The following is a 57,671-nucleotide window of genomic DNA, read 5'->3' on the forward strand; positions in this document are numbered from 1 at the left end:
CGAACGTCACTCCTCGTAGCTGAGCCCGAAGCCGAAGGGGTAGAGCGCCCCGTCGTCGGTCTCGTCGTACCCAGGCGTGTCGCTGTTCTGCTGCAGGATCGCCTCGCGCGTGCCCGCCAGGGCGAACGGCATCTTGCCCTGCGGGTTGAACTCGCCCGAGACGACATCCATGAGCGCCGTGGTGCTGTTGCCGAAGTTGGCGAGGATCGCACCGGCGTCGCGCAGCCCGCTGGCCTCATCGAGCACGAACGGCTGACGGAAGTAGATGTCGAGCACCGTGTTCTCGGCGCCGACCTCGGCCATCACCTGCTGCACCGTGTCGAGCGAGGGAGTGACCTCCCACGACTCGGCGTCGGCCATGCCGGTGAAGTCGAGCGTGCTCGACTCCCACGGGAACGAGCCGCCGAAGCGCAGCCCGTTGTCGGTGCACGCACCGCCGCCGTTCACGACGCACGCGTCGGCCGCCCCGTACGGGCTCTGCCCGTCGAGGCCCTCGATGCCGTCGATGACACTCGGGTTGATGTGCTCGGGGTCGAGCCCGGTTGCCGAGTCATTGCTGACGTAGGTACCGGTGTTCACGTTCCTCGCGGTCATCGAGACGAGTGCGACGTCGGCGTCAGCGGCAGTGCGCTGCTCGGCGGGGTCGTTGCCGTTGATGACGTCGTAACCCGCGGCCGCGACCTCGTCGGCGTCGACGTTGCCGATCACGTACACGGTCTCGCCGCCGTCGAGCGGAAGCACCGAGTCACCGTCGACCTGCTGGTTCTGCAGGAGCACGGTCGACTTGCGCTGCAGGTCGATCGCGGTCGCGCGGTTCTCATCGCTGCCGACCGTGGCCGTGGCGACCGCGGGGTCGACGTACGGGTCCTCGAACAGGCCCATCTCGAACAGTGGGGCGAGCAGGCGCTCGGCGGCGAGGGTCACGCGCTCCTCAGAGACGAGGCCGGCGTCGACCAGGTCGGTGATCGTCGCCACGTCGTGGAAGCCCGAGAGCGTGTCGGTGCCGCCGTTGATGGCCGCCGCCACACGCTCGGGGATCGTCGCGTCTTCGAGGCCCCACGCACGGTCGTTGATGATGCCCGTGTCGGAGTTGACGTAGCCAGCGAAGCCCATCTGGTCGCGCAGCAGGCCGTTGACGATCTGGTCTGAGAACGCCATGCCGACCTCGTCGTAGTCGACGCCCTCATAGGTGACGTCGACGGGCACGCCGTAGTACGGCATGATCGACGAGACGCCGGCCTCGATGGCCGCCTCGAACGGCTTGAGGTGGTAGCCGAACGCATCGCCCGGGTAGACCTGCGCCTTGCCGAAGGCGTAGTGCGGGTCGAGGCCGAGTTCCTGCGGGCCGCCGCCCGGGAAGTGCTTCATCGTGAGCGCGACATCGGTCTCTGCGCTCAGCGAGTTGCCGTCCTTGCCGACCTCGCCCTGCAGCGACTTCACGAGCTGGCCCATGATGTTCGCGCCCAGATCGGCGTCCTCGGTGAACGTCTCGTGCGTGCGATACCAGCGCGGTTCGGTCGACAGGTCGGCCATGTAGCCGTACATGCCGCGCAGGCCGATCGACGACCACTCCTCGCCCATGACCGCGGCGAAATCCTCGACGACCGACATGTCGCCGTCGGTGGCCTCACCGGTGTTCTTCGCCTGCTCGCCGAGGGCTGCGGCGGCAATGCCCGCCTCCTTCGGGAACGCCGAGAACGAGCCGGACGCCTCGTTGATGCCCGCGCGAGCCTGGGGGTCGATGTGGTTGCGCGCATTGGACTTGTACAGCACCGGGATGCCGAGACGAGTCGCTTCGCTCAGCTCCTGGATCGAGTTCATGAACGTCGCCGCTTCGGCCGGGGTGACGCGCACGTTGGTTCCGAAGCCACCGCCGCTGGGCTGGCAGTCTGCGCGGTCGCCGCTGTCGACGACGTTGCGGAAGATGAACCGGTGCATGTACTGGTTGTCGATGTAGTCGACGGCGGTGTCGGGCACGGTGCCGAACTCACCGGTGGCCACGTCGCACGAGGCGTTCACCGTGTCGATGAGCATCAGGCCCGCCTTCTCTTCGAGCGTCATCTGCTCGACGAGGTTCGCCACGCGCTGCTCGACCGGCTTGCGCCAGTCTTCGTAGACGTCGACCGTTCCGTTGGCGTTGAGATCCTTGAACTCGCGGCCGGTGTCTTCGATGATCTGCTTGGCACGCGCCTCGAGTGACGGGGGTTTTCCGTGATTGCCCTGATCGGTTCCCGACGCGGCGGCGGCGCGCTCGTCGGCTGGGGCTTGCGGTGCGGCGGCAACGGCGCCGACGCCTACTGCGAACGTCAGCGGCAAGGCGACGGCGAGGCCCACCAGGCCTCGCCTCCGAATTGCACGCGAATCTGCTCTGGTCAACAGTTCTCCTTCGAACGGATGTCGGAGAGCGCGCCGCAACGGCGCACTCCTCGCACTTGCGCCGACGACTCGTCTGCTCGCCGGCTGCCTGGGCCCATCCCAGATGAGCCCAAGTCTCAGCGCGCCCCCGTCCGAGTGACAAGCGGTTGCCATGGGTTGTCATCGTTCCGGCATACGACGAGAGACGGATGTCCCTGACATCCGTCTCTCGTGCAGCGGGTGCGGTGCGGCTCAGCAGGCCCTTCGACAGTTCAGCTGACGGCCTTGCGAACGAGGTCGGTGACCTTCTGCTCGACCGCCGGCGTCCAGTTGCGCACGGCGAAGCCGATCGACCACAGGTCGCCGTCGTCGAGGTTGGCGCGGTCTTCGAAGCCGATCGTCGCGTAGCGCGTCTTGAACTTCGCTGCCGCCTGGATGAACACGACCATCTTGCCCTCGGCGTTCGCGAAGCCGGGCATACCGTAATACGTCTTGGGAACGAGGTCGGGCGCGACCTCGTTGACGACCTTGTAGAGTCCCTCGGCGAGCACCTTGTCGTCGGGCTCCATCGCGGCGATGGCCTCGAGCACCGCCTTGTCACCGGCGGCGCGGCTCTTGCCCGCCTTCTCCTGCTCGCGGAGCTCTTTGGCGCGCTGCTTGACGGCGTCGCGCTCTTCGGCAGTCAGCCCTCCGGACGTGTCGCTGTTGGCCATCGTGGGTTCTCCTTCTCAGTCTCGCGGCGACGCCAGCGGGCGACGCGTTGCACTCAGGCTATGCGGGTGCGATGGGCGCGTGCTTCTTCGATCCTGCTCGACTCGTGTGCGACATTCCACTCACCCGCTCATCGTGATCGAACTCAGCGCGTACTGCCGAACCCGCACGAACCGGGTCGCGGCGCATGTCGACAGCAGTGGCTCCGAGCAGGTCTCTCCGAGCTCCACGACGATGTCGCCTGCGCCCGCGCCGGCGAGGCGAACCCGCCAGCCGACGTCCGCTGCCTCCTCGGCGATCGGCGCATACGCCTCGATGCGCTCGTCGCCGAACGCCTCGCGCGCGAAGTGCTGGGCGGCCTGCACCGGGTGCGTCAGCGAGCTGCGCCCGCGGTATCGCTGCGGCACGATGCGGCCCGCGTCGAAGGCGTCGGCGATGCGCACGGGGTCGTCGTCGTCGGCATAGCCGTAGTAGAGCCCATGCGGGAACACCACCATGGTTCCGGCGAACCGGTCGCCGCCCAGGTGCGAGCACTCCCACGTCTCGTCGGGGCGGGCTTCGGCGAGCGCCGTGACCACGCGGCGACCGCGCACCGCGCAGCACTGGTCGTGACGGGCGTGGGTGCACACGCAGTAGACGGGCCGCGACGAGGGAATGCCGGTGGACCCGTCGAGGGGCACGTCGAGCAGAGCCGCGGCATGCGTCACCTCGCCCCAGACGACGCTCTCGCGACCTGGACGCGAATCGACGATCGCCCACCGCTGCGACGCGGGCGCGACACGCCGGCCCGTTCGACGGATCGCGAGCGGTCGCATGCCCGCCCCCTCGATGCGCCGAACGAGGGCGCGGCCCAGCGCCCGGTCGAACGGCTCGTCGAGCAGGGCGTTCTGCCCCCAGCTCGCCGCCACTTCGATGAGAAACCAGCGCAGCCCGCGCGAGCCGGTGCCCACGAGCGGATCGCCCCGCTCTCGAGCGCGATCGCTGCACGGTGCCCAGTGCTCGGCGGCGAGGGTCACGCGGGCGCCACCACGAATCCCTCGCGCACGAGTCTGCGCACGACGACGATCGCGCTCTCGGCGTCGAGCCCGGGCAGCTCACCCGCCGTCACGGTGTCGCCCGCAGCGAGTCGGCGCACGGCGTGCTCGGCCTCGACCGGAAGCGACAACGTCTTCGTGTGCGCCACGATGCGCACCCGGTCGTCGACCGTCGTGATCCGCACCGGCAGCGCCTCGCGCCACCGCACCGCGGTCGACACGTCCAGTGTCGCGAGCGCCTCGAGTGTCGCGAGCGGCGAGACCGGTTCTGCACGGGTTTGTGCGGCGAACCGGCTGCTGAGAACGGCGCCCGGCCGCGAGGCATCCGTCTGTTCGAGTGTCTCGACCAGTGCCTGCACCGTCTGCTCGACGATCGGCGCGAGCGCCTCGGTATCGCGCAGGTCGATGCCGAGCGGCAGCGACGCGCGCAGGGCGGCATTGTCGCCGACCTGACGCAGCAGGGCGTCGACGATGTCGGCGCGCGTGTAGGCGGCCATGCCGATGGTCAGGTGCACGGATGTCGCGCCGAGGGCTGTTGCCGAATGGATCCAGCCGCGCGGCAGATACAGCGCGTCGCCCGGCCGCAGCACCGCGTCGATCACGGGCTCGCCCGTCGCCGCTCGGGCGACGGCGGCCCGGTGCTGCTGCCACGGTTGGGTGCTCAGCGGATCGACGTGCACCGGCGCGTGGATGCGCCAGTGCTTCTCGCCCGAGATCTGCAGCACGAAGACGTCGTGGGTGTCGTAGTGCGCGTCGAACCCCTGCGACGACGGTGGGGTGACGTAGGCGTTGACCTGCGCCGGGTGACCGAGGTCGTCGATGAGCTCGCGCGTGAAGTCGATGATCGGCGGCCACAGCCGGTGCAGCCCCTGCAGCACGATCGTCGCGCCGCCGGCGAACTCGGCGAGCACTTTGTCGCTCGAGACCTGATCGGTGATCTCGGCGCCGAAACCACCCGGGCCGGTGTACGCGGATGCCGAGAGCACCGAGCCCTCGTGCGCCATGCGGATGAACGGGGTGCGCACGCCGCGGCGGGTGACGAGCTCGTCGACGACGTCGGCCGAGAAGAGGTAGTCGAAGCCCTGGTCGAGCTCGTCGGACGTCGAGAGCAGGGGCTGGCGACCCCAGTACCTGTCGGCGAACTCGTCGACCGGCACTCGGATGCATCGCGAAAGCGCGGGCCGACTGGTCGACCCGCGCTCGGGGCTCGTCACTACGCCGAACCGTCGGCACCGCCGTCGTGCCCACCAGGATCAGCGCCGCCGTCGGCGGTACCCTCGCCCGCAGCCGCGGATCCGTCGGCGCCACCATCGTGGCCGCCGGGGTTGGCGCCGCCGTCGGCAGTGCCCTCGCCGCCCTCGGTGGCGGATCCGTCGGCGCCACCATCGTGGCCCATGGGGTTCGCCCCGCCGTCGGCGGTGCCTTCGCCCTCGGCGCCCGGCTCGAGGGTGATGTCGTCATCGTTGATCGTCATGAGAATTCCTCTCCTCGCCTGCTCGCTCAGCGTACCGAGCGCGTCCCGCCGGCGGAATGGTTGTTCACGCTTGCCGACGAGCGGCGGCCATGTGATGCTCAACGACCGTGGTCGCACCATCCTCGGCGCGCGCCTCATCGACACGGCGCCGATCCCGACGAGCCGCGAGCGATGACGTGGCTCGATCGATCACGACGCCGACCGTCGCGGCGATGGCGATGCCGAGCAGCGCCGCGAGCAGAGGGTTGCCAGACAGCCAGCGTCCCGCGAACAGCCCGATACCCACGGAGTACACAGCCCAGCTGAGGCCCGCGAGGGCGGAGAGCCCGAAGAAGCGCCGGGGAGCGAGCCCGGTCGCCCCGGCGGTGACATTGATGGCGACGCGCCCGATTGGGATGTAGCGGCCGGTGAGGATCAACACGGTGGCGCGTCGACGCAGCCCCTCGCGTGCCCAGCGGATCGTGCGCTGAGCGGACTCGCGCCGCATCCACCGCCACCGATCGAGGCCCACCCTGCGCCCGATCGCGAACGCGATGTTGTCTCCCACGATCGCCCCCGCAGCCGCCGCGACGACCGCCCCGACGAGCATTCCCCACTCTGCGGTCGCAGCCCCCGCGGCCGCCGCGGCGATGACGATCGTCTCGCTCGGCACTGGCGGGAAGAACCCGTCGATGACGCACACGGCGAAGACGGCCACGTAGACCCATGGCGACTGCACGAGCGAGAGGATGATGTCGGTGAGGAACTCCATGCGCTCGACGCTATGAGCGAGGCGCACGCAGGAGCATCCCTCCACGGTGCCGTCCGAGGCCCTACCGTGGTACGAGCCCGTGTGGGCGATTCCACGGTGACTGACTGGCTCGACAAGCGGGCAGCGGTGGCCGGCGAGGCTAGCGGTGCCCGTCGGGAAACCCGTCGGCCACGCGTTCGGTGAACTCGTCGATCATCTGGCGCATCTGCGCTGCGGCCTCTTCGGGCGTTCCGGATTGCCAGACCGTGGCGACCCGCTCCTCGAGGTCGCGGGACTGGGCGCGCACCTCTTCGAGGTTCCTGACGCGCGCCTCTCTGGCCGCGTTCCGGACGACCTTCACCGCCGTGTCGATGATGCGCCGCTCGAGCAATACGACGACACCGACGAGCAGCAGAGTGGTGCCGATGCCGGCGAGCACGCCACCGACGTAACCGAGGCGATCGGAGGGAGCGGCGAGGAACCACCCGACCGTGATCGCGGTGAGGCCGAGCACGATGCACGTGACGAACCACCCCCACCGGATACGGACCTTCGGGCTGACCGATGCTGCAGCCTCGCCGGTCGGAGTACGCCCGACGGCAGGCGGATCGATCTTCGGCTCGGCGGTCACCGTTCCAGCTTCGCGGGGTGCACGACACTCGTCAACACATCCGCAACGCACCCGCGAGCCTCATGGTCGCCCCTGCTCTGGCGGCGAACCGTGAGCTTCGCGACCCGCGCCCGCGGGTCAGACGAAACCGGCCGTCGGCCGGGTGAAATCGATCCAGGCGAGCGCCTGGTCGACGGCGTCGGCCGGATCGCCCTCGGCGCCCGCCTCGACCCAGCTCGTGAGCGCGGCGAACGTCGCGGCCTGCAGGGCTGCGGCGAGTGCACGGCAGGTCTCGGCAGAGGCACCGGGCAGCCGGCTGCCGAGGAACTCGGCGAGTCTCCCCGTCCAAGCGCGGTCGGCGGCCGCCGCGGAGGCGGCGAGCTCGGGCTCGCTCGCGATTAGACGGAACCAGGCCGCCGCGCTGCGGCGTACGTGGGCGTCGTGCGAGACGGAGGCGACGATCGCGCGACGAACGGCGTCGGAGACCGGCGTCTCGGGGCTCATCTCGGCGATCGATCGCACGAGCCGATCGTTCGCCGACTCGACCTCGGCCCAGGCGATGCGGTCGCGGGTGCCGAAGTGGCGCATGAGGGTGCGCGTGCTCACCCCGGTGGCGTCGGCCAGCTCCTTCCACCCCGTCGCGGTGTAGCCGCGCTCGGACCAGAGAGCGAAGGCCGCCTCGGCGACAGCGTCGACGTCGACGACGCTCGGCCGACCGCGGCCCCGAGTGCCGGCGACTCCGCCCGCGGCGCCTGAGATGGCCTCGATGCCACCGGACTCGGTGCCGCCGGCGGCGGTGCCACCAGTCGGCGAGGTTTCCACAGCCACCTCCGAACCTTATTGGCGTAGTGTGTCAAATATAGTCCTCGTACCGCGAATCGGAAGGAACATCATGACCCGCACCTACGTCGTGACCGGATCAGCCTCGGGTATCGGCGCCGCCACGAAGCGCGCACTCCACGCGCAGGGCGCCCGCGTGATCGGCGTCGATCTCCGCGACGCCGACGTCGAGGCCGACCTGTCGACCACCGAGGGGCGCGACGCGGCGGTCGCACGCGTGCTCGAACTCTCGGGCGGCGTCGTCGACGGCGTCATCGCCTGCGCCGGCATCGCGGCGCCCGCCCCGATCACGGTCGCGGTCAACTTCTTCGGGGTGACGGCCATGCTCGAGGGCTTGCTGCCGGCGCTGCGCGCCTCCTCGGCCCCGCGCGCCGCCGTCGTCTCGTCGATGGCTTCTCTCCAGCCCGTCTCCCCTGCGATCGTCGACGCCGCGCTCGCCGGCGACGAGCCCGGCGCCCTCGCCGCGGCCGCGGCGCTGGCCGAGCAGGGCCCCGAGCTCGGCTACCTGGCGTACCCGTCGTCGAAGCGCGCGCTCTCGCGCTGGGTACGCCGCGAGTCGATCAGCGAGGCCTGGGCGGGCTCGGGCGTCCCGCTCAACGCAGTGGCGCCGGGCACCGTCACCACCCCGATGACGCAGGGCCTGCTCGGCAACCCCGAGGGACTCGCGATGGTCGACGCCGCCGTGCCGATGCCGCTGAACTACCACCAGCCGGCCGAGTCGATCGCGAACCTGCTCGTCTGGCTCACGAGCGTCGAGAACACGCACATGGCCGGGCAGACGATCTACTGCGACGGCGGCGCCGACGCGACGCTTCGGGGTGACGACATCTGGTCGTGGAACGACCCCGCGCCCGCCGCGTAGTCCTCCCGCCAACGAACCCGGGCCCGGCACCTCCTCGTGAGGTGTCGGGCCGGCGTCGTCCGCCCGATTCGACCCGTTCACCCGGTTTCGGCGCGCCCGCCTCGACCGGTTACCCCCGGCGACGGCTCCACCCCGTCAGCCGACCGCATGGTCGCGCCCGCCCGCGCCGCGAAATCGGTCGCCGTCGCCGCGATCGTGCGCTGCATGACCTCGACCGCGGCCGTCGGCGCGACCCCGACCGGCCGGGCGAGACTGATGGTGCGGTCGAGTGCCGCGGCGTAGAGCCGCATCGAGCGCAGGCCCGGCCGGTCGATAAGCACCATCGCCGGCACGATCGCCACCCCGAGCCCACGCTCGACGAACCGCAGCACGGCGTCCATCTCGGCACCCTCGAGCACGACCTCGGGGGCGAGCCCCGCGGCGGCGAAGGCGTGATCGGTCGCCGCGCGCAGGTCGTAGCTCGAGCTGAAGACGATCTGCGGCAATGCGGCGACGTCGCCGAGGGTGATGCGGTCGTGCGTCGTGATCGGCGGTGCCCCGGCCGACGAGATCACGACGAGCTCTTCGACGAGCAGTGGCGTCACGGTGAATCGCTCGGCCGACGAGGCATCCGTCATCGTGATCAACGCGAGGTCGAGCTCGCCGCCGGCGAGCTCGTCGAGCAGTCGACGCGACCCCTGTTCCGAGAGGTGAAGGTCGATGGCCGGATGCTCCGCGTGGAACGCGCTGAGCACCTCGGCGACGAGGCTGATGCAGAGGGTCGGGGTGGCACCGAGCCGCACTCGTCCGCGCTCGAGGCCGGCGAGCTCGGCGAGCTCGCGCCGCACCGATTCGGCGTCGGCGAGCATGCGGCGCGCGAGCGGCAGCAGCGATTCGCCCGCGACCGTGAGCGTGCTGCCGCCGCGGGCGCGGTGGAACAGCTCGGCGCCGAGATCGTGCTCGAGCGCGGCGATCTGGCGGCTCAGCGAGGGCTGGGCGAGGTAGAGCTCTTCGGCGGCGCGGGTGAAGTTGCCGAAGCGGGCCACCTCGACGAAGCTGCGCAGTTGGTCGAGGTTCATGTCGATAGCGTACGCGTATCGTCATGACGCTATATATGCATTGGAGTAATCGGACGACCGTGCCTAGCGTTGAATCCATGAGCACCACGACCGCCTCGTCCCCCACCGCAGAGCGCCAGATCTCCACGACCGTCCTCGTGATCGGCACGGGCGGATCGGGCCTGCGCGCCGCCATCGAGCTCGCCGAGGCGGGCGTCGACGTGTTGGCGCTCGGCAAGCGGCCGAAGTCCGACGCCCACACGTCGCTGGCAGCCGGCGGCATCAACGCAGCCCTCGCGACCATGGACCCGGGCGACAGCTGGCAGCAGCACGCCGCCGACACCCTGAAAGAGAGTTACCTGCTCGCCGACCCGCGCACAGTCGAAACCGTCACGAAGGGCGCGGCACGAGGCATCCAGGATCTCGAGCGCTACGGCATGCCGTTCGCCCGCGAAGACGACGGCCGCATCTCGCAGCGCTTCTTCGGCGCCCACACCTACCGCCGCACCGCGTTCGCGGGCGACTACACCGGACTCGAGATCCAGCGCACGCTGATCAATCGGGCCGCGCAGCTGGCGGTGCCGATCCTCGACACGGTCTACGTCACGCGCATCCTCGTCAATGAGGATGGCGCGGTCTTCGGCGCCTACGGCTTCGACCTCGAAGACGGCACCCGATACCTCGTCCACGCCGACGCGGTCATCCTCGCCGCCGGCGGCCACAACCGCATCTGGCGACGCACCTCGTCGCGGCGCGACGAGAACACGGGCGACTCGTGGCGGCTCGCCGTCGAGGCGGGCGGCCGGCTACGCGACCCCGAGCTCGTGCAGTTCCATCCGTCGGGCATCATCGAACCCGACAACGCGGCCGGCACGCTGATCAGCGAGGCCGCCCGCGGCGAAGGCGGCATCCTCACCAACGGCCTCGGCGAGCGCTTCATGTCGAAGTACGACCCCGAGCGCATGGAACTGTCCACCCGCGACCGCGTCGCCCTCGCCGCGTACACCGAGATCAAAGAGGGCCGCGGAACCCCCAATGGCGGTGTCTGGCTGGATGTCTCGCACCTTCCCCGCGAGACGATCATGCAACGGCTCCCCCGCGTCTACCAGACCATGCTCGAGCTGCAGATGCTCGACATCACGAAGCAGCCGATCGAGATCGCGCCCACCGCGCACTACTCGATGGGCGGCGTGTGGGTGCGTCCCGACGACCACGGCACCGATGTCCCGGGGCTCTACGCCATCGGCGAGGCATCCTCTGGGCTGCACGGGGCAAATCGCCTGGGCGGCAATTCGCTCATCGAACTGCTCGTCTTCGGACGCATCGTCGGCCGGGCCGCCGCCGAGTACTCGCGCTCGCTGCCGGCGCAGCAGCGCTCGGCTGCCGCGGTGCAGGTCGCGCGCGACGAGATCTCCGCCCTGCTCGCCTCCGACGGCACCGAGAACGTGCGCGCCCTGCAGCGCGCCATCCGCGACACGATGACCGAGCACGCCGGCGTCGTGCGCGACGAGCAGGGCCTGCGCGCCGGCCTCGCCGAAGTCGACGCGATCGAGGCGCGCATGACCGACATCGGCGTGCATCCCGACATCGCCGGCTACCAGGACCTGGCGCACGCCTTCGACCTCAAGTCGGCGGTGCTCGCCGCCCGCGCCACCCTCGCGGCCGCGCTCGAGCGCCGCGAGACCCGCGGATGCCACAACCGCAGCGACTACCCCGACACGGATGCCTCGCTGCAGGTGAACCTCGTCTGGTCGCCCTCGACGGGTGTGACCCGCGAAGAGATCTCGCCGATCCCGGAGGAGATCGCGGCCCTCATGCGCGAGGTCTCGACAGTGGGCAAGCTCGTCGAGTAGCGATCGGCTTCATCGACCGGGGGTGGATGCCACGTGGCATCCGCCCCGTACACGGAATATAAGAGTATTCACCAAAAGCGTGGTAACTCTTATACCGGAGGTCTTTTGTCATGGAGATCAGCGAAGCGATCAGCAGACTCCGGGAGGCCGGCGTCAACCTCACACCGACAGGCCCAGACACGCTCCGCGCCGACAACGGGATGCAGATTCTGATCCGCAAGTACGAGAAGGCTCCCGGTCGCCGCACCGTCGAACACGACCTCAGCCGCGCCGAAGATCAACTGGTGCTCTACATTCTGGGCACGACCCCGCGAAAGCTCGACCGCTTCACCTCCGACCCCAGAGTCGCGGTCGTCTCTCCGGGCGCCGTCTGGTACGGGAAAGACTTGACCGAGACGCCGGCCACGACGACGAAGCCCATCGGTCGCGGCCCCCGGCCGTACACGAAGTTCGCGGTCGCCCGGGCGTTGCTCGCACCAGAGCGGCTCCCCCAGACGGTGCTCGCCGCGAGCTTCCACGTTTCCCAACCGGCCGTGTCCAACGCAGTCGCGAAGCTCGCCGACGAGGTTCCCCTCCGCACGACGGGCGACGATCACGGCGCGCTGTTCGACTACGCCCTTACCCGGTACCCCGGCCCCGGCGGCATCACCACCTACTGGTGGCGCGACGACCCACTTGAGCAGCAAGTCACCACAATCCTCGAAGTCGACGCAGACGCCCTGCTCAGCGGAGATCTCGCTGCCCGGCAGATCAGCGCTTGGCGGATGCCGGAACACGCAACCGTGTACACGGTGAACGCGCTGAATCCTGCCGAACTCGGTTTCGCCGCGGCCACTGCCGACGACTACACGCTCAGCATTACTGTCCCCGCAGACACGACCCTCTGGGCAACCTCGAAGCTGCATCACCGTCCGGGTACCGCCGACCCGGTGATCGTCGCCCGCGACATCCTGAACACCGGCACCACCGGCGACCATGACGAGGCCGCGGGCATGATCCGAGCCGCCACACTACGGCTGCTGCCGGAACAGCGATGAGAACCGCACACCTCGTCGCCGTCGGAGCAGAAGACGATGCAGCCATCGAGTCGTTGTCCGACATCGCTCGGATCCTCGCACCATTCGACGATGTCGTCGTCATCGGCGGGCACATGGTGTCGATCCTCACGGCCGCATACCCATCGCCCGGATTCGTCGAACGGCGTACCGGTGACTCCGACGCCGGCATTTCCGTCGAACTCGCGGCCACCGGTCAGGTGCATGACGCGTTGACCGCCGCCGGGTACGTCGCCGAATCGGGCAACCGCTACACGAAGGACGACCGAGGAGACACGCAACCCACGATCGACCTGCTCATCCCCTCCTTGAACGGCGCCTTCCACTCCGAGGAACACGGCGGGCGGGCCTTCGACGCCTCCCCAGGCCTGTCGGTGGCGTTGCACGCCGCCTCCCGAGTCCGTGTGATCGCGACCACCCTGTCGGAAAACGAGGTCGCATTCGAGGTGAACATTCCGACCGTCGAAGCGGCGGTGCTGCTGAAAGCCCATAGCTGGGCGAGCCGCCTGGCCCAGAAGGATGTCATCGACCTCAACAACCTGCTGTCGATCGTCGACCACAATGGCTACGACACCATCGCGCCGTGGCGCCTCAATGAACCCGGACTCATCGGGTCTCGTCGTGATGCTGCACGATACCTGCACCGCCTCGCGGGTCTCGCCGAAGCGAACCGACTCTCCCGGTCGCCGATCGACCCGCGGAGACTCACCGTGCTCATCCGGCGGCATATCAGCGCCGTCTAGACAGTGTGTTCCTCATAAGATTGGCGGATGCCTCTTTTCGACCATCTCGGAATCTCCGTCGATCACCTGCCTCGCTCGATCGAACAGTTCGATCCGGTGATGCAGGCGCTCGGGTGCACGCGGCAAGATGCCGACGAGTCGGTGTCCTGGTACAAGGGCGAGGAGGAGCTGATCCTCTTCCCCGCCCGCGACGCGGGCAGCGGACCGCACCGGCACGGCCGTGTCGGTTGGCAGCACCTCGCATTCGCCGTCGACACGCGTGCCGAGGTCGATCGCCTGCACGAGATCGCCCTCGGCGCAGGCTGGACGGCAGTGCGCGAGCCGAAGGTGTACCCACGGTTCAACGACCGCTACTACGCGTCCTTCGTCGAGGACGACAACGGCATCCGCCTCGAGTTCATGCACAACCCGCCGCGAGAATCGGTCGCGGACTGAATCTCACGGTCGCGCCCGGACGTAGGGTCCTTCTCGCGAGCCGCTGTCGAGGCATTGCGGGCCGCGAGCTCGGCGAACGCCTCGGTGAGCTCGGGCGGGCCGATGACGTCGATCTCGGTGTCGAAGCGATTGACCATCGGGCTCGGTCAGCATCCCCGTGACCTGCCCAGTCGGGTCGGGGCCGACCTCCTACATCACCGTGAAGGCCGTCGCGAGCAACCCGAACGGGTCGGCCGCCGCCTTCTACTGGGGCCTCTGACGCACGCTGCGTCGGAGTCATCCTCGCGCCTGCACAGCGCGAACGGTCTCGGCGGCAACTCGCTCACCCGCGGTTCCGCTACCGCTCGCTGTGCTGATCCGCAGGCAGCTCGACCGTCACCCGCAGGCCGCCGGCGACACGCGGGGTGAGGGTGAGCGTTCCGTCGTGCGCGTGGGTGATGCTCGCGACGATCGCCAGGCCCAGGCCGACGCCCGCGTCGTCGGTGTGCACGCGTTCTGTGCCGCGCTGGAACGGTTCGGTGAGCGTCGCGGCCAATTGCGGTGAGACCTTCTCACCGGTGTTCTCGACGGTGAGCACTGCCTTCGCTCCGTCGACGCCGGTGTTGATCCACACTGTGCCGTCGTGCGCGAGGTTGTGCACGATCGCGTTGTGCACGAGGTTCGTCGTCAGCTGCAGCAGCAGCGCGTGCGAGCCGATCGTCGGCGTGATGCCGCCGGTGTTCTCGATCGTCACGCCACGCTGCTCGGCGAGTGGCAGCAACGTTTCAGTCGCTTCCTCGGCGATGAGCGACAGGTCGACCGGCTCCCGTGTGAACGAGCGCTGGTCGGCACGGCTCAGCATGAGCAGCGCTTCGGTGAGGTTGATCGCCCGCGTGTTGACGGCGTGGAGCCGATCGATGAGCGTGCCGCTGACGCTCGTCGGATCGTTGCGGGCGACCTCGAGCAGGGTCTGCGTGATCGCCAGCGGCGTACGCAGTTCGTGCGAGGCGTTCGCCGCGAATCGCTGCTGCTCGGCGACGTGCGCTTCGAGACGCGCGAGCATGGCGTCGAAGCTGTCGGCGAGCTCGCGGAACTCGTCGTTGCGGCCTTCCAATTCGATGCGATACGCGAGCGATCCGTTCGCGGCCCGGCGCGTAGCATCCGTGATTCGCGTCAGCGGCGCGAGCATGCGGCCGGCCAGAATCCAGCCTCCCAGCAGGCCGAACAGCAGCAGGAAGAACAGTGCCCACGCCGCCGGCGGTACGAACGCGCGAATGAGGTCGGAGCGGCCGGGAATGAATCCTTCGCGCGTCTCGCTCGCGCTGGCGGGCACGTACCGCAGCAGGAACAGCCACACGACCGCGAGCAGCAGGACGCCCGCAACCATGAGGAAGCCCGCGTAGCTGAGGGTGAGCTTGAGGCGAACGCTCAGCCCGGGAGCCCTACTCATGCTCGTCGGCCCCGGCGGCGTTCGGTCGGGCGGCGTTCGGCCCGGCATCGATGCGGTAGCCCACGCCGGGCACGGTGGCGATCACCCACGGTTCGCCGAGCCGCTTTCGCAGGGCCGACACCGTGATGCGTACGGCGTTGGTGAACGGGTCGGCGTTCTCATCCCACGCCCGTTCCAGCAGTTGCTCGGCGCTGACGACGCCGCCTTCGGCAGCGACGAGCACCTCGAGCACCGCGAACTGCTTCCGCGTCAGTGCGACGTAGCGGTCGTCGCGATAGACCTCGCGGCGGAACGGGTCGAGACGCAGGCCCGCGATCTCGCGCACGGGCGGCCGGTTGTGCGCGCGGCGCCGGTCGAGGGCCCGGAGCCTGAGCACGAGCTCTTTCAGCGCGAACGGCTTCGTGAGGTAGTCGTCGGCGCCGAGCTCGAACCCCGAGGCCTTGTCGTCGAGCCGGTCGGCCGCGGTGAGCATGAGGATCGGCATGCCGCTGCCGGAGGCGATGATGCGTTTGGCGACCTCGTCACCCGACGGGCCCGGAATGTCGCGGTCGAGCACGGCGATGTCGTAGGCGTTGATGCTCAGCAGCTCGAGCGCGGTGTCGCCGTCGCCGGCGATGTCGGCCGCGATCGCCTCCAGGCGCAACCCGTCGCGAACGGCTTCAGCCAGGTACGGCTCGTCCTCGACGATCAGCACGCGCATGGAGTTCATGCTACGAACTCGCGCATATCGCCGGTGTATCGAAACCCGCATACGTGCTGGCAACAACGTGCCGATTTGACTGGCAGGATGACTCGAACCCGACCACTGGCACGAACGACGACGCTGCGGATTCGCCGGCTCCTGGTCGTTGGACTTGTCGTCGTCGTCGCGGCGATGACTGCGGCGATCTGGTACCAGCTGCCCAGCTCCTCGTCGGCATCACCGTCATCGTCCTCCGGTGGCACTCCTCCTGCTCCCGGTGGCGAGAACCGTGGTGCGCTCGACGAGAGCGGCCGCGTGCCCGACGGCCTGACGGTGTTCGATGACGAGGCCGCGGCGCTCGCCAACCTCGATCGAGCGCTGCTCGATGCCCTTCGCCGGGCCGCGACCGATGCCGCGGGCGACGGAGTCGAGTTCATCGTCAACAGCGGCTGGCGCTCGCCCGAGTACCAGGACGAGCTCCTGCGCGAGGCGATCTCGGAGTACGGCTCAGAAGAGGAAGCCGCTCGGTGGGTGGCGACCGCGGCGACGTCGCCGCACGTGTCGGGCGAGGCGGTCGACATCGGGGACTTCGATGCGACGTTGTGGCTGTCAGAGCACGGCGCCGGGTATGGGTTGTGCCAGATCTACGACAACGAACCCTGGCACTACGAGCTGCGTCCCGCCACTGTCGAGCTGGGATGCCCCGTTCCGTACACCGACCCGACCGACGACCCGCGGATGCAGCAGTGACCGGCCGTTCGGCGCTCCGCGTGCTGTTCGTGCTCTACCTCGTTCTCCTCGTCTGGCTCGTGCTGTGGAAGCTCGAGATCCCCTACGCCGGCGACGGCGGCCTGCGCCATCTCAAGCTCGTCCCATTCGTGCCGACCGCGGAGCACGGCGCCAGCGCGCCCTCCGAGGTTGTCGCGAACCTGCTGCTCTTCGTCCCGTTCGGCCTCTACCTCGGCATCCTCGTGCCGTCGCGCCCCTGGTGGAAGCTTGCGGCCGTGGTCGCCGCGTCGAGCCTCTTTCTCGAAATCACCCAGTACGTCTTGGCCGTCGGCAGCTCAGACGTCACCGACGTCATCGTCAACACCGCCGGGGGCGTCGCTGGGCTCGGCCTGCTTGCCTTGGCGCGCCGCGGGCTTCAGGACCGAACCCGCACTGTCGTGACGCGGATGTGCTCCATCGGAACAGTGATCGCCCTGATCGCGGTCGGGCTGTTCATCGCCTCCCCCGTGCGCTACGCGCCGGTTCGCGACATCCATATCCCGGTCGTCTCAGGCGCGAGCGAGACATCCGATTAGCGCAAGCGAACCGCTCGCTCGATGAGCGCGCGTACCTCTGGCACGAGTTCGTCAACCGGCCCTTCGACCGGCAGGTCCGGCGCAACGGCCGTGATCGGCAACACGCTGACCGGTGACAACGCGGCACCGAGGTCCCTGCGCCATCCGGTGATCTGCTCCGCCGACGCGACGTACACGATCCGGCCGAGCCCGACCCACGCGTGCGCCGCCGAGCACATCGGGCAGTGCTCCCCAGACGTGTACACCGTGGCATCCGCTCGCTCGTCGACGGTCAGGTTCGCGGCCGCCCAGCGCGCGATTTCGAACTCCGGATGCCTCGTGGGATCACTCGTGCTCACCTCCCGGTTGCGGTCGGCGAATCGTTCGACGCCGCCCCCGTCGACGAGCACCGACCCGAACGGACCATCGCCCGCGGCGAACGCTTCACGCGCGAGCTCGACCGCACGACGCAGATGGACGAGGTCAGCCTCGGAGATCGTCATGGGTTCAAGCTTGGCGCGACGGGACGGTCGAGTCGACCAGTGCCTGAGGCAGCCGACCGCCTTCGGCTTCTGGCCTAGGCGAGCGTGACTGAGAAGAGTGGTGCCACCACGAGCAATGAGTCAGCCCGGTCGAGCAGCCCGCCGAACCCCGGAAGCCACGCCCCGGCATCCTTCACGCCGGCGTGTCGTTTCACCATCGAGGCGATGACATCACCGATCGGGGCACCGACCGCCGCTGCCAGGAGCAACACCCAGCTGAACTGGCCGGTGGCCGCCAAGACGGCCGCGGCGGCGACCGCGCCGCCCAGCAGTCCGGCCACCGTCTTGTTCGGCGACACCGCGAAGGGGCGGACGCGCCCCACCGGGAGCCGTCCGAGGCTCTTTCCGGCTGCCCAGCTGGCCACGTCCGTGAGCGCGACGGTCAGGATCAACAAGGTCAAGTCCTGATGGATGATCACCAGCTGGGCGGGCGCCCAGACCAGCCACAGCATGCCGAACACCGCAGCGGTGGCGCGCGGGAGGGCGGACTCCGGATCCCGGCTGAGCACAGGAAGTACAGCGGCGGCCAGCAACGCGAACGGGAGCCACGCGTTGATCGCGGCCGGATTCGCCGCTGCCAGCACTGGCCCGCCAACCCCAGCCGTGATGAGGACCCAGAGGTCGGCGGTGCGGAGGCCGGCCAGTTTCACGTACTCGACGATGCAGACGACGCTGACCGCAACTGCGACGACGACCGCGCCTGCGACGCCGATCGCCTCCGCTGCGCCGACGATCAATCCGATGACCGCCCAGGTCAGCCACCTGCTTCGAATGGTCGAGTTCCCGAAGAGCAGCACGGGCAGGGCGGTGACCACCAGCACGATGAGTCCGACGGTCGCAGGGGCGCTCAGCCCGAGCCACGTCATACCTGAACCGGCCGGAAGGCGCGATGTGCTGCTCGGGCGCGGGTCGCAGCAGTCAACGTCGAACCGGCGATGACCACAGCCGAGCCGACGGTGATCACCGCGTGCACGGGGAACCAGACGAACGCGACCGACATGAGGAACACGGTGAGGGTGCGTTCCGTCTTCCCGAAGGGCCCGCCATTGATCCGCGGCGCACCGGCAGCGGCTGCAGCCAGTGAGATGAAGGTCGGCCATGACGCCGCGGTCATCGCGACCAGGGCCGCCACCAGCGCGGGTGCGGAGTTGGTCTGCCCGGCGAGGATGCTGAGGGCAGCCAGTGGGAGAAGGTCTGAGGCGCGGTCGCCGATCTCGTTGAGCACGAACCCGAATGGGCGGCTGACCCCCCGGGCTCGAGCTACAGCGCCGTCCAGATTCGCACCGGCGAGCCGTGCGACAAGTCCGAGGAGAACGAGTGGCCACCATCCGACGAGCAGGCCGGCGGCGGCCACAACTGCGAACGCCACACCGACAGCGGTGAAAGCATCAGGCGACCACCCGCGGCTGACCGCAGCAGTCACGAATCTCCCGAGTTGCCGCGTGAACCACGGTTTCGCCGCGTAGAGGCCGCGCATCACGACCACCACCAGATGACGACGCCGAGCCCGATCGGGAACAACGTCAGGCAGACGGCCTGGACGGTGCCGAGGCACGGCTTCAGGTACCGGGCCAGAAGGCCTCCGACGACCCACCCGATGCCGCCGACGACTCCGATACGACCGAGCCTCGGGAGCATCGCGGAGACCACGTCGGCGAAGTCCATTCCAAGTTGGCCGGCGCTGTGGGCGTACACCTTCACGGGGATACCGTTGAACATCTGGTTCGCGAACGCGGCGGCCGGGTCGGTCGTGAGCTGGTCGAGTGCGGATTCATGCATCCGCGCCGTGGTCAACGGGGTGGGTGTGTCCAGACCATGGGACACCAGCCACCAGGTGGTGAGGATTCCGGCAGCGGACGCGATCGCCGTTGCCACGATCAGTAGCGGGCCACGCCAAGACCGTCCAATTGTGCAGACGAGCAGCAGGAGTGGCATCTCCGCGACAAGCGGCCAGAAAATCCCTTCCGCATACGCCCACCCGGTGACCAGTGCCAATCCGGCTGTGGCGAACGCCATGCGGCGCACGCGAGTCCAGACCCGGCCAGGGCGCTGGAGGGCAGGCTCATCGATGAGCCTGTCGATGGCGCGGAATGCCGCTGCGGCAGCTTGCTCTGCATGCCCGGTCGCAACAGTGAACGGTTCACCCCAGCGCACCTCCACTGGCCGGCGACGGATGAGCCTGCGTCCCGCCGGAAGCAGATCGCCGGTGCCGACCAAGCCGACAGGCAGGATCTTCGCCCCTGACGCCGCTGCGAGTTCGAACGCGCCGCGCTTGAATCCGGCGAGTTTCGGTGTGCGGCGGCGGCTGCCCTCCGGAAACACGACCACGATTACTCCCGCTGCGACGGTCGGAGCGGCGGTGAGCAGATCCTTCATGCCGTTCCGGTCACGCCGGATAGGCCAGATGCCGACCAGCCATTTCGCAATGAGCTTGTTCCGCCGCCTGCGGAACCAATAGTCGGCTGCGGCGACGAACTTCACCGGTCGGGACCGACCGACCGTTGCGAGCAGCACGGCCGTGTCGGCATGGGATGAATGGTTGGCGATGACGATGAGCGGCCCGTCCGGAACCGGTGGTCTGCGGGCGAGCGGAACCGGTTCTGCAGCAGCATGCGCGGGGATGGTCGTGACGCCATCGGTGACGATCGAAAGGACCAGGCCCCAGAACTTCGATCGCCAGTACGATGTGAAGCCCAACCGACGAACTTGACGTTCGGTCAGCGGTGAGGGGAGACGGAGCGAAGCGGTGTCCAGCACGTGGTGACCCCCTCATGCTTGGTGGTGCATGTATCTGTCGTCGCGCGAGAACCCGACTGCGAAGGCGTTGTGAGGTCGATCGGCGTGATGCCAGCAGCGCCGACGGAGACGCCGAGGACGCCGGGGACGCCGATGACGAAAGATGCCGAAGCGAAGTCGAGTGACGCTCAGGCCGGCAGGCCACCGATCGGCGGCCGCGTCGATCCACTATGGCGGGCGGTGTGCCGCTCACGAGCCCGACCGATGCCGATGATGGCGATACCGAGTAGCACGAACGCGAACAGGATGCCGCCGATGTATGTGAACGCCGATCCGTACCCGGCAGTGTGCGGGTCGAGGAACCCGTAGGGGTACCACCACGGCGTGCTGCCGTCGGGGTTGACCACCCGTTCCCCGCGGAGCATCGTGTAGATCGTCCACACGAGCGGATAACTGACGATGATGGCCAGCGACGACCACGGGAGCCCACGGCGTCTGCCCGCGAACAGCAGATCGATCACGAAATAGATCGGTAGGACGACGTGCAGCGTCTCGGTGGCCCACGAGTCCATGAACGAGACCCAGCCGGGGTCGGTAGCGGCGATCGGGGCCGGATCGCCGCGCAGCAGCACGTTGAACACGATGCCGAGCAGGATCACCGGCCCGGTGACCGCGGCGATAGCCATGGCGATGCCGACCGGCTCAGGCGAAGGGCCGGGGTGCCGATGGATCCATCCCGCCGCGATCGTGAGCGCGACCACACTGAGGATCGCCGACACGATCGTGAACAGGCTGAAGTAGTTCGCCAGCACGTCGCCGCGAACTTGACCCGCGCGCGTCGCGCGATCGATGTTGACCAGAAGCCCGGCGATGACGCCCGAACTCGCGACGATCGCTGCTGCGACCCTGAACCATACCCAACGCATGAGACCCCCCAGTTTCACTGCGACAGTTTCGGGTTGAGGATGTTGTAGTCCATCTCACCACTCGCCTGCTCGAACTCTGGCGCTATTAGTGAGGAAATCTCGATGCGACGCGTTGATCACTGTGGAATAGCTCCAAACCACACAACGTCAGCGGCGGGGCGTCCACCCGGATGGGAGCGGGCCGTCGATCGCAGCGCGATCGCGGTCGGCCTCTGCAGACCATCCCTGCGCGGCATCCGTCGCATCGAAGCCACCCCGCGCGACACGGAACCCGACGTCCTCGTGGTGCATGCGCGGGGCACCGCCCCGCCGGGTCGACGCCCTGACGCTCCACGCATCATCGGCGAAACCGCCGCCGCGGAACACGCGATAATTGTCGTAGCGGGCGGGATCGAGCGGGTCCCAGCACCACTCCCACACGTTGCCGAGGGTGTCGAACAGTCCGTTGAGGTTCGGCAGCTTCGCGCCGATCTCCTGCGGGGTCGTGACTCCGTCGGCGCTCGTCCACGCGATCTGGTCGAGCGGGCCGTAGTGCGGGCCGGTCGACCCGGCCCGGCACGCGAACTCCCACTCCGCCTCGGTCGGCAGACGGTACCCGTCGGTGTCGACGTGCCACGTGACATCCTCGCCGTCGAAGGTGTACACGGGGTCGAGCCCCTCCCATTCGGATGCCGCATTGCAGAACCGGATCGCGCGCAGCCAACTCACGTCTGTCGCCGGTCGGCGCGGATGCGACGCGGTCTCACCGATCATCTCGGCGAGCTGCTCCTGCGTCACCGGGTACACCCCGATCTCGAAGAGCTCGAGGTCGACGCTCCACCGCACCTTGCGGCGCGCGTCGTGCAGCGTAACGGCGCCGGCCGCGATCTGCGCCAACTCGATGTCGGTGGTCATCCGGGCAGTCTCGCCTTCATTCACATTCGCAGCAACTCAGCGGCACGGCGCAGGCTCGGATCGTTCGACTTCGACCACCGCAATTCCGTGCCCTCGGCCCGCAGCTCGCGATCGATGAACTCGGCCGGCGTGGTCATACGATTCGTCCTCATCGCCCGCCGGAGCGGCGCGATGACTCCTCCACCAGATCCCGGGCATGCTCGACCAGCGCCGCAGCCGCCTGCTGTCGCACACCGTTCGTGCCGTATTGGTAGTCACTTTTCTCGGAGAGTAGCGCTCGAAGGTGCCTTCTCGGAGCCGGATCAGGTTGCGTCGCTTCCCAGAGAACCACAAGCGCATCGTCGTGGTTCCCGCTCCTCGAGCACTCACCGAGGACGACGCCGCAGATCACATCCGAAGCCGCGATGCCAGCGTTCACGGCGTTGGAGCCGGCGACCTTCCATGAGGCGACATCTTCCTCGCCGAGATACAGATCTGCCGCATCGAGGAACTTCCGAGCATCCGCGAGGCGAGCTGCAATAGCTACGGCATCCATGGAGTGCCGCTTTCCGACCCGTCTCGACACGGTCACACCACCTCCGGCAGCTGCCCGACGAGTACTTCACTTGCGTGCATCCAGAGATCCACCAGCGGATCATCGCGTTGAGCCGACTCCCGAAGCTCGCTCTCTCTCATCTGGATGACCTGCGCCGAGTTGCCGCTCCAGAGCTCAACGCTCCTCGCCAGCTCGTCGACGAAGTCGCCGCCTACCTCTACAGAAGCGCCATCGGGAAGGATCACCAAGAGGTCGACGTCAGACGCACCTGTCGAGTCGCCGCGTTCGACAGAGCCGTACAGCACGATGGATGCTCCGGCAGGTGCCGACCGGTCAGCGAGGTCTCGGATGCGTCGGCGAAGCAACGGCAGGGAATCCGCAGCCGCCATGACCGCCGGCCAGAGAAGGTGGTCTCGATTTGCTCGGTACAGTGTTTCGGCTTGACGATGGACGGCGAGAACGAGCCCGGTGCGAACCAACCGAGCGAGCGCACCCTGCACGCCTTTAATACTGACCGAGCCCCCGAGAAGCCGCTCGATCTGTCGACCGTTGAGCGATGCGGACCCTCGCGAAAGGGCCGTGAGCACGGCACCATCGACTCGGCCGAAGACGCTCACCAACGGCATGCTGAGTTCCATCACAAGCCTCCAAGAATCCCGTGAAACCGACACCGCAAGGATACAGGTGATTCCCTACAGAATCATGCTTCCAGGAATCTTCCAGATTCGGCCAGCAACGAAACGGGCGGTTGCACGAAAGTCTCCGCCCGCTGGAGCGATCCTCAGTAGTTCTCTGCGATGTATGTCGAGCAGGTGCCGGGCGACGAACAGGCAGACGAGTTCGACGTCGTTCAGCCGCGGTTTCCGGCCGGGAACGCGGTCACGCGACAGCCGAGCGTGGCGAAGACTCGGTCGTCGAGATGGACATACAGTGTGACCAGGAAGGTGTTGAGTTGAGTATTCACACACGCGGTTCAACACCCTCCGCCAGCGATTAACAGCGTCCACGCCGCGAGGCCGTTAGGACTCATTCATCGAGTGTCATTGACGGGACGTCGAACCGGGTGGGAGCAGTTCTCGGCCGCCTCATGTCCAGACGCACCACGGCCCGCGTGCGCACGCACGGCACACGTTCCTGCATTACCAGACCTGGTATGACCTGAAGCCCCCCGGGCTCATGATCGACTCCCAGGCACTCAACCGAGCGATCGAAATCTTCGGCGGTCAACTCACCGAACGTGACGCGAAGATCGACTCGTTCCGGGTCGACGACGGCTGGGACTACCCGCGCTCCACCGCGATGACGAGTCGATGAAGAACCTGACGGGCGAGAACCCGCTGTTTCCGACGACCTCGATCATGAACCACGGTTTCGTGTTCAGCCAGGGCGCATCCAACCCGCATTTCGTTCAGGACACCGACCCGACAAAGCCCGTGGTGCAGGCCGACATCGCCAGCAGCGCGAAGGCGTACTTCGCCCTCGGCCTCGGACTGCAGGAACTGTACGTGAAGCACACGATCGTCGCGCCCGAGGTGAGCCGGTTTGCGCGTCGCCGCTGGATCCCGATCCCGATCCGATCGACCCGAGCGGCTGGACGGCAACCACGACGAGCGAGGAGACGACCGGCGAGAACGGTCGTGCGTCCAACGCGATCGACGGTGACCTCGGCGCCATGTGGCATTCGCAGTACCAGCCGTCGATCGACCAGTTCCCGCACAGCATCACCATCGACACGGGCGAGACAACGACGTGGACATCGTTCGACTACGTCCCGCGCCCGGTCGGCGGAACCGGGAACGGGGTGCCGAGGGGTACGTCCTCGAGGGTGAGCGACGACGGCGAGACCTGGACCGAGGTCGCGTCCGGTGAGTGGACCACGTGGGAGCGGCAGACCGTGACGACTGGGGAACCGGTCACTGCGCGTTACCTCCGGCTGACCGGGACATCGGCGCAGAACGGCGGGCCGTTCGGCGGCGCGGCCGAGCTCGTGCTGTGGGGGCCCCGACGGGCGAGGAGCCCTCGCCGACCGAGCCGCCCGCCGAGATCGTCGACCCCGCTGACCATGAGACCGGCGAACTCGCGCTCGGCATCGACGGCGCGACCGTCACGCCCGGCGAGCAGCTGACCCTCGCCGACATTCCCGTCAACCAGTGGTTCCACGTCGCTCTGCAGCCCGGCGCGACATCGCTCGGCTGGGTGCGGGGCGACGATCAACAGACTGCCGTCGTGACGATCCCCGCCGACACCTCCACCGGGGACGCCCGCGTCGTCGTACAGGACTCGGAAGGCAGACTTGCCGGCGCGGCGGCGATCCACATCAAGCCGCACTCGACGTGTCGGCGACTGCGACGAGCATCTGTCGCGGGCCGCTGGTGTTCTTCGAGGTGGCAGTCGGCAACCACGAGGCCTTTCCGGTGGGCGCAGAGATCACGGCGAAGGCGACAACGCGTTCCATCCAAGCCGTGCAGCCGGGTGCCGAGCAGTCGCGCGTCATCGCGACCCGACTCAGCGCTTTCGAGGGCAGCAACGCCACCGTCACGGCGACCGCCGAGGTCGACGGCCAACCCGTGTCGCGCACCATTTCGGTGTGCCGTTCGGCGCGATCAGCTGCGAGTGACCCGTGCCAGCGGGGCTCGGCCACCTCGGGCCGGGCCCCGCTGGCGGCAAACACTCCAACAGATGATGCCTTCTGCTCTATACATCTGATCTTTAATCCGCAAATATGAGTTCAAGGCGGAGATCTCGCGTAGTCTTGCGACATTTCCGGTCGAGACACCTGATCAATGATGCTCCAGGAGGTTCCTATGCTCGAACGCGAGATTCCGCGCCGTCGCGCGCTGCAGCTCGGCGGACTCGTCGCGCTCGCCCCGCTGTTCCCCCAGTTCCTCGCGGCTCGTCCCGCCACCGCGCTCGAGGGTGGGCGCGCCTCGGCCGTCGCCGCCGGCGCGATCCCCATGCCCGAGCTCTCGCCGAAGGCCCTCTGGTACGGCACGCCTGCTACCGACTGGGAGCGGCAGGCGCTGCCGATCGGCAATGGCCGGCTCGGCGCGAAGCTCTTCGGTAACCCCGATGAGGAGGTCGTGCAGTTCAACGAGCAGAGCCTCTGGGGTGGCGTGAACAATTACGACAACGCGCTCGCCGGCCGACCCGACGGGGCGTACGACACGAGCATGACCGGGTTCGGCTCGTACCGCGACTTCGGCACGGCCACGATCTCGTTCGCCGCGGCCGTCAACGTGACCGCCCCCGGCGGGCCGTATCGGACGTCGGGTTCCGAGAACTTCGAGAAGACGTACGACGGCCGGCCCGGCACCAAATGGTGCATCGACGGCCCGCCGGCGCACGTGCTGTGGCAGGTCGAGCTGCAGGCGCCCGCGGTCGTCTCGTCGTACAGCTTCACGAGCGCCAACGATGTGCCGAACCGTGACCCGCAGGAGTGGACGGTACTCGGCTCGAACGACGGCAGCAGCTGGGCCGCGCTCGACGCACGCTCCGGAGCACCGTTCGAGCAGCGTTTCCAAACCAAGACCTACGACTTCGCGAACACGACCGCCTTTCGCTTCTACCGCATCGACTTCGTGCCGAAGGCGGGCGTGAGCCACTTCCAGGTCTCCGAGATCGGGCTGGGAGGTGTCGATCTGGCACAGGGCGATTCCGTCTACGTGTCCTCGCCGAGCGGGCACGCCGATTCACTCGTCGGCAGCGTCGACGGGGAGGCATCCACCGTCTGGCAGGTCGACGATGCCGGCGCCGGCGCTGTCTGGCAGCTCGAGCTCGGCACCAGCCGCGCCCTCAACGGCTATGTCCTGACGAGCGCCCCCGACGCCCCAGAGACCGACCCGCGCGATTGGATGCTCGCGGCGTCGAACGATGGCCTGAACTGGCAGACCCTCGACACCAAGTCGGGAGTCGCGTTCGCGAACCGAGGCGAAGCGATGCCGTTCTCGTTCGCCAACGGCACGGCGTACAGCCATTACCGGCTCACGTTCAACGCACCCGGGGCGTTCCGCCTCGCGGGTGTCGCCTTCACCGGCAGCGGCTTCGACACGCGCGGGCAGCGCGCGGTGGTCGCGTACCGACGGGCGCTCGACCCGACGATCGGCGTGCATGCGACGCACTTCGCCACGGTCGCCGGCACTGTGCTCCGCGAGGCATTTGCGAGCCGAGAGGCCGATCTCATGGTCCTGCGGTACACGAGCGACACGGCCGGCGCCCTCAACGGCGTGATCACCCTCGTTTCCGGACAGGAGGCATCGCCGACCACGGTCGACGCAGCCACCGCCCGCATCGGGTTCGCGGGCACGATGGGCAACGGTCTCAGCCATGCGGCCACGCTGCGCCTCGCCCACACCGACGGTCAAGTGACCGCCGACGGTAACGCCCTGCGCGTGTCCGGGGCATCCGTCATCACGCTCCTGCTCGACGCACGCACCGACTACAAGCTGAGCGCCGCCGACGAGTGGCGTGGCAACCCGCCACAGCCGGGCATCGACGCGGCACTCGACGCGGCGGCCGCGCGAGGCTTCGATGCCCTCCGTGAGGCGCACGTTGCTCAGGTCTCGGAGGTCATGTCACGTGCCGCGGTCGAGTGGGGGCAGACGGATGCCGCGGTACTCGCGCTGCCCATGACGGCGCGGCTCGCGCGCTACCGCTCAGGCGACGCCGACCCGACTCTCGAGCAGACGATGTACGACTTCGGCCGCTACCTGCTGTTCAGTTCGTCGCGCCCCGGCGGGCTGCCCGCCAACCTGCAGGGCCTCTGGAACAACAGCAACCAACCGCCGTGGGCGAGCGACTATCACACCAACATCAACGTGCAGATGAACTACTGGGGCGCCGAGACGACAGACCTGCCCGAGTCGCACGAAGCCCTCATCGCGTTCGTGCAGCAGGTCGCGGTGCCGAGCCGCATCGCCACCCGCAACGCCTTCGGCGACGTCCGCGGCTGGACGGCCCGCACCTCGCAGTCGATCTTCGGCGGCAACTCGTGGCAGTGGAACACGGTTGCGAGCGCCTGGTACGTGCAGCACCTCTATGAGCACTGGGCGTTCACACACGACAAGACCTATCTGCGCGAGGTCGCCTACCCGATGATCAAGGAGATCTGCGAGTTCTGGCAGGACCGCCTGAAGGAGCTGCCCGACGGCACCCTCGTCTCACCCAACGGCTGGTCGCCCGAGCACGGCCCCCACGAAGACGGCGTGACGTACGACCAGCAGATCATCTGGGACCTCTTCCAGAACTACCTCGACTGCGCCGACGCCCTCGATATCGACCCTGACTACCGGGCCACGATCGCCGACCTGCAGTCGCGGCTGGCCCCCAACAAGATCGGGAGCTGGGGACAACTGCAGGAGTGGCAGACCGACCGTGACAGCCCCACCGACATCCACCGGCACACCTCGCACCTGTTCGCGGTCTACCCCGGCCGGCAGATCACGCCCGAGTCGCCCGACTTCGCGGCGGCCGCGCTCGTATCGCTGAAGGCCCGCTGCGGCGAGAAGGAGGGCGTGCCGTTTACTGCGGCAACCGTCTCGGGCGACAGCCGCCGATCGTGGACCTGGCCGTGGCGCACCGCCCTGTTCGCCCGCCTCGGCGACGCCGAACGCGCTCGCATCATGGTGCGCGGCCTGCTCACCTACAACACGCTGTCGAACCTGTGGTGCGACCACCCGCCGTTCCAGCTCGACGGCAACTTCGGCATCACCGGAGCGATCGCCGAGATGCTGCTGCAGAGCCACGACGGTGTCGTCCGGCTGCTGCCGGCGCTGCCTTCCGACTGGGCAGCCTCGGGCTCGTTCACCGGGCTCCGCGCCCGCGGCGGCTACTCGGTGAGTTGCGAGTGGCGCAATGGCGAAGTCGTTTCGTACGACATCGTCGCCGACCGGACGCCGAACCTGGCCAATGTCACGGTCGTGGTCGGCGGCAAGCGTCGCAAGGTGAGGCCCGCCAACCCGACAGCGGGCAACGCGATGCGCGACCTCGGCCCGGCCTGAGCATCCGCCGCCGAATCGAGTGGACGGAGGTCGTCGTTCCCATGGGAGCGGGGCGACGACGTCCGCCGACGCGGGCTGCCGACCTGCTCGCGGGGCCCGCTGATCGTTCGGCCGGCTTGACGGTATGTAGTGACCCCTTCTGGGTGATGGCGTCGCGGGCGGGGCCTCGCTCACAAGTACTCGTGGGTTACCGGCAGGGGCCGCCTGCCCGGCCTATCCGACAGTTGTGGGAGGCCCCGTGTCTATGAGCGTACGAGCGTTGGGCTCGGTGTGCACGCCCGATCGGTCGCGGCAGCGGCGATCGATGGCGTGACAACCCGGACGGCGCCTCACCCTGCCCACCTGGCAGGAAGGACCTGAATATCAGAAGTCCCAGTCCTCATCCTCAGTAACCACGGCCTTGCCGATCACATACGACGAGCCACTCCCCGAGAAGAAGTCGTGGTTCTCGTCGGCGTTCGGCGAGAGCGCCGAGAGGATCGCCGGGTTCACGTCGGTGACGGTCTTCGGGAACATCGGCTCGTAGCCGAGATTCATGAGGGCCTTGTTGGCGTTGTAGTGCAGGAACTTCTTGACGTCTTCGGTCAGGCCGACGCCGTCGTAGAGGTCTTGCGTGTACTGCACCTCGTTGTCGTACAGCTCGTAGAGCAGCGAGAACGTGTAGTCCTTCAGGTCGTCGCGCTTGGTCTGGTCGACCTGCTCGAGCCCCTTCTGGAACTTGTAGCCGATGTAGTACCCGTGCACCGCCTCGTCGCGAATGATGAGGCGAATCAGGTCGGCGGTGTTGGTGAGCTTCGCCCGCGACGACCAGTACATCGGCAGGTAGAAGCCCGAGTAGAAGAGGAAGCTCTCGAGCAGCGTCGAGGCGACCTTGCGCTTCAGGGGCTCGTCGCCACGGTAGTACTCCATGACGATCGCAGCCTTCTTCTGCAGGTTCTCGTTCTCGACCGACCAGCGGAAGGCGTCGTCGATGTCCTTCGTCGAGCACAGCGTCGAGAAGATCGACGAGTAGCTCTTCGCGTGCACCGACTCCATGAATGCGATGTTCGTGTACACCGCCTCTTCGTGCGGGGTCAGCGAATCGGGGATGAGCGACACCGCACCCACTGTGCCCTGGATCGTGTCGAGCAACGTGAGCCCGGTGAACACGCGCATCGTGAGCGTCTGCTCTTCAGGCGTCAGCGTGTTCCACGACTGCACGTCGTTCGACAGCGGTACCTTCTCGGGCAGCCAGAAGTTGTTGACGAGGCGGTTCCAGACCTCGAGGTCTTTATCGTCTTGGATGCGATTCCAGTTGATCGCGTTGACGTGATCGACGAGCTTCAGCTTTCCGCCCGTGTGCGCCGGATCGTTGCTTGCGGAGTTGACCGGGTCTGTGAGGGTCATGTCGGTTCCTTTGTGAGATCGGATGTCGCGGGCTGATGTCTCGGGCTGGCTGGTCTCGATACGGCGCTGGCGCGCCTACTCGACCGGCGGAATGTGAGACATGCTCACAAAGTGCAGCTGACGCACATATCCAATTCCGTGCCCTCGAGCGCCATCTGCCGCAGGCGGATGTAGTAGATCGTCTTGATCCCCTTCTTCCACGCGTAGATCTGCGCCCGGTTGATGTCGCGCGTCGTCGCCGTGTCTTTGAAGAACAGCGTGAGCGACAGGCCCTGGTCGACGTGCTGCGTCGCCGCGGCATAGGTGTCGATGACCTTCTCGTAGCCGATCTCATACGCGTCCTGGTAGTACTCGAGGTTGTCGTTCGTCATGAACGCCGCCGGGTAGTACACGCGACCGAGCTTGCCCTCTTTGCGGATCTCGATCTTCGACGCGATCGGGTGGATCGACGCCGTCGAGTTGTTGATGTACGAGATCGACCCGGTGGGCGGCACGGCCTGCAGGTTCTGGTTGTAGATGCCGTGCTCTTTGACGGATGCCGCGAGCTCGCGCCAATCCTCTTGTGTCGGGATGTGCACCCCGGCGTCGGCGAAGAGCTGCGTGACCTTCGCGGTCGACGGCACCCACGGGGCATCCGTGTACTTCTCGAAGAATTCGCCGCTCGCGTACTTCGAATCGGCGAAGCCCTCGAACACCTCGCCGCGCTCGATCGAGATGCGGTTCGACGCGCGCAGCGCGTGGAACAGCACCGTGTAGAAGTAGATGTTCGTGAAGTCGATGCCCTCTTCGCTGCCGTAGAAGATGCGCTCGCGGGCGAGGTAGCCGTGCAGGTTCATCTGGCCGAGGCCGATGGCATGCGACTTGTCGTTGCCGTCTTCGATCGAGCGCACCGAGCTGATGTGGCTCTGGTTCGACACCGAGCTGAGGCCGCGGATGGCGGTCTCGACGGTCTTGCCGAAGTCGGGCCCATCCATCGTGAGGGCGATGTTCAGCGAACCGAGGTTGCAGCTGATGTCTTTGCCGATCTGGTCGTACGACAGGTCTTCGTTGTACGTCGTCGGGGTGTTGACCTGCAAGATCTCCGAGCAGAGGTTCGACATGTTGATGCGGCCCTTGATGGGGTTCGCCTTGTTCACCGTGTCTTCGAACACGATGTACGGGTAGCCGCTCTCGAACTGGATCTCGGCGATCGTCTGGAAGAACTCGCGCGCGTTGATCTTGGTCTTCTTGATGCGCGGGTTGTCGACCATCTCGCGGTAGTTCTCGGTGATCGGCACGTCGCCGAACGGCTTGCCGTAGACCTTCTCGACGTCGTACGGCGAGAAGAGGTACATGTCTTCGTTGTTCTTGGCGAGCTCGAACGTGATGTCGGGCACGACCACGCCAAGTGAGAGCGTCTTGATGCGGATCTTCTCGTCGGCGTTCTCGCGCTTGGTGTCGAGGAACCGCATGATGTCGGGGTGGTGTGCGCTGAGGTACACGGCGCCGGCGCCCTGGCGTGCACCGAGCTGGTTGGCGTAGCTGAAGCTGTCTTCGAGCAGCTTCATGACGGGGATGATGCCCGACGACTGGTTCTCGATCTGCTTGATGGGCGCGCCCGACTCGCGGATGTTGCTGAGCAGCAGCGCCACGCCGCCGCCGCGCTTCGAGAGTTGCAGCGACGAGTTGATGCCGCGCGAGATCGACTCCATGTTGTCTTCGATGCGCAGCAGGAAGCAGCTGACGAGCTCGCCGCGCTGCGCCTTGCCCGTGTTGAGGAACGTAGGGGTGGCCGGCTGGAAGCGGCCGCCGATGATCTCTTCGACCAGGTCGGTGGCGAGCTGCTCGTCGCCCTGCGCGAGCCCGAGCGCGGTCATCACGACGCGGTCTTCGAAGCGCTCGAGGTACCGCTTGCCGTCGAAGGTCTTCAGCGTGTAGCTCGTGTAGTACTTGAACGCGCCGAGGAACGTCTCGAAGCGGAACTTCTTCGAGTACGCGAGGTCGTTGAGCTTCTGGATGAAGGCGAAGTCATACTGCGCCAGCACCTCGGGCTCGTAGTACTCCTTCTCGACGAGGTAGTCGAGCCGCTCTTTCAGCGAGTGGAAGAAGACGGTGTTCTGGTTGACGTGCTGCAGGAAGTACTCGCGTGCCGCCTCACGGTCTTTGTCGAACTGGATCTCGCCGTTCTCGCCGTAGAGGTTCAGCATCGCGTTGAGCGAGTGGTAGTCCATGCCGCTGGCCACGCGCGGGGCGTCCATGAGCACTACGCCATCTGTTGCTGCTGCGGTTGTGCCTGTTGTAACCAAAATGCGTCCAATCCATCGTTGACGGCGCGAACGTCGTCTGGGGTTCCGAATACTTCGAAGCGGTAGAGGTGCGGCACGTGGCACTTCGCGGCGATGATGTCGCCGGCGAGGCCGAAGGCCGAACCGAAGTTGGTGTTGCCGGCGCTGATGACGCCGCGGATGTACGAACGATTCTCGGGATCGTTCAGGAAGCGGATGACCTGCTTCGGCACGGCGCCTTTGCCGTCGCCGCCACCGTAGGTCGGGAGCACGAGCACGTACGGCTCGTCCACGTGCAGCCCTTGCTCACGTGCGTACAGCGGGATGCGGGTCGCCGGGCGGCCCAGCTTCTCGATGAAGCGCTGCGTGTTGCCCGAGACGCTCGAGAAGTAGACCAGGTTCGTCATGGTTCGTCCCTCGCCGGTAGAACTCGGTGGTCGAGTAGGCGCGCCGGCGCCGTATCGAGACCCGAAACCCGCTCAGGCCAAGCGCGACGCCAGTTCGTCGATCTTGTCGGGGCGAAAGCCCGACCAGTGACCCTCATCGGTGATGACGACCGGGGCCTGCAGGTAGCCGAGTTCTTTGACCTGCGCGAGTGCGGTCTCGTCGACAGACAGGTCGAGCACTTCGTACTCGATGCCCTTGCTGTCGAGGGCGCGATACGTCGCGTTGCACTGCACGCAAGAAGGCTTGGTGTAGACCGTGACCGTCATGGTTTTCCCCTCGTTCTCTGCCCTTTTCAGGGCCTTCCCCCGGTGTGTGTTTCTGGACTTCTAATACTACATCTAGTGTTCGCTGAACTCGACTGCCACAACATGATGTAGTTACATTCGTGTAGTTATCCACCGAGTTCTCCACCGGTTGTGAACAACGGATGTCGCGTGGATCGGCCTGTTTGCGCGGAAGCCGCTCGAGTTATCCACACCCGAGAAGAACCGGATCTCTTCGCCTGTGGAGTACCGCCGGGCGTGTCGCGGCGTGTCGCGGCCACGAGCCCTCGGGCCTCGAAACCGCCCGACCCCTATATGTGGTGTTGTACCTCTCACGATGCCACCACCCACTGACATCGCCCGCACCCCGCCGGTCGAGTAGGCGCGCCAGCGCCGTATCGAGACCCGCACCCCGCTCGCCGGTCGAGTAGGCGCGCCAGCGCCGTATCGAGACCCGCACCCCGCTCGCCGGTCGAGTAGGCGCGCCAGCGCCGTATCGAGACCCGCACCCCGCCGGTCGAGTAGGCGCGCCAGCGCCGTATCGAGACCACTCACGTCGATCTCGATACCCGTCACGCTCCGCGCGGCGCTACTCGATCGGCGAGGGTGGAGGACGTCGGCGGGGCGGCGTAGCCTGACGAGCACGCGCGGAAGGGAGCAAGGGGGCCACATGACCGAGTACGTGACGTCTGCCGACGGCACGCGCATCGCCTACGACCGGCAGGGATCCGGTCCGCCGGTGATCCTCATCGCGGCCGCCATGCAGTTCCGCGCGTTCGACCCGACGACCGTCGAGATGGCGGCCCTGCTCGCGAGCCACGGGTTCGACGTCGTCAACTTCGATCGGCGCGGCCGCGGCGAGAGCCCTGCCGAGGCGCCGATCACGCTCGCGCAGACCATCGCCGATGTGCGTGCACTCACCGATGTCGTGCTCGACGGCACTGACGACGCGATCGCGCTGTTCGGCAGTTCTTCGGGCGCGTCGATCGCGCTCGCGGCCGCGGCCGCCGGCCTGCCCGTGTCGAAGCTCGCGCTCTTCGAGGTGCCCCTCGACCCCGAGGGCGGCACCGAGGGCGCGGTGTTCCTTGCCGAGCTGCGCGAGCGCATCGCGGCCGGCGATCGGGTGGGAACGCTCGAGACCTATATGGCCGACATGCCGCCCGAGTGGCTCGAGGGCGCAAAGCAGAGTCCGGCGTGGCCGGCGATGCTCGAGGTCGCGCCGAGCCTCGAGCCCGACGCCGAGTCGCTCGCGTGGACGCAGTCGGCTCCGCGCGCCGAGCTCTGGCGCGGCATCACCGCGCCGACCCTCGTGATGGTGGGCGAGCAGACGCTGCCGATCATGACCTCGGCAGCGGCATCCGTCGTCGCGTCGATGCCGAACGCACAGTCACGGGTGGTCCCCGGGGAGAACCACGCGTTCGAGCCGCACTCGATGGCCCTCGCGATCGCGGAATTCCTCGTCGGCTGAGCTCCGCGAGCGCCTGCCGCGCCACGGGCTCCTCCTCGCGACCCCTGCAAGTGCAGGAAGAACCGTCTTCCGGGCGGCGTGTCGCGCTGGCGAGGGCGGCGTGTCGCGCAGAAGTTCCTACGTTGCGGGACCGAGCCGGCCGCCGGCAGCCGGGGGCCCCCAGACCGAGGTCACGGGCCGAACTGGCTCAGGCCTTGGCCGATTTGGCGGCGGCCTTCGCCGCCTGCTTCGTGGCGCGCACCTTGGCGAGCGACTCGGGATCGGTGATGTCGGCGACCGAGCGGTGGCTGCCGTCTTCTCCGTACGATCCGGATGCCTCACGCCAGCCCTGCGCCTCGACGCCGAGCTGCTTGCCGAGCAGGGCCAGGAAGATCTTCGCCTTCTGCTCGCCGAACCCCGGCAGGGCCTTGAGCCGCTTCAGCACCTCGGCGCCGTCGGGATCGCCCTGCTGCCAGATCGCGGCGGCGTCGCCGCCCCACTCGTCGACGACCGCCTGCGCGAGCGCCTGCACCCGACCCGCCATGGAGCCCGGGAAGCGGTGCACCGCCGGGGTCTGCTTGAACAGCTCGGCGAAGTGCTCGGGATCGTCGCCAGCGACGGCCTCGGGGTCGATCGCGCCGAGGCGCTGCTTGATCTTGAGTGGTCCGGCGAACGCGGTCTCCATTGCGACCTGCTGGTCGAGCAGCATGCCGGTGAGCAGGGCGAACGCGTCGGTGCTGAGCAGCTCGTCGGCGGCGGAGTCTCCGGTGATGTGCAGTGCCATGGGCTCTATCCTTCCACCGCGCCGCCCGAGAGTGCACCCCGCGTCCTGGTAGGGGCGACGACTGCACTCGCGGCGAAAGCACGCGCCGGGTCATCCGATCGCCGACGTCGACCGCTCGACCGAAGCGGACAGGAACTGGCCGCATGCTTGGCCAGACTGGGCGCAGGCGCTTCGATGAGACGAGCCGCCACGACCCTACCGAGGAGCAGACCCATGGACTGGAAGATCGAACTCATCTTCGTGCCCGTCACCGACGTCGACCGCGCGAAGGAGTTCTACGTCGACAAGCTCGGCTTCAACGCCGACCACGACCAGCGCGTGCACGAGGGCCTGCGGTTCGTGCAGTTGACCCCTCCGGGGTCGGCGTGCTCGATCGCCATCGGCGAGGAGCTCGGCGGCGGCCTGAAGCCCGGCCAGCAGGACTCGATCCAGGTCGTCATCGCCGACGCCGACGCGGTGCTCGCCGACCTGCACGCGAAGGGCGTCGAAGCCCAGGGCGTCGACGAGCAGGCGTGGGGGCGGTTCATCACGCTGCAGGATCCCGACGGGAATCGCTGGACCCTGCAGCAGTTGCCCGCCTGGTCGGCCGGGGCGAACGCCTGATTTTGACGCGTGGCGCCGCAATCGCGCGTCGCGGCGCGCACCACGACGTCGGGGCCCGCACCGAGAGGTACCGGCGCCGGGGGTTCTGAACACGACGACGGATGCCTCGGGGTCGACGACCCCGAGGCATCCGCGTCAACCTGTGATCACCCGACCGAGCTGCACACCTCGCCGTTCAGCGAGAACGTCGCGGGAGCCTCATTCCCGTCGCCGTTGAGGCGGCCGTTGAAGCCGATCTCGATGCTCGACCTCGGCTCGATCCGACCGTTCCACGGCAGGTTCGTCGCGGTCACCGACGCGCCGTCCTGCGACCAGAACGCGTCGCGGCCGTTGCGAACGGTCTGCGAGCCGTCGAACTCGAACCCGAGCTCCCATCCTGCGATCGGCTCGTCGCCAGTGTTCGAGATGGTGAGCGTGGCGTCGAACGCTTTCGTCGAATTGCCCTCGACGACGTAGTCGACCTCGCACGTCGGCACGTGCTCGGAGAGCGAGAGGAACGTGATCGAGTACGCCGGGAAGTCGTAGGTGAACTCGTTCGCGCCGCCGTTCCACTCGCGGTCGACCGGAACGAGGTGTTCGGGTTCGGCCTTGGTGTTCACGTCTCCCGGCGCCCCGACCATCTCGGTCACCGCGACGTCGACGTCGACGACCATGCCGCCGGTCACCGACACCGCCGTGCGCGCGGTGGCGCCGGTCGGGTTGACGACCTTCAACACCGTGTCACCCGTCTCCTCGTCGTGCGTGACGACCTGGTAGAGGCCCTTCGCGCTCGGCTCGGTGTAGGTGAGCTGCAGCTCGCCGTCCAGGTACAGCGAGATGGTCGAGCCATCCACGACCACCTTCACCTTGTAGTCGCGACCGGTCTGGATGGACCGGTTCTCGACCGCCGCGACCTCGTTGGCCGATCCGCCAGAGGCGTGCTGGAGGGCCATCCGAGTGTTGTTCCAGCCGCCGAGGTTCCACCAGTAGTAGTCGTTCGCACCGCCGGCCGCGAAGCCGATGAGGAAGCCCTCGGACCCGGCGAGCTTGCGCGCGTCGAGCTCGAGCGTGTAGTTCGACCAATCCTGCGCGTACGCGTCGGGCGCGAGCGCGCGGGCGTCCTCGACTGAGGTCGACGACTGCACGTACTCACCGCCCTGTACCCCCCACGCACCCGTCACCGGCGACCAGTCGGTGCCCGCCTCGAACGTCTGGGAATGCAGCACGTCACCGGTGGCGTTCGAGGTGACCGTCACGTCGTCGTAGGCCGCGCTCGTGCGCCACGTCGACAGGAACACGCCGCCGTCGAGTTCGTTCGCGGGCCGCGACTCGGTGTGGGTCGACGGCACCACCTCGTCGCCGACGTTCGTCATGAACATCTGCTGCGTGTAGTAGTTCACCGACCCCCACGACTGGTCGTTGTCGAACCACATCATGTCGGGCGCCCACTGCACGTGGTCCTCGTTGGCGAACATCGGCGCGTACGAGGCGAGTTCGACGAGGTCGGAGTTGCGCTCCAGGCCAGTCATGTACGCCGCCTCGGCGAGCGCGTTGCCGAACGTGTTGCCGCGCGAGGCGTACTCGCCGAGGAACACGTGCGGGCCCTCGCGGTCGTACGAGTCGTACCGCTCCGAGTTCTGGAGGAACCAGGTCGGGTCGTTGTAGTAGTGCTCGTCGACCATGTCGACACCCTGCGCCCGGTTGAACTCCCACAGCTCGTCGAAGCGCGCGCCCGTGTCATCCGGCCCCGAGTTCGAGATGATCGTGATCTCGGGGTAAGCGGCTGCGATCGCGTCACGGAACTTCGGGAAGTTCGCCTGGAACGTGTCGGTGTTCTCCTCATTGCCGAGGCCGATATAGCGCAAGTCGAACGGCTCCGGGTGGCCGAGCTCGGCGCGCTTCGCACCCCACTCGGTCGTCGCGTCGCCGGTCGCGAACTCGATGAGGTCGACCGTGTCCTGCACCCAGCGGGCGATGCGCGCGTCATCCGTCATCTCGGGAATACGGCTGCCGCAACCGTTGGCGCCGACCGACACGACCGGCAGCGGCGTCGCGCCGAGGTCCTCGGCCCACATGAGGTACTCGAGGTACCCGATGCCGTACGACTGGTTGTAGCCCCAGAAGTTGAAGTTCGTCGGCCGCTCTTCGACCGGTCCGATGGTCTCCTTCCACTGGTAGGTGCGCTGACGGTCCCGACCGTCGGACTCGAGGTAGGTGTCGAACGTGCCGACGTTGGTGACGCAGCCGCCGGGGAACCGGAGGAAGCTCGGGTCGAGCTCGGCCACCTTCTCGGCGAGGTCCTTGCGGAGGACGCTCGTGCCGTTCACCGGCCCGACCCATGTGTCGACTGGGAAGAGCGAGACCATGTCGAGCTGCACCGACCCGGCCGCACCCGTGAGCACGACCAGCCGACCGGCGTCGGTCGTCGCGTTCGCGGTGAGCCGCACCTCAGCCTGACGCCAGGTGTCGTCGCCTGCGATCGAAACGGTGCCAATCGCATATCGGTTCGTGCCGTCGGCGCTCTCGACCGCGACCGTGAGGTCCTGCGCGGTCGCCGATCGCGTCCACACCGAGAAGTCGTAGCTCTCGCCCTCCTCGACCGCGATGCCGCGGTTGAACCCGATGTTGCGCACGCCGACCCCGGCCGCGCCGGCCGTGATCGTGAGCGACGCCCGGTTCGAGTCGTTCAGCCAGCGGGCGCGGTCGGTGCCGACCGCGATCGTGCCGGTGCCGCCGCGCTCGACCTTCTGCCATGCCGTGAGCGCGTTGAACGAGCCGTTGTCGGCGGTCGAGAACTCGAACGAGCGGTTGCGCACGAGTTCGGCGTACAGCCCGCCGTCCGCGGCGTAGTTGATGTCCTCGTAGAAGATGCCGTAGAGGTCGTCGCTCATGTCGGTGCGCTCGGCCGCAGTGTCGATCGCGATGGAGTGCTCGGCGATCTCGACGGGAACGACCGCGAGCCGCGCAGCATCCGCCTCGTCACCGACCACCAGACGGCCCTCGGCGTCGGCACCGACGTACGCGTCGCCGGTCGCCGTGCGCAGCGCGACCTTGCCGCCGCCGACGTCTGTCAGGCGAAACGCCGTCGGCTCATCGGCGTCGCCGCCGAAGCCGACCTGGCCGTCGCGAACGACCACCGGGCGGTCGCCACCCTGCTCGCGCAGGGCGACGGGGCGAGCGGATGCCTCGCCCGCGAGCTCCTCGGCCGTGAGCGCGAGTTCGGCGAACGGGCGCTCCTCGACGAAGCCGATGGACCCGTCGTCCCCGACCTCGGCCAGGTGCGACGCGTCGCCGTCGCGCGTGAGCGTGAACGCGCCATCGGGAACCTGGTCGGCACCCTCGGGCTCGACGAGCGCGAGGTAGTCGAACTGCACCTCGTGGCTCGGCGCGCCGCCGGCGGCGAGCGCGTACAGGCCGATGCGGGTCACGTCGAAGCCGACGGCCGCGCGGGCCGCCTCGGCCCACTCGAAGCCGGTCCAGTAGCTGGTGACGATCTCGTCGCCGGTGCGCTGCACGCGCAAGTACTCGTGCGTCGACCCCGGGCGTGCAGTGAACGTCGAGCGGTAGACCGCGTTCTCCTCGACGCCGTTCTCGATGACGGTGGGGCCGCCGGGCGCGAAGCTGACGTTGGTCAGGCCAGCACGCAGGTAGTCGTCGAGGTCGGCCATCGCGATGAGGCCGGCGCCTTGGAAGTTCGTCGAGACGGCACCCGTCACCGACGTGTACGCCGTGAAGTCGCCCGTGGGCACGTCGACCAGGAACACGTTGTCGGCCGTGTTGTCACCTTGGAACGTGTCGCCCGGCTGCGAGTGCAGCGTGAGTGAGCCCGGGTTCTCGGTGAGCGACCACGCACTCGGGATCTCGGAGACGATGCCCCAGCGATCGCTGAGCGCGTCCGCGTCGAACTCGTCGACCCACGCGTCGCCGGGGAGCTCGGGTGCGACCGGCGATGCGACGGTGATCGCCGCCTGCCCGGACGTGCCTCGGGTGGAGGCCGCCGTGATGGTCGCGACGCCGTCGGCGACCGCAGTCACGAGACCGTTCGCGTCGACCGTCGCGACCGACTCGTCGCTCGAGCTCCAGGTCACGCTGCGGTCTTCGGCGGTGACAGGCGTGACGGATGCCGCGAGTTGCCGCGTCGCGCCCGGCGCGAGCGAGGTCTCGGCCGGTGCGACCGTGACCGCCTCCTCGAGCGCGTCGGGCTGGTAGGCCTCGAGCAGGCGCTGGTACTCGCTCGCCGTGACGGGGATCACGGTGCCGTGACGCGGGCTCGCCGGGAGCTTGGCGCTGGGCACGGCCGTCCACTCGGCGCTCGCGAGATCGCTGGTCTCGAAGAGCATGTAGCCCTCGCCGCCGTGGTACGACGGCTGGTCCTGCAGCAGGTACCACGTGTCATCCGTGTTGCTCTGGAAGACCGACGGACCCTCGCCGCCCGTGAACGTGCCGCCCCAGGGATTGGGCTGGCCGAAGCCGATGCGCTCGGCCATGAGCTCCCAGCCGTCGCCCTCGCTGACGCCCTGCGTGCGGCGCAGGTCGGTCGAGCGCTCCTGGCGCATGCCCATGTACGACTCGTCCTTGGTGAGGCGGTAGTACGCGCCGTCCTGGCGGGCGACCGTGGAATCGATCATCCCCCGGCCGGCGCCCTGCGGCTCGTCGATCCAGACCTGCGGCTCCGAGAACGTGACGAAGTCGCGGGTCGTGGCGTACATCATGCGCTCGTAGCTCGTGGAGATGTCACGCTGCTCGGGCGGCAGGTCGGCCGGGTAGAGCGCCGATGCCCAGTACACGACGTACTCCCCTGCAGCGTCATCCCAGTACGCCTCGGGCGCCCAGGTGTTCCCCGCGTTCTCGGGGGCGACGACGACCTCGCGCTGCTCGGACCAGTTCACGAGGTCGGTCGATTCCCAGACCATGATCGAGCGACTGCCGGTCTCCTGCGCGGTGCCGAAGTCGCCGCCGCCGAAGATCTTCAGGTCGGTCGCGATGAGGAAGAAGCGGTCGCCCTCGGGCGAGCGGATGATGAACGGATCGCGCAGGCCCTGCTCACCGAGCGTCGACGCGAGCACCGACTCGCCGTCGTTGAGGGTCATCCACTCCTCGGGATCGTTGCCGACGCTCGCGGCGAAGGTGATCTCCTCGCCGTCGTCGGTCGACTCGCCGACGAAGTGGGGGAAGAAGTAGGCGGCATAGGGCTCGGCGGCGGGGAGCGGATCGACCGTCGCGGAGTACTCATGGGTTGCGGACTCGCCGTCGACCGTCGCGGTCGCCGTCAGGGTCACCTGCGCTGCGTCCGCCCCGGTGGGCGGACGAGTGACGATTCCTTCGTTCGTGATCACATCCGGCTCGCTGGAGGCCCAGCTCAGCGCGGCGCCGTCGAGTCCCGCGCTCGGCAGGGTGATGTTGCCGCGGACGTCTTCCAGGTGCGGGATGACCACGGCCGCCGCAGCTTCAGCAGCGGGGCCCTCCGCGGCCGCCGCCGTGGTCGCTGCGCCGAGCGGCGCGATCAGTGCGATCGCGAGCACGCCGGCGAGCGGCAGGCTCCTGGATCGCGTTGGGATGCGCCGCGCGTCGGGCGCCCCTGGGTGGCGCCGCGGATGCGTGCGCGCGGTTGCTCTGGTCGTCATCGACCGTCCTCGCTCTCTTCGTCGGGAGTGGGTGGGTGAAGCATGGTACGTGAGTTTTGTGAGCGCTCACAATTGTGAACGCTAACAGATGAATGGGATGACGCACCAGATGCAATTCGGTCGCGGCCGGACGCCCCCTCACTCGTCGAGTGTCTCCGTTCGCGTTGCGTGCGACCGTTCGGGCGGCGACCCTCGGCGCGAACGGAACCGCTGGGCAGTGCGGGTGGTCGCGGTCGTGCGGGTGGCCCGCGAGGCGACGGCCTCACCGCGTCGAGTGGGGTCGCTCGAGCGGCCGCGGAGGCCGGCTCAGGAGGTGACGGCGGTCCGCTCGCGACTCGGCGCGGCGGTGCTCGTGCGCACGACGAGATCGGGCACGCGCGGGGCCGGCGCGCGGTCGTCGTCGCCGAGCACCGCGAGCACGCTCGCCATGGCATCCCGGCCGAGCCCGACGAAATCCTGGCGCAGCGTCGTGAGCGGCGGCGCGAAGAAGGCCGCCTCGGGGATGTCGTCGAAGCCGACGATGCTGACATCACCCGGCACCGACAGCCCAGCCTCGGCGAACGCGTGCAGGACGCCGAGCGCCATCTGGTCGTTCGAGACGAACACCGACGTCATCTCGGAGTCGGCCGCGAGCGTTCGGCCGTGCATGTAGCCGCTGCCCGGCGACCAGTCGCCGACCAGTGGCTCGCGCGCCGGCAATCCGTGCTCGCCGAGCGCCGCAGCCCAGCCGCGCACGCGCTCCGCGGCATCCATCGCGTTCGACGGACCCGCGATATGCCGGATCTCGCCGTGACCGAGGCCGATGAGGTGCTCGACGGCGAGGCGCGCCCCGGCGTACTGGTCGAGCCACACCCGGTGCAGCGCGCCGCGCTCCTCGGATGCGACCGCGACGACGGGCACGCCGAGCTCGATGCCGTCGAGCGCGTCGATCGCCGCGCGCTCCGCGGCGATGAGCACGATCGCCTCGACGTTCTGGCGCACGAGGAGCTCGGCCGTGGAACGCATGCTCGCGGCATCGGTCTCGCGCATGCTCGCCGTGATGACCGTGTACCGGGCGTCACGGGCGGCCTCGTTGAAGTACAGCGCCGTCGACGACGGGCCGTAGTCGGGCGCGCCGGTCACGATGAGCCCCAGCGTGCGGGTGCGGCGCGTCACGAGCGCACGGGCGGCCGGCGACGGAACGTACCGGAGCTGCTTGATCGCCTGCTCGACGCGGGCCCGCGTGGCCGGACGCACATTCGGCAGGTCGTTGAGCACGCGTGAGACCGTCTGGTGCGACACGCCGGCGAGCCGGGCCACGTCGAAGATGGTCGCGGCTCGCGCCTTGTCGTCGTGATCGCCCACTCGCTGCCTGGCTCCCTGCCCCGCGCCCGCGGCGCGTCATCATGTCGATTATCCCGCCCGATCCGACCGGGAACGGGAGGCGGAGGGCCCAGTCCGGAAACCAGCCCTCCGCCATCGCTCGCGCGTCACCTGCGCCGCGACGTCAGCACCTTCTGCAGAATGATGAACACGAGCAGGAGCGCGCCGATGAAGATCTTCGTCCACCACGAACTCAGCGTGCCCTCGAACGTGATGATCGTCTGGATGACGCCGAGCACCAGCACGCCGAGCACGGAGCCGAGCACGAACCCGTACCCGCCGGTCAGCAGCGTGCCGCCGATCACGACCGCGGCGATCGCGTCGAGCTCGGTGCCGACCGCGGTGAGCGGGTAGCCCGAGAGCGTGTAGAAGGTGAAGAGCACGCCGGCCAGTCCCGAGCAGAAGCCCGAGATCACGTAGACGAGCACCTTGGTGCGCGCGACCGGGAGGCCCATGAGGAGGCCCGACGTCTCGCCGCCGCCGATCGCGTACACCGTACGGCCGAAGCGCGTGGCATGCAGCACCCAGACGGCGAGCGCCACGACGACGAGCGCGATGATGACGCTCGGCGTGACCGACAGGCCACCGCCCAGCGGGATGCGCGAGACCGCGAGCTGCACGAACGTGGGCTCGACGATCGAGATCGAGCTCTGGCTGATCACGTAGCAGAGGCCGCGCGCCAGGAACATCGCCGCGAGTGTCGCGATGAACGGCTGCACCTTGAAGACGTGGATCATGAGGCCGACGAGCAGGCCGAGCACGCTCGTCAGCACCAGGATCAGCGGGATCACGACGGCCGGCGACCAGCCGGTCTGCAGCAGGCTCGCCGCGATCATGCCCGAGAGCGCCACGACCGCCCCGACCGACAGGTCGATGCCGCCGGTGAGGATCACGAACGTCATGCCCACCGCGAGCACGATGAGGTACGCGTTGTCGACGAAGAGGTTGAGGAACACCTGACCCGAGAAGAAGCCACGGTAACGGATGCCGCCGACCACGAACACGGCGACGAACAGGACGGCGGTGACGGTCACCGGCCCGTACTTCGGGCTGGTGAGCAGGGCGAGCGCCGCACGGCCGAGCCGGGCGAGCGGATTGCCGGGCGAACCAGTGAAGCCGGGCCGGTCCCGCCGGGCCCGGCGGGACCGTGGGGCGGGCGCGGCGCGTGACGATCGGCGCGGCCCGGGGCGTCGAGAAGGTCGGTCATGATGCGGCGACCCCCTTTCCTGCTCGGACGGCGAGCCTTCGGCGGAATCCATTGATCGCCTCGGCCGTGGTCGGTGACTGGAGCAGGCACACGATCGTGACGACCGCGGCCTTGAACACCATGGTCGCGATCGGCGGGATGCCGACCGTGTAGACGGTGGTGACGAGTGTCTGGATGACGAGTGCGCCGACGAGCGTGCCGAACAGCGTGTACCGGCCACCGGCGAGCGACGTACCGCCGATCACCACCGCGAGGATCGCATCGAGCTCGATGAACAGGCCCGTGTTGTTGGCATCCGCCGCGGCGGTGTTCGCGGTGAGGATGAGCCCGGCGATCGCCGCGCACAGTGCGCAGAACGTGTACACCGCGAACAGCAGTCCGCGCGCCCGCACGCCTGCCTGGCGGCTCGCCTCGGGATTGATGCCGACCGACTCGATGAACATGCCGAGCGCGGTGCGACGGGTCACGAGCGCGGCGATGCCGAACACCACCGCCGCGATCACCACCGCGACCGGCACCCCGAACCAGAAGCCCGAGCCGAGGAACTTGAACGGTGGGCTGTTCACCGTCAGGATCTGCCCCTCGGTGATGAGCATCGCGACGCCGCGCCCCGCCGTCATGAGGATGAGGGTGGCGATGATCGGCTGGATGCCGAGCACCGCGACGAGGAATCCGTTCCAGACGCCGAGGACGAGCGAGATGAGCAGGGCAACGGCCACGGCGACGGCGACCGTCGCGAGATTGCCGGGCTCGGGCGAGCCGAGGATGATCGAGCACGCGACCGCGCCCGAGATAGCCGCGACCGCCCCGACCGAGAGGTCGATGCCGCGCGTGGCGATGACGAGCGTCATGCCGACGGCGATGATCAACGTAGGTGCGCCGTTGCGAAGAATGTCGATCAGGCTGCCGAACAGCTGTCCGTCGCGCACGGTGATCGTGAAGAAGCCGGGGAACGCGACGAGGTTGATCGCGAAGAGCACGAGAAGCATCACGATCGGCCAGAACAGCCGATGCGACACGACCTTGGCGAGCCCGCTCATCGGGTGCCTCCTTGGGTGACGTGGGTGGGGTCGGGGTCGGCGAGCGCCTCGTCGTCGGATGCGACGCGCCCGTCGGCGATGAGGGTCAGCAGCGAGTCGACCGAGAGCCCGTCGTTCTCGAGGTCGGCGACGACGTGCCGGTCGCGGAGCACCACGACGCGATGGCTGAGCCGCAGCACCTCCTCGAGCTCGGCCGAGATGAACAGCACGCTCATGCCGTTCTCGGCGAGGTTGAACACGAGCTTCTGGATCTCGGCCTTCGCCCCGATGTCGATACCGCGCGTCGGCTCGTCGAGGATCAGCAACCGGGGCGCGATCGCGAGCCAGCGGGCGAGCAGCACCTTCTGCTGGTTGCCGCCCGAGAGGTTGCGCACGAGCGCGTCGGGATTGCCGGGACGGATGTTGAGCGCCTGGATGTAGCTCTGCGCGAGCTCGTCCTGCTTCTTTTTCGGGATCGGGCGTAACCAGCCGCGGTCGGCCTGCAACGCGAGCACGATGTTGTCGCGCACCGTGAGATCGCCGACGATGCCTTCGTCGCGACGGTTCTCGGACGAGAACGCGATGCGCCTGGCGATCGCCTGCCGCGGGGTGCGCAGCTTCACGGTCTCGCCCCGGATCGTCAGCTCGCCCGTGTCGGCGCGGTCGATGCCGCCGAGCAGGCGGGCGAATTCGGTGCGGCCCGAGCCGAGCAGACCGGCGAGGCCCACGACCTCGCCGGCGGCGATCGGGAGGTCGGCCGGGTTGATCGCGCCGCGACGGCCGAGCTTCGACGCCGAGACGAAGGTCGCGGCATCCGATTCGTCGACGACCACCGCGTGGGCGCGCTGCTCGAGATCGTCGAGCGTGGTGAGTTCCTTGCCGATCATCTTCTGCACGAGGTCGATGCGCAGGAGCTCCTCGACGAGGTACTCCCCCACGAGCGTGCCGTTGCGCAGCACCGTGAGCCGATCGCAGATCTCGTACACCTGGTCGAGGAAGTGCGAGACGAACAGGATGGCGACACCTTGGTCTCTGAGCGAGCGGATGACGCGGAACAGCTCGGCGACCTCGTCGGCGTCGAGCGACGACGTGGGTTCGTCGAGGATCAGGACCTTGGCGTTCACGTCGATCGCGCGAGCGATCGCGATGAGCTGCTGCACCGCGAGCGAGTGGTCGCCGAGCAGTGAGCCCGGGTCGATGTCGAGGCCCAGGCCGGCGAGCAGCTCGGCTGACCGGCGACGCATCGCGCGCCAGCCGATGCCGCCGAACCGGCGCGGTTCGCGGCCGAGCATGATGTTCTCGGCCACTGAGAGGTTCGGCAGGAGGTTCACCTCCTGGTACACGGTGGAGATTCCCGCGGCCTGCGCCTGCGCCGGCCCGCTGAATGAGACCTGCGCGCCCGCGAGCGTGATCGTGCCGGCGTCGATGCCGTACACGCCCGTCAGCGCCTTGATGAGCGTCGACTTGCCGGCGCCGTTCTCGCCCATGAGCGAGTGCACCTCGCCGGGGAACATGCGGAAATCGACGCCGTCGAGCGCCTTCACGCCCGGGAAGCCGATCGAGATGCCACGCATCTCGACGACGGGCGCCGGCGGTGCGGCCGTGTTCTCTGAGGTCACGTTGCTCACGGGGCTCTCCATCGAGTCGGCGGGCGGATGCGACATCCGCTCGCTGTGCGCCGGGGACGGCGCGAGTGGGACGGGTGGAACGAGGGTATGGGTGCGCGGTACGAACGACCGCGAACCCGCCGGACGGCGGGCGTCTCGGGACGCCCGCCGTCGGTGGATCAGTACTGGCGGTCGGGCAGCGCCTCGATCGCCTGCTCCTGCGTGAAGGTGGTCTCTTCGGTGACGATGCGCTTCTCGGGCGTCTCGCCGTCGTTGATCTGCTTGATGATGTCGATGAGCTGAGCGCCGAGCAGGGGCGAGCACTCGACGATGAAGTTGATCTTGCCGTCGGCGAGGGCCTGCATGCCGTCCTTGACCGCGTCGACCGTGACGATCTTGATGTCCTCGCCGGGCACGAGGCCCGCCGCCTCGATCGCCTCGATCGCGCCGAGACCCATGTCGTCGTTGTGGGCGTAGATCAGGTCGACACCGGGGTTGGACTTCAGCAGCGCCTCGGTGACCTGCTTGCCGCCCGCACGGGTGAAGTCACCGGTCTGGCTGGCGACGACCTCGAGGGTCGGGTTCTCGGCGATGACCTCGGCGAAGCCCTCGGCGCGGTCGATCGCCGGCGCGGCGCCGGTCGTACCCTCGAGCTGGATGATCTCGACCGGCTCGGTCGTGTCTGCGAACTCGTCGAGCACCCACTGGCCGGCCTTCTCGCCCTCGAGGACGAAATCCGAGCCGAGGAACGACACGTAGAGCGACTCGTCCTTCGAGTCGACCGCACGGTCGGTGAGCACGACGGGGATGCCAGCGGCCTTCGCTTCGTTGAGCACGGCGTCCCAGCCGGTCTCGACGACGGGCGAGAACGCGATTACGTCGACCTGCTGTTGGATGTAGGAGCGGATGGCCTTGATCTGGTTCTCCTGCTTCTGCTGTGCGTCGGAGAACTTGAGCTCGATGCCCGCCTCCTCGAAGGCGGCCTGGATGTCTTTGGTGTTGGCGGTGCGCCAACCCGACTCGGCGCCGACCTGGGCGAACCCGACGACGAGTTCGTCGAGGGGCTTGGGGCCGTCTGCCGAGGCGCTGCCGCCGTCAGCGCCGGCGCAACCAGAGAGTGCGAGGAGCATGGCTCCGGCAGCCGCGATTCCGATGAGCTTCTTCATCAGGGTGAACCTCCTTGTTCGTCTGCCGGCGGTGAACGTGCTGCGCTCCTGGTGCGCCGGACGGCGAGATCCATTCGCGCCGCACTCGTGATGATAGCCCCCAATTGTGAGCGCTCACAAGTGGCAGTTTCATCACGAAATGATCACGAGACTCCCAGTCTCTCGTGGATCCGTCTCGCTGTCAGCCCCGGTGTGGCGGCGGAAATGTGAGCGCTCAAATGCCTACGGACGTTGCGGCAGGCGGATCGTCGGGTCGGCCGCGGGTGGGCACCCTGCACCTTGCACCGCGCGCCCACGCAGTTCAGGCGCGGGGCGTTGCGGTGGTGGCGCGAACGATGAGCTCGGGCACACGGGTCGTGCGCTCAGGCGCCAGGTGCTTCCCGCCATTCATGCCAGGCGCGCCGCCGTCGCCGGACGCGCCCCGGTCGCCAGGCGCGCCCAGCACGTCGAGCACGGTCGACATGACGTCGCGGCCGAGCGCGTCGAAGTCCTGTCGCATCGTCGTCAGCGCGGGGGTGAAGTATGCCGCCTCGGGTATGTCATCGAAGCCCATCACGCTGAGGTCGCCGGGCACCTGCACCCCCGCCGCATGGCAGGCGTGCAGCACCCCGAGCGCCATCTGGTCGTTGGCAACGAACACGGCCGTCGCGTCGGGGTCGGCGACGAGCGCCTGCCCGGCCGCATGGCCCGACGACGCGAGCCAGTCGCCTGCGATCGGCTCGCGAACATCGAGCCCGTGCTCGGCCATGGCGTCGACCCAACCGCGTCGGCGCTCGGCGGCGTCCATCGAGTCCGGCGGCCCGGTGACATGCCGGATGACGCGATGCCCGAGCCCGATGAGGTGCTCGGTCGCGAGTCGGGCGCCGGCGTACTGGTCGATCGCTACACGGTGCGGCCCGGGACGGCCCTCGGGCGCCGGCTCCGACGCAACCGCGATGATCGGCACGCCGGCGTCGATGCCCGACACGACCGCGACCCCGTCGCGCTCCCCCGAGATGAGCACGATCGCCTCGACCCGCTGCAGCACGAGCCGGTGCACCGCCTGTGCGAGCGCGTCGGCGTCGAGCGACCGCATGCTCGCCTGGCTCACCGTATAGCCCGAATCGCGCGCGGCCTCGTTGAATCCGAGTGCCGCGTTCGACGGCCCGTAATCGGGTCGTCCGGCGAGGATCAGCCCGATCGAGCCCGATCGCCGTTTCGCCATGGCGCGTGCCGCGGGCGAGGGCGTGTAGTTCAGGTCGGCGATCGCCTGCTCGACGCGCATCTTCGTCGACGCGGCGACTCCCGTGAGTCCGTTGAGCACGCGGGAAACCGTCTGATGCGACACACCGGCTCGGCGCGCCACGTCGAACATCGTCGGCACGCCGGTGGGCTCGGCCGGGACATCCGCCTCAGCCGGCTCGCCTGCCTGCCTGCTCACCCGCGCTCCGATCAGAGGCCCTGCGCCAGTCGGAAGTAGGCCTGGTTCCAGCGTACTTCGCGCTGGAAGTCGGGCAGCGTCGTCTGCTCGTCGATGACGAGCAGCTCGGCCCTCGCCATTTCGGCGAAGTCGCGGAACACCTCGACGCCGACCGCGGTCGACATCACCGTATGGTGCGCGGCGCCCGCGGTGAGCCAGGCCGCGGCCGACGTGTGGAAGTCGGGGGCCGGCTTCCACACGGCGCGGCCCACGGGCAGCTTCGGCAGCGGATGCCGCAGCTCGACGTTCTCGACCACGTTGGCCGTGAGGCGGAACCGGTCGCGCATGTCGCTCAACGCGACCACGACCGCGGGGCCCGGGTCGGCAGTGAACACGAGGCGCACGGGGTCGTCCTTTCCGCCGATGCCGAGTGGGTGGATCTCGAGGGTCGGCTTCGTCGTGGTGAGGGAGGGCGACACCTCGAGCATGTGCGCCCCGAGGATGAGCTCGTCGCCGGGCCAGAGGTCGTACGTGTAGTCCTCCATGAGGGAGGCGCCGCCGGGGAGCCCCGCACCCATGACGTTCGCGACGCGCACGAGCACGGCGGTCTTCCAGTCGCCCTCGGCGCCGAAGCCGTAGCCCTCGGCCATGAGGCGCTGCACCGCGAGGCCCGGCAGCTGCTTCAGGGCGCCGAGGTCTTCGAAGCTCGTGGTGAACGCGCCGAAGCCGCCCTCTTCGAGGAACGAGCGCAGGCCGAGCTCGATCGCGGCGCCATCGCGCAGCGACTGGTGACGGTCGCCGCCCGCGCGGAGCGACGGAACCACGTCGTACAGCTCCTCGTACTCGGCGACGAGCGCGTCGACGTCGGACTCGGATGCCGCAGCGACCGCCTCGGCGAGCTCGTTGACGCCCCACGTGTTCACCTGCACGCCGAACCGCAGCTCTGCCTCGGTCTTGTCGCCCTCGGTCACCGCGACGAAGCGCATGTTGTCGCCGAAGCGGGCGAGCTTCAGGCTGCGGGATGCCGCGAGGCCGGCCGCCGCGCGCTGCCACGTGCCGAGCTCCGCCTGCACGCGCGGGTCGCTCGCGTGGCCGACGATCGTCTTGCGCGGCACCCCGAGGCGGGTCTGGATGTACCCGAACTCGCGGTCGCCGTGCGCGGCCTGGTTGAGGTTCATGAAGTCGAAGTCGATCTCGCCCCACGGCAGCTCGACGTTCGCCTGCGTGTGCAGGTGCGCGAGCGGCTTCTGCAGCGCGTCGAGGCCGGCGATCCACATCTTCGCGGGGCTGAACGTGTGCATCCACGCGACGAGACCGATGACATCGTCGGCCGCGTTCGCCTCGAGGGCGGTGCGGCGGATCGCATCGGAGTCGGTGAGCACCGGCTTCCAGACGACCTTCACCGGCACGTCGGATGCCGCGTCGAGCGTCTCTGCGACCTGTCGCGACTGGTCAGCGACCTGCTTCAGGGTCTCGGGCCCGTAGAGGTGCTGGCTGCCGGTGAGGAACCAGACCTCGTACGCGTCGAGCGAGGTGGCGAGCGGGGTGCGGGTCATTCGTGTCTCCCAGTGCGGTGTTCGGTGTAGTCGTTCGGTGATGCGGTTCGATGAAGGGGGCGCTCGGCGCTCGGTCAGAGCGCCTCGACGGCGACCGCTTCGACAGCGAGGCCGGCCCGGTAGCGGTCGAGGAACGCCGAGAATCCGGCGACATCCTCGGCGCCGGGGTCGACGGTGTCGAACCCGGCGTTCGCGAAGACGCGCTCGCCCAGGTACGCGCCGAGGTCGAGCTCGTCGGCGGAGCCCAAGTACGACGCCAGCACGGCGATGCCCCACGCTCCGCCCTCCGAGGCGGTCTCGCCGACGGCGACCGGGGCGTCGAGCGCTCCGGCGAGCAGGCGCTGGGCGACGCCGGCCGTGCGGAAGATGCCGCCGTGCGCGTACATGCGGTCGAGTTCGACGCCTTCATCGGCGAGCACTCGCATTCCGAGCGCCAGTGTGCCGTAGACGCTGTACAGCTGTGCGCGCATGAAGTTCGCGAGGGTGAGCCGGCTGTCGGGCGTCCGCACGATCAGGGGTCGCCCCTCGGCGAGACCCGCGATCGGCTCCCCCGCGAGGTGGTTGTAGGCCAGCAGCCCGCCCGCGTCGGCCTCGCCTTCGAGCGCCTCCCGGAAGAGGGCTTCGAAAACGGCGTCGGTGTCGACCTCGAGGCCTGCGATGGCCGCGAACCGCCCGAACACGCCCGCCCATGCGGCGAGCTCGCTCGCGCCGTTGTTACAGTGCACCATCGCCACGGGATCGCCCGCGGGCGTCGTGACGAGGTCGAGTTCGTGGTGGGCCTGCTCGAGCGGGCGCTCGAGCACCACCATCGCGAAGATGCTCGTTCCGGCGCTGACGTTGCCGGTGCGGGGCGCCACCGAGTTCGTCGCGACCATGCCGGTGCCGGCGTCGCCTTCGGGCGGGCACAGCGGCGTACCCCGCTGGAGCGCGCCCGTCGGGTCGAGGAGCGCGGCACCCTCGGCGGTCAGCTCGCCCGCCTGCCGACCGGCAGGCAGCACCTCGGGGAGCAGCTCGGAGACGTGCAGCCCGGGCGCGCGCTCGGCGACGAGCCCGTCGAACACCTCGATGAGCCGAGCGTCGTAGTCGTTCGTCGTCGAGTCGATCGGGAACATCCCCGAGGCGTCGCCGACACCGAGCACCTTGCGGCCCGTGAGCCGCCAGTGCACGTAGCCGGCGAGCGTGGTGAAGAAGCGGATGTCGCGCACGTGCGGCTCATCGTCGAGGATCGCCTGGTGCAGGTGTGCGATCGACCATCGCAGCGGGATGTTGAGACCGAACCGCTCGCTGAGCTCGGCGGCGGCCGGCCCAGTCGACGTGTTGCGCCAGGTGCGGAACGGCGCGAGCAGCTCGTCGTTCGCGTCGAACGCGAGGTAGCCGTGCATCATCGCCGAGACGCCGATCGCGCCGAACCTCTGCGGTTGCACGTCGTAGCGGCGTCGCACGTCGGCCACCAGGTCGGCGTACGCCGCCTGCAATCCCGACCACACGTCGTCGAGCGAGTAGGTCCAGACGCGGTCGACGAACAGGTTCTCCCACTCGTGACTGCCGACGGCGAGCACCTCGGTCGCGTCTTCACCGACCAGGCACGCCTTGATGCGCGTCGAACCGAGTTCGATGCCGAGCGACGTGCGTCCCTCGACGATCGCCATGCGCACGCGATCGTGGGCGTCGACCGGGGTCTGCGGCGTCGTGGAGTCGGTCATCAGCGTGCCTCCCCACTCCGGTCGGCTGCGCCTCCTCGACGGGCATCCTCCGCCTGCCCGGACGTGTTCTGGTATCGGTCGTAGAGGGCGTCGATCGCCTCTTGGGGAATCGGAATGAGCGGCCCGGCCTCGCGGGCGAGGTGCACGCTGCGGGCGACGTCTTCGACCATCACGGCGGCCTTGACCGCGTCCTTCGGGGATGCACCGATCGTGAACGGGCCGTGGTTCTGCATGAGCACCGCGCGCGAGCGGTGGCCGGTGAGGGTATCGACGATGCCGCGGCCGATCGAGTCGTCTCCGATGATCGCGAACGGGCCGACCGGGATCGGCCCGCCGAACTCGTCGGCCATGGCCGTGATCACGCACGGGATCTCTTCGCCCCGTGCCGCCCACGCCACGGCGAAGGTCGAGTGGGTGTGCACCACGCCGCCGACCTCGGGCATGTTCCGGTACACGTAGGCGTGCGCCGCGGTGTCGCTCGAGGGGCTGCGCTCGGAGCCGGGCGTGCCCGGGATCACATTGCCGTCGAGGTCGCACAAGATCATGTTCTCGGCCGCCAGCTCTCCGTACGAGACACCCGACGGCTTGATCACGAACAGGTCGGCACCGGGCACCCGGCCAGAGACGTTGCCGCCCGTCCAGACGACGAGGCCATAGCGCACCAGTTCGCCGTGCAGCTTCGCGACGTCTTCGCGCACCTGCGCGATCGCCGCCTCGACCTCGGGTGCGAGCGCGGGCGCCGCGCCGTCGTCGGTGCCCGTGACATACGGCTCGTCGGCTGGGCTGTTCGTCACGAGGGCTCCTTCGGCAGTGGTGCGTTAGCGCTAACGAAGATCGATGTTAGCGCTAACGGACGGCCGCTGCAAGGGACATCCGTCGCTTCAGATCTCGCCAATGCAGGAACTTCCGATCCCATTTGCGGCGTGCCGCCGCCGGCCGCCCGGCGTGTCGGCCGGTTCGTCCTGCATTCGCATCGGCGAACACGGCGACGGGCCCCGCCAGAGGCGGGAGCCCGTCGTCAGTCGCGCGGAGTGGCGGCTCAGTTGCCGCCCGAGCGGCGCTTGTTGTACACGTCGAACGCGACCGCGAGCAGCAGCACGAGGCCCTTGACGGCCTGCTGCCACTCGATGCCGATGCCCATGATCGACATGCCGTTGTTCAGCACGCCGATGATGAGGCCACCGATGATCGCGCCGCCGATCGTGCCGACACCGCCCTGCACCGCCGCACCGCCGATGAAGGCCGCCGAGATCGCCTCGAGCTCGAACCCGTCACCCGCCTTCGGGCCGGCGAGGTTCAGGCGCGCCGTGAAGATGAGGCCGGCGAGCGCGGCGAGCACACCCATGTTGACGAACAGCCAGAAGTCGACGCGACGCGTCTTGATGCCCGACAGCTCGGCCGCGTGACGGTTGCCGCCGATGGCGTAGATGTGGCGGCCGAACACGGTGCGGTTCATGACGATGCCGTAGACCAGCACGAGCACCGCGAGGATGATGAGCGTGATCGGGATGCCCTTGTACGAGGCGAGCGAGTAGGCGAAGAACCCGATCGCGACCGACACGAGCACGAGCTTGGTGATGAACCACGCCATGGGCTCGACCTCTTGGCCGTACTTCTGGCGGCCCCGGCGCGTGCGCACCTGTTGCACGATGAGGATGACGATCGCGAGTGCGCCGATGCCCAGCGTCAGTGGATCGACTTCGAACTCACCGAACACGTCGGTGAGGAACCCGTTGCCGAGCGCGCGGTACTCGGCGGGGAACGAGCCGATGTTCTGGTTGCCCAGCACCACGAGCGCGAGGCCGCGGAAGATGAGCATGCCCGCCAGCGTCACGATGAAGGCGGGGATTCCGACGTACGCGATCCAGAAACCCTGCCAGACGCCGACGAGGGCGCCGATGCCGAGCGACAGGATGACGGCGAGCCACCATGGCAGTCCCCACGACACCGCGAAGACCCCCGAGCAGGCGCCGACGAAGGCCGCGACCGAGCCGACCGAGAGGTCGATGTGGCCGGCGATGATGACCATCACCATGCCGATCGCGAGCACGAGGATGTAGCCGTTCTGCACGATCAGGTTCGAGATGTTCTGCGGCCGCAGCAGGATGCCGTCGGTGAGAATGGCGAACAGCACGACGACCGCGATGAGCGCGATGAAGATGCCGTTCTTTCCGAGGTCGGCCAGGATGTGGCTCAAGCGGTCGGTGAGCTTGTTCTCGGTGGGGTTGACGTTGCCCCCGCCGACGCGCGCTTCCTCGATGGTGGGGGGATTCGGGTTCGACATGGTGTCTCCTGGGGTTTCCGCGAGCGCCGGCTAGCGGGGCTTTTCCATGGTCATGAGCTTGAGCATCGCCTCGGGGTTCGCGTCGGCGATGGGGAGTTCGCCGGTGATGCGACCCTCTGAGAGGGCGTACACGCGGTCGGAGATGCCAAGAAGCTCGGGCAGCTCCGACGAGATGACGATGATGCCTTTGCCCTGGGCGGCGAGCCGGTTGATGATGGAGTAGATCTCATATTTCGCACCCACGTCGATGCCGCGGGTGGGCTCATCGAGGATGAGCACCTCGGGATCCGAGTAGATCCACTTCGACAGCACGACCTTCTGCTGGTTGCCGCCCGACAGCTTGCCGGTCTTCACGAGCACGTTCGGCGCCTTGATGTTCATCGAGGTGCGGTACTCGTTCGCGACCTTGTACTCCTCGTTGTCGTGCACGAGTCCGTATTTCTCGAGCTTCTTCAGCGAGGCCATCGAGATGTTGCGCTTGATGTCCTCGATGAGGTTGAGGCCGTAGGTCTTGCGATCTTCAGTGGCGTAGGCGATGCCGTGCTCGATCGCCTCGGCGACCGTGCGCGTCTTGATCTCCTTGCCGCGCAGGAACACGCGGCCCGAGATCCTCGATCCGTACGACTGGCCGAACAGGCTCATCGCGAACTCGGTGCGCCCCGCGCCCATGAGTCCGGCGATGCCGACGATCTCGCCGGCCCGCACGTTCAGGTTCACGTGGTCGACCACCACGCGCGACGTGTCTTGGGGGTGGTGTGCGGTCCAGTCCTCGACGCGCAGCAGCTCGTCACCGATGTGGGGCGTGTGGTCGGGGTAGCGGTGCTCGAGGTCGCGACCGACCATGTCCTTGATGATGCGGTCTTCGGTGACCTCGGTCTTCGCGATGGTCTCGATGGTCTTGCCGTCACGGATGACGGTGACCGAGTCTGCGACCTTCTTGATCTCGTTCAGCTTGTGGCTGATGATGATCGACGTGATGCCCTGCCCCTTGAGGTGCAGGATCAGGTTGAGCAGGTGATCGGAGTCCTCGTCATTGAGGGCGGCGGTCGGCTCATCGAGAATGAGCAGCTTCACCTCTTTCGAGAGCGCCTTCGCGATCTCGACGAGCTGCTGCTTGCCGACGCCGATGTCCATGATCCTGGTGGTCGGGTTCTCGCGCAGGCCGACCCGGGCCAGCAGCTTCGACGCCTCGAAGTTGGTCTTGTTCCAGTCGATGAGGCCGCCGCGGCCCTTCAGTTCGTTATTGAGGAAGATGTTCTCGGCGATCGAGAGGTAGGGGCTGAGTGCCAGCTCCTGGTGGATGATGACGATGCCCTTGGCCTCACTGTCGGTGAGGTCCTTGAACTCGACCGTCTCGTTCTCGAAGACGATGTCGCCGGTGTAGGTGCCGTGCGGGTACACGCCCGAGAGCACCTTCATGAGGGTCGATTTGCCGGCGCCGTTCTCGCCGCAGATCGCGTGCACTTCGCCGCGCGCGACCGAGAGGTTGACGTTCGCGAGGGCCTTCACGCCCGGGAATGTCTTCGTGATGCCGCGCATCTCGAGAATGTCAGTGGTCATCGTTGCTCCTGCTTCGTTGCCGAGTGACGGGGCCTGCCGGTGGGGAGAGCGTAGTCCCCCCACCGGCCGGTCACGATGGTCGACCTACTAGCCGTTGATCTCTTCTTCGGTCCAGTAGCCGGTGTCGACGAGGGTCTCGGTGATGTTGTCCTTGACGACGATCTGCGACTCGAGCAGGTACGACGGAACGGTCTTCACGCCGTTGTCGTAGTCCTTCGTGTTGTTGACCTCGGGCTCTTCGCCGTTCAGGATCGCCGAGGCCATGTCGACCGCAACGGCCGCGAGTTCACGCGTGTCCTTGAAGATGGTGGCGAACTGCTCGCCCGAGTTGATCGCCTTGACCGAGTCGAGCTCGGCGTCCTGGCCCGAGATGATCGGCCAGCCCTCGCCGACCGAGTAGCCCGCGTCGGTGAGCGCCGAGATGATGCCGCGCGACAGGCCGTCGTAGGGCGAGAGCACCGCGTTGACCGTCGAGCCGTCGGAGTACGTCGAGGTGAGGATGTTCTCCATGCGCTCCTGCGCGACCTCGCCGTCCCAGCGCAGGATGGCGGCCTGCTCGAAGTCGGTCTGACCCGACTTCACGACGAGGGTGCCCGCGTCGATGTACGGCTGCAGCGTGTCGATCGCACCGTTCCAGAAGAACGTGGCGTTGTTGTCGTCGGGCGAACCGGCGAACAGCTCGATGTTGAACGGCCCGGCGGGAGCGTCGGCCGCTTCCGCACCCTCGAGGTCGGTCAGGCCGAGGCCGTAGAGCAGCGAGGTCGCCTGCTGCACGCCGACGACGTAGTTGTCGAACGACGCGTAGTAGTCGACGTTCTCGGAGTCGCGGATGAGGCGGTCGTACGCGATCACGGGGATGTCGGCGTCGGCCGCGTCCTGCAGCACCTGCGTGAGCGTGGTGCCGTCGATCGACGCGATGATGAGCGCCTCGGCGCCCTTCGTGATCATGTTCTCGATCTGCGAGACCTGGGTGGGAATGTCGTCCTCGGCATACTGCAGGTCGACCTTGAAGCCCTGCTCCTCGAGCTGCTCCTTGACGGCGTCGCCGTCCTGGATCCAGCGCTCCGAGCTCTTGGTCGGCATCGCGACGCCGATGAGGCCGCCGTCGCTGCCTCCCTCGCCACCGGCGGCGTTGCCCGAGCACGCGGCGAGCGCGAGCATCGAGCCGGCCGCGAGTGTCGCGAGAAGCACCTTCTTCGTATTCTTCACGGTGTTTCCTTTCACTGTGTCAATCGATTGGACGTCGTTG

General features: G+C 68.1%; 50 protein-coding genes and 1 pseudogene. 13 read left to right on the forward strand and 38 right to left on the reverse strand.

The window, feature by feature from the left end; all coding sequences use genetic code 11:
• Nucleotides 1-6: 6 nt before the first annotated feature.
• From ABD164_RS06635 to ABD164_RS06670, 8 genes are all read right to left on the reverse strand, one after another.
• Nucleotides 7-2,334 carry a glycoside hydrolase family 3 protein gene (locus ABD164_RS06635; protein ID WP_344294699.1) on the reverse strand — a complete coding sequence of 776 codons (2,328 nt, stop codon included), beginning with the start codon at nt 2,332-2,334 and terminating at the stop codon, nt 7-9.
• A 293-nt stretch (nt 2,335-2,627) separates the two neighbouring features.
• Nucleotides 2,628-3,068: an iron chaperone gene (locus ABD164_RS06640; protein ID WP_344294701.1), complete on the reverse strand. Its 441-nt coding sequence runs from the start codon at nt 3,066-3,068 to the stop codon at nt 2,628-2,630.
• Nucleotides 3,069-3,188: 120 nt separating this feature from the next.
• A complete protein-coding gene (locus tag ABD164_RS06645; RefSeq protein WP_344294703.1) occupies nt 3,189-4,082 on the reverse strand; it encodes a ferredoxin family protein in 894 nt (297 codons plus the stop codon).
• Nucleotides 4,079-5,257, reverse strand: coding sequence for a cupin domain-containing protein (locus ABD164_RS06650; RefSeq protein ID WP_344294705.1), 1,179 nt, complete (start codon nt 5,255-5,257; stop codon nt 4,079-4,081). The genes ABD164_RS06645 and ABD164_RS06650 overlap by 4 nt, the downstream gene beginning before the upstream one ends.
• A gap of 56 nt (nt 5,258-5,313) precedes the next feature.
• Nucleotides 5,314-5,574: a BatC protein gene (locus ABD164_RS06655; RefSeq protein WP_344294707.1), complete on the reverse strand. Its 261-nt coding sequence runs from the start codon at nt 5,572-5,574 to the stop codon at nt 5,314-5,316.
• 64 nt (nt 5,575-5,638) lie between these two features.
• Nucleotides 5,639-6,325 (reverse strand): DedA family protein, encoded by a 687-nt coding sequence (locus tag ABD164_RS06660; RefSeq protein WP_344294709.1) that lies wholly within the window; start codon nt 6,323-6,325, stop codon nt 5,639-5,641.
• Nucleotides 6,326-6,464: 139 nt separating this feature from the next.
• Nucleotides 6,465-6,935, reverse strand: a complete 471-nt coding sequence (locus tag ABD164_RS06665) for a hypothetical protein (protein ID WP_344294711.1) — start codon at nt 6,933-6,935, stop codon at nt 6,465-6,467.
• Nucleotides 6,936-7,052: 117 nt separating this feature from the next.
• A complete protein-coding gene (locus ABD164_RS06670; protein ID WP_344294713.1) occupies nt 7,053-7,742 on the reverse strand; it encodes a TetR/AcrR family transcriptional regulator in 690 nt (229 codons plus the stop codon).
• A gap of 64 nt (nt 7,743-7,806) precedes the next feature.
• Here ABD164_RS06670 and ABD164_RS06675 point away from each other — a divergent pair, with 64 nt between their 5' ends.
• Nucleotides 7,807-8,616, forward strand: coding sequence for an SDR family oxidoreductase (locus ABD164_RS06675; protein ID WP_344294715.1), 810 nt, complete (start codon nt 7,807-7,809; stop codon nt 8,614-8,616).
• Nucleotides 8,617-8,693: 77 nt separating this feature from the next.
• On the opposite strand, the gene ABD164_RS06680 is transcribed toward ABD164_RS06675, so the two are convergent.
• A complete protein-coding gene (locus tag ABD164_RS06680; protein ID WP_344294717.1) occupies nt 8,694-9,674 on the reverse strand; it encodes a LysR family transcriptional regulator in 981 nt (326 codons plus the stop codon).
• A gap of 77 nt (nt 9,675-9,751) precedes the next feature.
• On the opposite strand from ABD164_RS06680, the gene ABD164_RS06685 reads away from it, so the two are divergent.
• The 4 genes from ABD164_RS06685 (at nt 9,752) to ABD164_RS06700 (ending at nt 13,739) form a co-directional block, all read left to right on the forward strand.
• Nucleotides 9,752-11,506: an L-aspartate oxidase gene (locus ABD164_RS06685; RefSeq protein WP_344294719.1), complete on the forward strand. Its 1,755-nt coding sequence runs from the start codon at nt 9,752-9,754 to the stop codon at nt 11,504-11,506.
• A 110-nt stretch (nt 11,507-11,616) separates the two neighbouring features.
• Entirely contained in the window at nt 11,617-12,543 is a 927-nt protein-coding gene (locus ABD164_RS06690; RefSeq protein WP_344294721.1) for a hypothetical protein, read from the forward strand.
• Nucleotides 12,540-13,304, forward strand: a complete 765-nt coding sequence (locus ABD164_RS06695; protein ID WP_344294723.1) for a hypothetical protein — start codon at nt 12,540-12,542, stop codon at nt 13,302-13,304. Before ABD164_RS06690 ends, ABD164_RS06695 begins: the two co-directional genes overlap by 4 nt.
• A 27-nt stretch (nt 13,305-13,331) precedes the next feature.
• Nucleotides 13,332-13,739 (forward strand): VOC family protein, encoded by a 408-nt coding sequence (locus ABD164_RS06700; protein ID WP_344294725.1) that lies wholly within the window; start codon nt 13,332-13,334, stop codon nt 13,737-13,739.
• 337 nt (nt 13,740-14,076) lie between these two features.
• On the opposite strand, the gene ABD164_RS06705 is transcribed toward ABD164_RS06700, so the two are convergent.
• Together ABD164_RS06705 and ABD164_RS06710 are read right to left on the reverse strand one after the other, a co-directional pair.
• Complete coding sequence (locus ABD164_RS06705; RefSeq protein WP_344294727.1) at nt 14,077-15,168, reverse strand: sensor histidine kinase; 1,092 nt, start codon at nt 15,166-15,168, stop codon at nt 14,077-14,079.
• Entirely contained in the window at nt 15,161-15,868 is a 708-nt protein-coding gene (locus ABD164_RS06710; RefSeq protein WP_344294729.1) for a response regulator transcription factor, read from the reverse strand. The genes ABD164_RS06705 and ABD164_RS06710 overlap by 8 nt, the downstream gene beginning before the upstream one ends.
• 87 nt (nt 15,869-15,955) lie before the next feature.
• Here ABD164_RS06710 and ABD164_RS06715 point away from each other — a divergent pair, with 87 nt between their 5' ends.
• Both ABD164_RS06715 and ABD164_RS06720 read left to right on the forward strand, forming a co-directional pair.
• Entirely contained in the window at nt 15,956-16,600 is a 645-nt protein-coding gene (locus tag ABD164_RS06715) for a M15 family metallopeptidase (protein ID WP_344294731.1), read from the forward strand.
• Nucleotides 16,597-17,154 carry a VanZ family protein gene (locus ABD164_RS06720; RefSeq protein ID WP_344294733.1) on the forward strand — a complete coding sequence of 186 codons (558 nt, stop codon included), beginning with the start codon at nt 16,597-16,599 and terminating at the stop codon, nt 17,152-17,154. Before ABD164_RS06715 ends, ABD164_RS06720 begins: the two co-directional genes overlap by 4 nt.
• Here ABD164_RS06720 and ABD164_RS06725 read toward each other — a convergent pair.
• The 9 genes and pseudogenes from ABD164_RS06725 to ABD164_RS18025 form a co-directional block, all read right to left on the reverse strand.
• Complete coding sequence (locus ABD164_RS06725) at nt 17,151-17,636, reverse strand: nucleoside deaminase (protein ID WP_344294735.1); 486 nt, start codon at nt 17,634-17,636, stop codon at nt 17,151-17,153. The two genes, ABD164_RS06720 and ABD164_RS06725, sit on opposite strands and share 4 nt — an antisense overlap.
• A gap of 74 nt (nt 17,637-17,710) precedes the next feature.
• Nucleotides 17,711-18,496, reverse strand: a complete 786-nt coding sequence (locus ABD164_RS06730) for a phosphatidate cytidylyltransferase (RefSeq protein WP_344294737.1) — start codon at nt 18,494-18,496, stop codon at nt 17,711-17,713.
• Nucleotides 18,497-18,537: 41 nt separating this feature from the next.
• Nucleotides 18,538-19,044: a CDP-alcohol phosphatidyltransferase family protein gene (locus ABD164_RS06735; RefSeq protein ID WP_344294739.1), complete on the reverse strand. Its 507-nt coding sequence runs from the start codon at nt 19,042-19,044 to the stop codon at nt 18,538-18,540.
• 107 nt (nt 19,045-19,151) lie between these two features.
• Entirely contained in the window at nt 19,152-20,372 is a 1,221-nt protein-coding gene (locus tag ABD164_RS06740) for a lysophospholipid acyltransferase family protein (protein WP_344294741.1), read from the reverse strand.
• Between the two features lie 227 nt (nt 20,373-20,599).
• The gene (locus ABD164_RS06745) at nt 20,600-21,337 is read right to left on the reverse strand and encodes a Pr6Pr family membrane protein (protein WP_344294742.1); all 738 of its coding nucleotides are present in this window, start codon (nt 21,335-21,337) and stop codon (nt 20,600-20,602) included.
• 147 nt (nt 21,338-21,484) lie between these two features.
• Complete coding sequence (locus tag ABD164_RS06750; protein WP_344294744.1) at nt 21,485-22,231, reverse strand: formylglycine-generating enzyme family protein; 747 nt, start codon at nt 22,229-22,231, stop codon at nt 21,485-21,487.
• A 148-nt stretch (nt 22,232-22,379) separates the two neighbouring features.
• Nucleotides 22,380-22,766 carry a hypothetical protein gene (locus tag ABD164_RS06755; protein WP_344294746.1) on the reverse strand — a complete coding sequence of 129 codons (387 nt, stop codon included), beginning with the start codon at nt 22,764-22,766 and terminating at the stop codon, nt 22,380-22,382.
• A gap of 32 nt (nt 22,767-22,798) precedes the next feature.
• Entirely contained in the window at nt 22,799-23,404 is a 606-nt protein-coding gene (locus ABD164_RS06760) for a nucleotidyltransferase family protein (RefSeq protein WP_344294747.1), read from the reverse strand.
• Between the two features lie 162 nt (nt 23,405-23,566).
• A pseudogene (locus tag ABD164_RS18025) lies at nt 23,567-23,730 on the reverse strand (IS982 family transposase); the annotation flags it as partial.
• A 212-nt stretch (nt 23,731-23,942) separates the two neighbouring features.
• Here ABD164_RS18025 and ABD164_RS06765 point away from each other — a divergent pair.
• The 4 genes from ABD164_RS06765 (at nt 23,943) to ABD164_RS06780 (ending at nt 28,762) form a co-directional block, all read left to right on the forward strand.
• The gene (locus ABD164_RS06765; protein ID WP_344294749.1) at nt 23,943-24,080 is read left to right on the forward strand and encodes a hypothetical protein; all 138 of its coding nucleotides are present in this window, start codon (nt 23,943-23,945) and stop codon (nt 24,078-24,080) included.
• Nucleotides 24,081-24,417: 337 nt separating this feature from the next.
• Nucleotides 24,418-24,891 (forward strand): discoidin domain-containing protein, encoded by a 474-nt coding sequence (locus ABD164_RS18030; RefSeq protein WP_425545916.1) that lies wholly within the window; start codon nt 24,418-24,420, stop codon nt 24,889-24,891.
• Between the two features lie 208 nt (nt 24,892-25,099).
• Complete coding sequence (locus ABD164_RS06775; RefSeq protein ID WP_344294753.1) at nt 25,100-25,492, forward strand: hypothetical protein; 393 nt, start codon at nt 25,100-25,102, stop codon at nt 25,490-25,492.
• Nucleotides 25,493-25,570: 78 nt separating this feature from the next.
• Entirely contained in the window at nt 25,571-28,762 is a 3,192-nt protein-coding gene (locus tag ABD164_RS06780) for a glycosyl hydrolase family 95 catalytic domain-containing protein (protein WP_344294755.1), read from the forward strand.
• Nucleotides 28,763-29,125: 363 nt separating this feature from the next.
• Here the strand turns inward: ABD164_RS06780 and nrdF are convergent, their stop codons facing one another.
• The 4 genes from nrdF to nrdH form a co-directional block, all read right to left on the reverse strand.
• Nucleotides 29,126-30,148 (reverse strand): class 1b ribonucleoside-diphosphate reductase subunit beta, encoded by a 1,023-nt coding sequence (gene nrdF / locus ABD164_RS06785; protein WP_344294757.1) that lies wholly within the window; start codon nt 30,146-30,148, stop codon nt 29,126-29,128.
• A gap of 104 nt (nt 30,149-30,252) precedes the next feature.
• Entirely contained in the window at nt 30,253-32,385 is a 2,133-nt protein-coding gene (gene nrdE, locus ABD164_RS06790; protein ID WP_344294760.1) for a class 1b ribonucleoside-diphosphate reductase subunit alpha, read from the reverse strand.
• Between the two features lie 5 nt (nt 32,386-32,390).
• Nucleotides 32,391-32,819, reverse strand: a complete 429-nt coding sequence (nrdI, locus tag ABD164_RS06795; RefSeq protein ID WP_344294762.1) for a class Ib ribonucleoside-diphosphate reductase assembly flavoprotein NrdI — start codon at nt 32,817-32,819, stop codon at nt 32,391-32,393.
• Nucleotides 32,820-32,891: 72 nt separating this feature from the next.
• Entirely contained in the window at nt 32,892-33,125 is a 234-nt protein-coding gene (gene nrdH, locus ABD164_RS06800; RefSeq protein WP_344294764.1) for a glutaredoxin-like protein NrdH, read from the reverse strand.
• Nucleotides 33,126-33,792: 667 nt separating this feature from the next.
• Between nrdH and ABD164_RS06805 the strand changes: the two genes are divergently transcribed.
• Nucleotides 33,793-34,590, forward strand: a complete 798-nt coding sequence (locus tag ABD164_RS06805) for an alpha/beta fold hydrolase (RefSeq protein ID WP_344294766.1) — start codon at nt 33,793-33,795, stop codon at nt 34,588-34,590.
• 187 nt (nt 34,591-34,777) lie between these two features.
• Here the strand turns inward: ABD164_RS06805 and ABD164_RS06810 are convergent, their stop codons facing one another.
• A complete protein-coding gene (locus tag ABD164_RS06810; RefSeq protein ID WP_344294768.1) occupies nt 34,778-35,353 on the reverse strand; it encodes an HhH-GPD-type base excision DNA repair protein in 576 nt (191 codons plus the stop codon).
• A 213-nt stretch (nt 35,354-35,566) separates the two neighbouring features.
• Between ABD164_RS06810 and ABD164_RS06815 the strand changes: the two genes are divergently transcribed.
• Nucleotides 35,567-35,956: a glyoxalase superfamily protein gene (locus ABD164_RS06815; protein WP_344294770.1), complete on the forward strand. Its 390-nt coding sequence runs from the start codon at nt 35,567-35,569 to the stop codon at nt 35,954-35,956.
• Between the two features lie 146 nt (nt 35,957-36,102).
• Here ABD164_RS06815 and ABD164_RS06820 read toward each other — a convergent pair whose 3' ends face one another.
• From ABD164_RS06820 to chvE, 13 genes are all read right to left on the reverse strand, one after another.
• A complete protein-coding gene (locus ABD164_RS06820) occupies nt 36,103-41,559 on the reverse strand; it encodes an alpha-L-arabinofuranosidase C-terminal domain-containing protein (protein WP_344294771.1) in 5,457 nt (1,818 codons plus the stop codon).
• A gap of 306 nt (nt 41,560-41,865) precedes the next feature.
• Nucleotides 41,866-42,903 carry a LacI family DNA-binding transcriptional regulator gene (locus ABD164_RS06825; protein WP_344294773.1) on the reverse strand — a complete coding sequence of 346 codons (1,038 nt, stop codon included), beginning with the start codon at nt 42,901-42,903 and terminating at the stop codon, nt 41,866-41,868.
• Nucleotides 42,904-43,028: 125 nt separating this feature from the next.
• Nucleotides 43,029-43,982, reverse strand: coding sequence for a galactofuranose ABC transporter, permease protein YjfF (yjfF, locus tag ABD164_RS06830; protein WP_344295076.1), 954 nt, complete (start codon nt 43,980-43,982; stop codon nt 43,029-43,031).
• Nucleotides 43,983-44,124: 142 nt separating this feature from the next.
• The gene (locus tag ABD164_RS06835; RefSeq protein ID WP_344294775.1) at nt 44,125-45,168 is read right to left on the reverse strand and encodes an ABC transporter permease; all 1,044 of its coding nucleotides are present in this window, start codon (nt 45,166-45,168) and stop codon (nt 44,125-44,127) included.
• A complete protein-coding gene (locus ABD164_RS06840; RefSeq protein WP_425545917.1) occupies nt 45,165-46,787 on the reverse strand; it encodes a sugar ABC transporter ATP-binding protein in 1,623 nt (540 codons plus the stop codon). The genes ABD164_RS06835 and ABD164_RS06840 overlap by 4 nt, the downstream gene beginning before the upstream one ends.
• A gap of 146 nt (nt 46,788-46,933) precedes the next feature.
• Entirely contained in the window at nt 46,934-47,920 is a 987-nt protein-coding gene (locus ABD164_RS06845; protein WP_344294776.1) for an ABC transporter substrate-binding protein, read from the reverse strand.
• A gap of 301 nt (nt 47,921-48,221) precedes the next feature.
• Nucleotides 48,222-49,340 carry a LacI family DNA-binding transcriptional regulator gene (locus ABD164_RS06850; RefSeq protein WP_344294778.1) on the reverse strand — a complete coding sequence of 373 codons (1,119 nt, stop codon included), beginning with the start codon at nt 49,338-49,340 and terminating at the stop codon, nt 48,222-48,224.
• 11 nt (nt 49,341-49,351) lie between these two features.
• Complete coding sequence (gene araA / locus ABD164_RS06855; RefSeq protein ID WP_344294780.1) at nt 49,352-50,875, reverse strand: L-arabinose isomerase; 1,524 nt, start codon at nt 50,873-50,875, stop codon at nt 49,352-49,354.
• Nucleotides 50,876-50,949: 74 nt separating this feature from the next.
• Nucleotides 50,950-52,578, reverse strand: coding sequence for a xylulokinase (locus ABD164_RS06860; protein WP_344294782.1), 1,629 nt, complete (start codon nt 52,576-52,578; stop codon nt 50,950-50,952).
• Nucleotides 52,578-53,372 carry an L-ribulose-5-phosphate 4-epimerase gene (locus tag ABD164_RS06865; RefSeq protein WP_344294784.1) on the reverse strand — a complete coding sequence of 265 codons (795 nt, stop codon included), beginning with the start codon at nt 53,370-53,372 and terminating at the stop codon, nt 52,578-52,580. Before ABD164_RS06865 ends, ABD164_RS06860 begins: the two co-directional genes overlap by 1 nt.
• A 245-nt stretch (nt 53,373-53,617) precedes the next feature.
• Entirely contained in the window at nt 53,618-54,862 is a 1,245-nt protein-coding gene (mmsB, locus tag ABD164_RS06870) for a multiple monosaccharide ABC transporter permease (protein WP_344294786.1), read from the reverse strand.
• A gap of 30 nt (nt 54,863-54,892) precedes the next feature.
• Nucleotides 54,893-56,422: a multiple monosaccharide ABC transporter ATP-binding protein gene (gene mmsA / locus ABD164_RS06875; RefSeq protein ID WP_344294788.1), complete on the reverse strand. Its 1,530-nt coding sequence runs from the start codon at nt 56,420-56,422 to the stop codon at nt 54,893-54,895.
• A gap of 87 nt (nt 56,423-56,509) precedes the next feature.
• Entirely contained in the window at nt 56,510-57,583 is a 1,074-nt protein-coding gene (chvE, locus tag ABD164_RS06880) for a multiple monosaccharide ABC transporter substrate-binding protein (protein ID WP_344295080.1), read from the reverse strand.
• Nucleotides 57,584-57,671: the final 88 nt, after the last annotated feature.

It is taken from the genome of Agromyces neolithicus (assembly GCF_039529735.1).
GTDB classification, from domain to species: domain Bacteria; phylum Actinomycetota; class Actinomycetes; order Actinomycetales; family Microbacteriaceae; genus Agromyces; species Agromyces neolithicus.

What these genes read in the sequence shown, in the direction of transcription:
- nrdH (WP_344294764.1), bottom strand. Translation starts at nt 33,125, where the DNA reads ATGACGGTCACGGTCTACACCAAGCCTTCTTGCGTGCAGTGCAACGCG.
- nrdE (WP_344294760.1), bottom strand. Translation starts at nt 32,385, where the DNA reads ATGGACGCCCCGCGCGTGGCCAGCGGCATGGACTACCACTCGCTCAAC.
- ABD164_RS06750 (WP_344294744.1), bottom strand. Translation starts at nt 22,231, where the DNA reads ATGACCACCGACATCGAGTTGGCGCAGATCGCGGCCGGCGCCGTTACG.
- ABD164_RS06860 (WP_344294782.1), bottom strand. Translation starts at nt 52,578, where the DNA reads ATGACCGACTCCACGACGCCGCAGACCCCGGTCGACGCCCACGATCGC.
- ABD164_RS06815 (WP_344294770.1), top strand. Translation starts at nt 35,567, where the DNA reads ATGGACTGGAAGATCGAACTCATCTTCGTGCCCGTCACCGACGTCGAC.
- ABD164_RS06725 (WP_344294735.1), bottom strand. Translation starts at nt 17,636, where the DNA reads ATGACGATCTCCGAGGCTGACCTCGTCCATCTGCGTCGTGCGGTCGAG.
- ABD164_RS06680 (WP_344294717.1), bottom strand. Translation starts at nt 9,674, where the DNA reads ATGAACCTCGACCAACTGCGCAGCTTCGTCGAGGTGGCCCGCTTCGGC.
- ABD164_RS06660 (WP_344294709.1), bottom strand. Translation starts at nt 6,325, where the DNA reads ATGGAGTTCCTCACCGACATCATCCTCTCGCTCGTGCAGTCGCCATGG.
- ABD164_RS06765 (WP_344294749.1), top strand. Translation starts at nt 23,943, where the DNA reads ATGATCGACTCCCAGGCACTCAACCGAGCGATCGAAATCTTCGGCGGT.
- ABD164_RS06715 (WP_344294731.1), top strand. Translation starts at nt 15,956, where the DNA reads ATGACTCGAACCCGACCACTGGCACGAACGACGACGCTGCGGATTCGC.
- ABD164_RS06835 (WP_344294775.1), bottom strand. Translation starts at nt 45,168, where the DNA reads ATGAGCGGGCTCGCCAAGGTCGTGTCGCATCGGCTGTTCTGGCCGATC.
- ABD164_RS06745 (WP_344294742.1), bottom strand. Translation starts at nt 21,337, where the DNA reads ATGCGTTGGGTATGGTTCAGGGTCGCAGCAGCGATCGTCGCGAGTTCG.
- nrdF (WP_344294757.1), bottom strand. Translation starts at nt 30,148, where the DNA reads ATGACCCTCACAGACCCGGTCAACTCCGCAAGCAACGATCCGGCGCAC.
- ABD164_RS06845 (WP_344294776.1), bottom strand. Translation starts at nt 47,920, where the DNA reads ATGAAGAAGCTCATCGGAATCGCGGCTGCCGGAGCCATGCTCCTCGCA.
- ABD164_RS06640 (WP_344294701.1), bottom strand. Translation starts at nt 3,068, where the DNA reads ATGGCCAACAGCGACACGTCCGGAGGGCTGACTGCCGAAGAGCGCGAC.
- ABD164_RS06805 (WP_344294766.1), top strand. Translation starts at nt 33,793, where the DNA reads ATGACCGAGTACGTGACGTCTGCCGACGGCACGCGCATCGCCTACGAC.
- ABD164_RS06820 (WP_344294771.1), bottom strand. Translation starts at nt 41,559, where the DNA reads ATGACGACCAGAGCAACCGCGCGCACGCATCCGCGGCGCCACCCAGGG.
- ABD164_RS06685 (WP_344294719.1), top strand. Translation starts at nt 9,752, where the DNA reads ATGAGCACCACGACCGCCTCGTCCCCCACCGCAGAGCGCCAGATCTCC.
- ABD164_RS06695 (WP_344294723.1), top strand. Translation starts at nt 12,540, where the DNA reads ATGAGAACCGCACACCTCGTCGCCGTCGGAGCAGAAGACGATGCAGCC.
- ABD164_RS06705 (WP_344294727.1), bottom strand. Translation starts at nt 15,168, where the DNA reads ATGAGTAGGGCTCCCGGGCTGAGCGTTCGCCTCAAGCTCACCCTCAGC.
- ABD164_RS06760 (WP_344294747.1), bottom strand. Translation starts at nt 23,404, where the DNA reads ATGGAACTCAGCATGCCGTTGGTGAGCGTCTTCGGCCGAGTCGATGGT.
- araA (WP_344294780.1), bottom strand. Translation starts at nt 50,875, where the DNA reads ATGACCCGCACCCCGCTCGCCACCTCGCTCGACGCGTACGAGGTCTGG.
- ABD164_RS06700 (WP_344294725.1), top strand. Translation starts at nt 13,332, where the DNA reads ATGCCTCTTTTCGACCATCTCGGAATCTCCGTCGATCACCTGCCTCGC.
- ABD164_RS06710 (WP_344294729.1), bottom strand. Translation starts at nt 15,868, where the DNA reads ATGCGCGTGCTGATCGTCGAGGACGAGCCGTACCTGGCTGAAGCCGTT.
- mmsB (WP_344294786.1), bottom strand. Translation starts at nt 54,862, where the DNA reads ATGTCGAACCCGAATCCCCCCACCATCGAGGAAGCGCGCGTCGGCGGG.
- ABD164_RS06675 (WP_344294715.1), top strand. Translation starts at nt 7,807, where the DNA reads ATGACCCGCACCTACGTCGTGACCGGATCAGCCTCGGGTATCGGCGCC.
- ABD164_RS06755 (WP_344294746.1), bottom strand. Translation starts at nt 22,766, where the DNA reads ATGGATGCCGTAGCTATTGCAGCTCGCCTCGCGGATGCTCGGAAGTTC.
- chvE (WP_344295080.1), bottom strand. Translation starts at nt 57,583, where the DNA reads ATGCTCGCGCTCGCCGCGTGCTCGGGCAACGCCGCCGGTGGCGAGGGA.
- mmsA (WP_344294788.1), bottom strand. Translation starts at nt 56,422, where the DNA reads ATGACCACTGACATTCTCGAGATGCGCGGCATCACGAAGACATTCCCG.
- ABD164_RS06780 (WP_344294755.1), top strand. Translation starts at nt 25,571, where the DNA reads ATGCTCGAACGCGAGATTCCGCGCCGTCGCGCGCTGCAGCTCGGCGGA.
- ABD164_RS06810 (WP_344294768.1), bottom strand. Translation starts at nt 35,353, where the DNA reads ATGGCACTGCACATCACCGGAGACTCCGCCGCCGACGAGCTGCTCAGC.
- ABD164_RS06655 (WP_344294707.1), bottom strand. Translation starts at nt 5,574, where the DNA reads ATGACGATCAACGATGACGACATCACCCTCGAGCCGGGCGCCGAGGGC.
- ABD164_RS06690 (WP_344294721.1), top strand. Translation starts at nt 11,617, where the DNA reads ATGGAGATCAGCGAAGCGATCAGCAGACTCCGGGAGGCCGGCGTCAAC.
- ABD164_RS06840 (WP_425545917.1), bottom strand. Translation starts at nt 46,787, where the DNA reads ATGGAGAGCCCCGTGAGCAACGTGACCTCAGAGAACACGGCCGCACCG.
- nrdI (WP_344294762.1), bottom strand. Translation starts at nt 32,819, where the DNA reads ATGACGAACCTGGTCTACTTCTCGAGCGTCTCGGGCAACACGCAGCGC.